The following is a 56,240-nucleotide window of genomic DNA, read 5'->3' on the forward strand; positions in this document are numbered from 1 at the left end:
TATACATTGTATTAATAACAACCGTGCTGATCTCGCTCTTGAACTGGCTTATCAATGGAAAACGAATCATAAATACGAATCGAATCCAAATGAAGCTATTATTTTAGCAATAGCAAATCTTAATAATGAGCACGTTTATTATTTAATTGACCAACAACACGAGTTCTCTGCCTTACAAGTAAGTAGTGAATTGAATTCTAATGAAATAATTCGATTACAAAGCGAAATAGAAGGTGCATGGATGGTTATTCTTGAAGACCCAGATACCTTTTATTACGACACTGATTTAATGGGAAGAAATAATGTCAATGTTTCAAACGATTATGAAAACAAATTGATAGATTTTTATGGCCTCAACGCTCTAAAAAAAATATTAGTCGATCTACCCAAGAATGTTGAAATACGTTTTTTTGAACTTTCATGGAGTAACACACCAATCATTCCAATGTTAGTAGGGGAAATAGGCAGATCAATCAGTGCTTTAACAAGTAATAAGCCATATGTACAAAGAAGCATTAAAAAAGTTCTGATTTGGTGTGATCCTGAAGATAATCTTTATTTTGGACAGAATGAAAAAGATTATATTGTGTCAATATTAAATAGTTTTCAAATTGAACCATTGATATTTAATGGTAGCAAAGAATGTATAAAAAGTAAGTTTATTCAACACTACTCGAGTAATGATTACGATTTAATATGGATTATGTGTCACGGAAGTTTTGATTCCGATGATCCAACTAAGTCACTACTTTTTGTTGAAAAAGATAATCCAATTACAGCAAAAGAGTTATCTGACATATCACCTAAAGATAGGATGGATAGAAGACTTTTGGTCCTTAATGCCTGTCAAAGCAGTGTATCATCAGTTCGATATAATTCTATGGGATTTACCGGTTTAGGAACAATGATAACATCAGAAGGCCAATCCGTGATAGGGCATCTGTGGTCTGTAGATTCTAGAGCAAGTGCGGTATTTGGAACTTTACTTCTGAAGAATTTAATGTGTACTGCTGTATGGACTGAGGCTATGGTTGAAACTATTATAACTTTGCGACAAGAAAATGAGAGGATAATAGATAGTTTGAAGGAAATAGTAAAGGATTTTAGTTTAATCACACCTTATACTACCCTTCAACTAAGAGATTTATATTTTTCTTGTTCTTCAATCATTTATATTTAAATTAAAAATAAGATATATTAAATGGATTGTTTTTTTAAAAATGATTTTCCAAGCTGTACTGGGCTGAGTAAATGAACCTACCATTTATCATTTCTTGAATTACTTCTTCTTGACAATATATAGAGAACCCCCTGCCTACCATCGTTCGACACCTGTAATATAGTCTCTATGAACTAAAGAAGTAGAAATTGATTCAATTTTTGAAACAGGTGATAATTTCAAGTTTGTTAATATTGAGGAGGAATCGCTTTGACCAATGCATTTGATTGGAAGATATTATTAACCAGTGTGACCATAAGTGCCTTAGTTACTTCTGTTCTTGGGTCGTGGCTTAAAAGTCGATTTGATAAAGCACTTGAAAAACATAAATACGAATTAGAATTAACAAAGGTCAAGGTTAACTCAGAACATCAAAAAGATATTGAGATTTTGAAATCAAATATTGCTCAAATAAACGATTTAAAGAAAAAGAATTTAGAGTATTATCAAGCTATTTTTCAAGTATCACAAAGTAAAAGATTAATAGCGATAGAAAAAGTGTGGGAAAATTATCTAGATATCCGCGGATATATTTCACCAATAATTAGCTTTTACAGTTGTTTGCTGCCAAAAGAATATCTTGAAGTATATAAAGAAAAGAGTTCGAAAAATCCCTTTGATCTACAATCATTGGATACACGTACATGGATACCTAGTTTTGATTCTATTAAAGAAACTGTTGAGATAGAAAAGTTGCGCCCATTTCTTGGTGAAACGCTTTACTTGAAAGTAAGATCAGCATACTACGTTGCCATAAGATTAGTTTATAAATTCAAAATAGAGTATGATAATGGAGTTGAATATCAATGGATTAACGATGAATTGTTAATGGGACATATTGAAGTTTGTCTTGGTACAGATTCTTCTGAGTTTCAGTATATTAAGAGTTCTAACAACCCAATGTATATACAACATGTTTTTGGTTTTATCAGTAATGAATTAAGCAAAGTGATGAACGAAGTTATTTCAGGTGATCTTGGGTCGAAATTAAGTTTAGAAAAAACGCAATTACTTCTAAATAATAATCAGTTTAATAATAATATTTTCAAATAAAATACTAGTTTTATTGGAGTAGCATCTTTGAAAAGATGCTGCTTTTTTATTGGTTTAGTTGAAATTATAAGTTCAATTAAACAAGCTATATAACATAAATAATTGGTTTGTAAACGAAAGTGTCCAGTAATGGTCAATAAATGCAATAAAAAATGCAAAGAAACCAGATAGACAATCCTAGTGGATAGTGTATTGGTACCAAAAGCTGATCGGAGTGCAAGGTATATCGTCAAATACATATAAATAAAGATAAAGTTCAACAAAATTCAACATTAATTTAAATTAGGTCTTGATAAGTTGATTGCGAGAGCTTCTATGCCAGTGTTGAGAAGGCGGATCATCCGGGCTTCAAGGATAAACCCGTTGCGGTCGCTGGGGATCCTGCGCTGAGGTCGGGCATCATTCTGGCTGCCTGCCCTGTTGCCAAAAAGTATGGTGTATCTACAGCAGAGCGACTGGGTGAGGCGCTTAAGAAGTGCCCAGAGCTGGTCGTGATGCGCCCGCGCATGCAGCATTATATTGATATTTCTCTTATGATTACCAAGATCTACGAAGAATTTACCGATCAGGTTGAGGTTTTTAGTATTGACGAGCAGTTTCTTGACGTCACGGCCAGCTTGCCGCTCTTCGGAGATCCGTTAACTATTGCGGAAGCCATCCAGCGCAAAGTGCTCCGGCAAACGGGCGTGAGGGTCCGAATCGGGATTAGCTCGAATAAAATTCTGGCGAAGATTGCGACCGATATTTGGGCGAAAAAGAATTCGAGCGGCGTCTACACGCTGCACCCGTCAAAGCTTGCAGAAACCTTATGGACACAGCCGGTCAGCAAGATGTTTGGCGTCGGCTCGCGGATGACTGCGCATTTTGCCAAGCTGGGGATGTACACCGTTGGCGATGTGGCCCAAACGTCGCTGCCGCAGCTCAAGAACAAATTCCGTGCCCGCTTCGGCAAGCAGTCGGATATTCACGCCGAAGTCATGTGGCGAACGGCCAATGGTCTCGATGACAGTCCGGTCACGCCGACGACGTTCGATACGGCTCCGAAGTCGATCGGTCATATGATGACGCTGCCGCGGGATTATGAGGAGTCTTCGGAAGTGAACACGATCCTGCTGGAGCTTACCGAGGAGGTTTGCCGGGATTGCCGCCGCAAGGGATATATGGCTTCGATTGTGACCGTTAGCTGCATGTGCAGTCCTTTCGATGCGCCGACCGGCTTTTCACGTCAAATGAAGATGCCCGATCCGACGAATCATACCCGTACCGTTTTTGAAGCGGTGAAGCAGCTTTTCTATAAATTCTGGGATACGATGCCCGTGCGCCGCGCAGGTGTTATGCTGAGCCAATTCGTCGAGGATCATACGTATCAGCTGACGCTTTTTGAGGACCAGATCAAGGCGCGAGCACTGGAAAAAGTGACGGACAGCATCAAGGATCGATATGGCAACGCGGCGATTGTGCGTGCTTCCTCCATGACGACCGCAGGTCAAGCACAGACTAGGGCGCTCAAAATCGGAGGGCATTATAAATGAGTAAAAAGTTGGAAAAGAACGGCCTCTGGGAATCCAGCCGCATGATGCTGCCGCAGCATCGGGAAGCTTTGCAAAACCAACGCAACCATAAGCCTGCTCCGGCAAATCGGCCCACGGCAGAAGATATCGGGGTGATACGCGACTATGTGCTGCTGCCGCTGATGCACGGGATGATTAAGCGCAAAGCGGGCGAAATCGAAAAATCCTCCGAAACGCTGCGAACGCTTTATGCCCGCGTGGCCCATGCGCTTGCTGCGCAAATTCTGGCTGATCTCAGCGAAACCAAAACGAAGATGATGCAGCGAGGCATCCAGTTATTCGAGGAGAATAAGGATGACCGTGCGATTCACTACCGCTATCTGTGCCGGGGGTATGAGGATACGCTGATGATCGCCAAAGATTACATGCGCGCCGAGATCAGCGTGCGAACAGCCCGGTACATTGAGCAATTGCTTGCCGTCGTGAACAACGCTCGGAAGGCTGATGAACAGAAGGTTTGATGATAGAGTTCCGCGCAGCCCGATAGAGAATCCTCTGTCGGGCTGCGCGAATTGACGGGAGTCTTTCTTTTTCACATAATGGAGAGAGAGTTTGGAGGCAAAGGGTGGGTATACCGAATGTGTGGACGCTACACGATCACTGTGACGCTAGAGGAACTAATGCTTCGTTATGATACTTATTACCAGTATCCGGCTAGATACAGCCCCAAGTACAATGTAGCCCCAGGGCAGCAAGTGATGGCCATTGTCCATGACGGAGAGAAGAACAAGCTCGGCGAGCTGCGCTGGGGACTTATTCCCGAGTGGGCGAAGGATGAGAAGATCGGCTATCAAATGCTCAATGCCAGGAGCGAAACGCTCGCCGAGAAGCCAGCCTTCCGCAAGCCGTTTGAGCGCAAGCGCTGCCTGATTCCGGCGGATTCCTTTTATGACTGGAAAGGAACAGGGAGGCATAAGCAGCCTATGCGGATCATGCTGCGGAGCCGAGAGATTTTTAGCATGGCAGGGTTGTATGACACTTGGACCGCTTCGGATGGGACACGCATATCCACTTGTACCGTCATTACGACAGAGTCGAACGAGATGATGGCTGAAATTCATGAGCGGATGCCCGTTATTTTGCCGCGAGAGCTGGAGGCTGCTTGGTTGGATCGCCAGGTCACGAGCCCCGATAAGCTGCGTCCGCTGCTGAGGCCGTATCCGTCTGACCAAATGATGGCGTACGCCGTATCCACTCGCGTAGGCAACGTTCGCAATGATGATGAATTATGTATAGAGCCATTAAGCCTGCTGCTGTAAGCAGGATGGAAGAACAGAATGGGAGAGTTAGTGAGATGAAAATGCGCACGATCATCAGCATTTTAATGGTACTGGCAATTATTTTTGGTTTGAACGGTTATATCGGTTGGCATGTGAAGGTGTTTTTGGCTGACCAGTTGGGCTCTTGGTTTCATTCCGGGGTGTATTGGATTGTTTTCTGGCTTGTCGCCTTGTCCTACCTGCTGGCATGGGTGGGCTCGCGTGTGCTGCCTGCAAGCGTGTCCAGAGTATTCAAAATAGTCGGATCGTATTGGTTTGCTATGATGCAATTCGGCTTTCTGCTGCTGCCTTTGACTGATCTGGCTATCGGCGTGCTTCATCTGGCCTCGGTTTCACCGGATACGTACAAGCCGATTCTCGGATGGATTGATGTAGCCATCGTTCTATTCTTGATGCTTCGCGGTTCCTACAATGCACGTACCCCTGTGATCCGGAAATATGATGTCACCATTGCTAAAAAAGCCGGAGACTGGGATCAGCTGCGCATCGCCGTAGCGTCTGATATTCATCTGGGCTCCATCGTTGGAAACCGTCATTTGCGCAAGCTGGTTGCGCAGGTCAATGGGATGAAGCCGGATTTAATTCTTTTGCCTGGGGATGTCATTGACGATGATATTAAGCCTTTTATCCGATATGAGATGGGAAAAACGATGGGAGAGTTGAAGGCTCCCCTCGGGATTTATGCCGTGCTCGGGAATCACGAGTACATTGGAGGACATATTCCAGCCTTCGTGGAACAAATGAAGAAGATTGGCGTTCAGGTTCTCATGGACGAAACCGTTCATATTATGGACCGCTTGTACATCGTAGGCCGTAAAGACAAGGCGGCTGAACGAACTGCCGAAGGACGTAAAGCGCTGGCGACCCTGCTGGAAGAAACAGATGGGGGGCAGCCGATTATTGTAATGGACCACCAGCCTTATCACTTGGATAAAGCGGCAGACGCTGGTGCTGATGTGATGCTGTCCGGTCATACGCACAGAGGGCAAATGGCGCCAAATCATTTGATCACAAGAAGACTCTTCGAGCTCGATTGGGGCTATTTGCGCAAAGGGAATTTGCACGCGATCGTTTCCTCAGGTTTCGGCACGTGGGGACCGCCTATCCGGCTGGGCAGCCGGTCGGAAATCATTCAGTTAACGATTCATTTCAAAAAGTAGCGAGAGTAGAGGGATAGCCCGTATGCAAGAGACAGACAAAAAACAAATTACCCCAGTAGAACTAGCTGCAGCCATGATGCAGTTTACGATGAAAAGCATAGATAACAGCTGGGATACGATTAAACCAGTCGCTGCGGCTTATTTAAAAGAGCCAGTATTATCGGAAGCGAAAGAAGAAGAGCTGCTGCGGGAAATTTACGTAGCGGCCTTGGCGCTGGAAATTTACTGTATTCCTCACGCCTTTGATGCAGAGACAGCCCGTCTTGTAAGCTTGGGAATGGGGGAAGTTATGGCTTCAGAGCATTTGGCCGAGCATCAATTGTCGGAATCGATTCGAGGGCGCTATCTGCCGCGATTGGAAGCCGTTAACTTAAAGGCTCCTGATGACTTGGCGCTTGCCCTTGTCGAGGAGGCTGCTTTTATCCTCTATGACCGCTTGGAGCTTCCGCTTAAGCCCGCAGATCTGAGCCATAGCCTGTTGTGGGCCAAGCTGCTTCCTTTTCTTATTCAGCTTGTGGGGAAGTGGCCAATCCTTTCGGCGAAATTCGACGTTCAGGTCAGAACTTCTTGACTTAAAGGTAATAATTACGAATAATAGATGGAAGTAAACGATTATGAACCACATAGGATTAGAGGCAGCAGCTCTATCTTATGCTGAGTGGAGGTACGAACGAGATGTCACCAAAGTCACCAAAAAGAGTTACCGTCTACCTATTATCCGGATTCCTTGGCAGCGGCAAAACGACGCTATTAACGAAGGCGATTGATCATTTTACCGAAGCGGGCCGCAAACCCGCCGTCATTATGAATGAAATCGGAGAAGTGAACCTGGATGGACAATTGGTTGCCAGCGAAGTGCCGATGTCCGAGCTGCTTGGCGGCTGTATCTGCTGCTCGAATCGCGGAGATCTGGGGTTGGCGCTGAAAGAGCTAGTCACCGATGAGCAGCCTGATCTGATCTTCATTGAATCAACAGGGATTGCGAATCCGATGGAAATTATTGATGAAGTCACCGATGCTTCGCTTCTTCTTCCAGTAGAGCTCAAAGCTGTCATTACCGTCGTAGACGCACCGCAGCTGCTGGAGCTAAGCCGAACAAGCCGGGGCAAGACCTATAGGCTGATGCAGGAACAAATTCGCTGTGCGAATTTGCTTTTGCTGAATAAGACGGACCTGCTTCAGACAGAGGCTCTTCAGGAAGTGGATGCGCTTGTGCGAGATTGGAACGCCTTTGCCTCTGTTCATTACACGGTTTTCAGCCAAATTGACATGAGGCTAATTGAAAGGCTAGAAGAAGAGGACACGCTTCAGCCGTCCGCAGGTGGTAAGCATGAGGATGCGCATCAGGAACGGGACCATGTGCACGATCATGAGCATCATCATGACCATGACCATAACCATAACCATGACCATAACCATGACCATGCGTCCCATGCGGAGCACCATCATTCTCACAGCCATGTCATGGCATATACGCACTTTTTCGAGCGTGCCGTGGACAGCCAAGCTTTCGAAGAATTTGTAAGCAAGCTGCCGCAAGAGGTCTACCGGGCGAAAGGAATTCTCAGCTTCTCTGACACATCAAGCCGCTTTCTTTTCCAATATGCCTACAGGGAAATGGACTTTGTCAAAATTACACCCCAAGGGGTCGTGCCAGATGTGGCTGTTTTCATCGGAGAAAATTTCTCCAAGGATGCGGTCCGCACGGAGCTTCTTAAGCTGGAAGCCGCCGCTGACAGCGTTGTAAAATGAAACATATTAGAATCCAAGCAGAATGCTTGGGTTCTTTTTTTTGTGAAATGTGAAAATGAGCTTACTGGTGGGGAATGGCATGATGAAGGAGGAGGGGGGAGTGAGTTAAGGCTGTTTTTCGGCCTTAAAGTTGCCCGAATAGGCTGCCCAGCCGCTGTAAGGCTGAAAAACAGCCTTACAGCTGGGGATTGGCCTAATGAAGGGTGGAGTTTAGTGAGTTAAGGCTGTTTTTCGGTCTTAAAGTTGCCCGAATAGGCTGCCCAGCTGCTGTAAGGCTGAAAAACAGCCTTACAGGTGGGGAATGGCCTGATGAAGAGGGAAGTTTAGTGAGTTAAGGCTGTTTTTGCATTGAAAAAATCTATTAGACACCGGCATGGAGCAGGTGGTAAATTTAGGCATATATTTATTAAGTCGATAGAAATAGTATGATTTGTTGTGTGGGGGCGAAATGTGGAGCGATAGAAACAACTGTAAGTAGAAGATGTAAGTAGAAGATGTAAGTAGAAGATGTAAGTAGAAGATGTAAGTAGAAGATGTAAGTAGAAGATGTAAGCAGAAACTGTAAATAGCAAATAGAAGTAGAAAATAGAAAATAGAAAATAGAAAATAGAAAATAGAAAGAAGGCGCGGCCGCATGGAGCTCTACTGGAAACGCAATCTTTACATGCTGTGGCTGGGGCTATTTTTTAATCATATGGCGTACACGCTTTCTGTACCGTTTTTCCCTATTTTTCTGCAGCATGATTTGGGAATACAGAGTGGGCTAGAGGTGTGGTCGGGCGTGTCGATTTCTATCAGTTTTCTCATTAGCGGCTTGTGCGCGCCTTTCTGGGGTTCGCTTGCCGACACATATGGCCGAAAGCCGATGCTTATTCGTTCTGGCGTTGGGTTAGCGCTGGCGCATTTTGCCAACTTTTTTGTGTATGATCTTTTCTCTTTTATTGTTGTTCGGATTTTTCAAGGGATTATGGCAGGCTTTAGCCCTGCTTCGATCGCGCTGGTTGGTACCAATACGCCAGAGAAGCATGTCGGTTATGCGCTGGGCGTTATTTCGACATCAACGGCGGCCGGAGGCATTCTGGGTCCCTTGGCAGGCGGTGTGCTGAGTCATTGGATGGGGCTGAGGGAATGTTTCGTGGCATCCGGTATCATTACGCTAATTTCAGCTTTTATCGTCCTTGTAGGGGTGAAAGAGGTTCACGAGCGAAAGACGGGCGTCCGTTCCAGTGTTATTCAGGATCTGAAACAAGCGGCAGGCCATCCGCAGCTGATGCGGCTGTTCGGATTAACTTTAATCGTCTCGACGTCGGTGATGATTTTGGAGCCGCTGCTGACGATTTATGTGGTGCAGATCGGAGGAAGCCTGAATAGTGCTTCCCTCAGCTCGGGCATTGTTTTCTCTGCGGTAGGGGTAGCTACGGTTATTATGGGTCCGCGCTGGGGGATCATCGGTGGGCGAATCGGATATGAGAAGATACTATTTATCGGGCTGCTAGGCGGGGCGGTTGGTAATTTGCTTCAGCTTTTTATACATAACCTTGTCGGTTTCGGTATTCTGCGATTTAGCTATGGGCTCTTTTTTGCAGCGGTATATCCGGCCTTGAACGCTCTTATTGTCAAACAGGTAGAGCCTGGATTTCGCGGACGGGCAGTTAGTCTGAACCAATCGTCAAGCCAGTTCGGCATCGTGGCAGGTCCTTTGCTGGGTGGTATTCTGGGGGGATGGATTGGCATTCAGTACGTATTCCTGATTACAGGTATTGTCCTACTGGGAACAGCCGTGGCACTGAAAGGACGAAGCTCTAAAGCGGTGGAGCGAAAGTTGGCGGGGTGAGGGAATCTATTTACTGTTATGCCATTGCGTGGCGGAGGAAAAGTCTGCTTTATCAAAAACAAACAACCGTTCAGGGGTATTCATTCCTTGACGGTTGTTTGTTTTGCTTTGCTTTGCTTTATACTAGAGTCCTCAGTTCAACTCCTTGAGCGGCTCGAAATTAGGGTAAACGTAAGGCGACGCCGGTTTTTCGGTTTTCTCGATCTGCGAGGCTTTAATAATAAAGATGTCGTTTCCGTTGTAGCTGCCGTTTTGGATGGTGCCTGTAACTTTAACCCACATATCCTTCTCGTAAGTCTGGGCGGTGGGGAAGTCAATCAAGACGCCATATGGTGTAGCATCGGCTGAGCAGCAGCTGACAGCAAAGCGGCCAACGACGAATTGGTTGTTGGTCATGTTGTCTTCGCGATAGACGAAACCTGTCAGTTCGATTTTTTTGCCGATAAAATTGTTTTTGAAGAGGTCGATGGACGATAGAATCTCCATATAGATGTCCGGTTTCACAACGATAGTGTCCTTTTTGTATAAAATCATCCCGATCTTGGAGAAGTCTTCATCCCATTCGTTATCGGCCTTGAACATTTGCTGCAGCTGTGCATCGGTCGTCGCTTGGATGGGCGATGCGGCGGCAGTCGCGTTGCTTGAAGCGTTGTTGGAACTCGGCGGAGGAACTGAAGGTAAAGGCTCCGAAGTTGCAGCGGCTTTCTCGTTAGATGTGTCAGAGCTTGTTGGAGCGCTGCTATCGGCAAGCAGGGTTGTTTTGGATTTAGCTATGCTGGATTTGGCGGCGGAAAGATTCATGCCTTTGGCAGCGGCCATAGTACTGCTTAGCGCGGTATCCGGCAGCAAAAAGCCGATGAGCAGCGGCAAAACGAGCAAGCCGTAAGCAACCGTGTTGCGTAAAGCCGAGCGGGAAACGGGCTGCTCACACTCGCAGGCTACCGGGTTGCCCCAATAAGCCCGCAGAGCCATATAGCCTTGATAGCAGGCGATCACATAAAGAAGGACGGAAGCGATTTTGACATATATCATCATGCGCGGGGCTATGTAATATTGCAGGGAATCCGTTTTGGTCAGAACAACAATATAGCTGGAAAATCCCAATAGAATAAGCGTGCGAAAAAAATAATGAAAGCTCATAACGCGGGCAGCGCTCATAATCATTCCTCCTTGTTTGTAGAGCTTGAACTTTTTCAAGTTTTAGGTAAACCGCTCCAAAAGCAATGAACAGGCAAGCACGGAAACAGCGATTAAAACCGAGAGAAGCAGGACGAACTTGGATTTGAAGACGGAAAGCAGCATAAGCGTGCTTTTGAAATCAAGCATTGGACCGAATACCAGAAACGTAAGAAGCGAACCGGAAGTAAACGATGTTTGGAAAGAGGAAGCCACGAAAGCGTCGGATGTCGAGCAAAGGGAAAGAATGTAAGCAAAGCCCATCATGAACAAATGGGAGCTCAGGGGACCTTGACCGATGGCGAGCAAGCTGTCGCGCTGCATGAAAATTTGAATCAATGCGGTAAGCAGGGAGCCGAACACCAGATATTTTCCCATTTCAAAAAATTCATCCGAAGCATGGACAAAAAAAGTGTTTAATTTGCCGGAAAAGCCGCCGCCGCTTGGATGCTGGTGTCCGTCAACGGCTTTCGGAGCGGAGAAATGGGCGCGGCTGATGCGCAGTGGACTGCTTTTGATAAAACGAAATAGCACGAGTCCAATGATGACAGCAACGGCAAAAGCAAGACCCATGCGGGAATACGCGATGGATGGATGATTGCGGAAGGCCATGAAGGTAGCGGCGAATACAATCGGGTTAATAATCGGCCCGGTCACGATAAAAACGACGGCAATATAAACCGGCATCCCTTTGAGAATCAGCCTCCGAACGACAGGAATCATACCGCATTCACACATGGGGAATAAAATGCCCAGCACACAAGCGAATAAGATGCCGAGAATAGGGTTCTGCGGAATGAAACGGCGAATGGTTTGCTCGGATACAAACGTTTGCAGCAAAGAAGAGAGGATGACGCCTAATAAAATGAAAGGAATAGCCTCAAGCAAAATGCTGATGAAGATAGTTTTAAAAGCTTGCGTGTGTTCCAAAGTGAACATCGAGAGCGTTGGCATATCTTTGTTCAAAAAAATAAGCATAAGTAACAGAAAGCAGATGGCTGCAATCACATGCATGCTGGCTCGAAACAAGGTAGTGGGCATTGGCGCAAAACTCCTTAATGATAATTATTACTATTTTAACCTATGTGACTCCAAAGGGGAATAGGACAACTTTTAGAGTCGCAGCTGCTCCGCTACTTGACGTAATAGGTCGATTTGCGGCACTATGTTAATAGAACATTTTATGACAGAGGGGTAATGCAAATGGGTACTCATAAGCATACGATTGACGAGATGCTAAGAGCCATGGCACAAAAAGGCTGGCGCATTACGGAACAGCGCAGGAGTTTGGCAACGTTATTTGCGGAATCGGGAAGCTATTTATCGCCGAAAGACGTTTATGAATACATGAAAGTCAAATACCCGGGTGTAAGTTTCGATACGGTGTACCGCAATCTTCGACTGCTCAGCGAAATGGGCGTTTTGGAGCAGTTTCATTTGACGGACGGCTTGAAATTCAAGGCCAGTTGTCTCTCCCACCATCATCATCATATGATATGTGTGAGCTGCGAGAAGACGGTCACCTTCGAGTTCTGTCCGATGAAGCTAGTGCAGGATTTGCCGGAAAACTTTGAAATTCAAAGCCATCGGTTTGAGATTTTCGGTTATTGTTCGGATTGTAAATCGAGTGCGTCGCCAGAGCGCGTGGAGCATTAAGGTTAGCACGAATCAATCATAAATACAGCTGAGAGCTGCTGCGCAATGGCGGGGGCTCTCTTTTTTGTGCCTGTCCAACAGGGAAAAGGAAATATATAGGAAAATATTTTGTCAAATTTTGATGTAATTTGTTATTGTAAATCGTAAAGTATCGTTTACAATGAAATAAGAAATGTAAATACGAGTCACATCATAGGAGATTTGCTGATGAAGAGCTTCATAGGGAAAAAGGTTAAACAAGATATAGTTAACTCTGTCGGCCTTGTCCTCATTCCCGCCAAAGCGACGATCGGAACGGAAGAGCTGGAACTCATTCAGATGCATCGCGTGGATATGTCTTCGATTGTGTGGGAGATGCCGGCGAAGTCCGTCACAGAGTCCAGCGAAGTTCTTATGCAGCAAACGGTCAAACAAGCGAAACAGTTATTTCAAGGGATTCAAGCAGGTCGCAAAATACCCGTGCATCAATTTCGCGAAGAAATTATTCCAGCTGTCCAACAATTGACCGAAAATCCGAACATCTTCGAGCTATTCGAAGCGGTGCGGGCCAAGGATGATTATACACATCAGCATAATATTGGCGTGGGCGCGCTGTCGACATTAATAGGCAAATGGATGAATCTCAGTAGTGCCGAGCTGGCAACGCTAAGCCTAGCAGCTACGCTGCATGATGTCGGCAAAGTGAAGATCCCGCTCGAAATCCTGAATAAGCCAGGCAAGCTGACCAAAGAGGAATATACCGTAATTAAGCAGCACACGGTGTTTGGTTACGAAATGCTGAGAGACACCGTTGGCGTAGGGCATCGTGTAGCGTCTGTTGCGATTCAGCATCATGAGCGGGAAGACGGCAGAGGGTATCCCTTCGGGCTCAAAAGAGATCAGATTGATGTGTATAGTAAAATTGTCGCGATAGCGGATATTTTTCATGCGATGTCCTCCAAACGTCCTTATCATGAGCCTATGCCCTTCTATGAAATCATCAAGCAAATGCGGGAAGGCACCTTCGGAGAATTCGAGCCGGAAATTATTTCTGTATTTCTCAGCAACATTACCGGTCATTTAATTGGCAACGATGTCTTGTTATCAGACGGCCGCCGCGGAGAGGTTATTTATATTAATCCTCATGATATTGGCAGTCCGCTGGTGAAGGTAGGCAATGCGTTTGTGGACTTGAGCAAGCAAAGAAATATTCAAATTCAATCGATTCTGGCTTAAAATAGATGAGCAGTCTGCCCGAGGTAAACTCAGCGGACTGCTTTTTTTGCGCAGCATGATTTAATCACGGGACGCCGTCAGTCGTTGGTGCCAGTCCGCCTCGAGAGCTTCGATATCAAGATCCAAACCGATGAGAACCAGATAGGGCGCGCTCTCAAAAGAGGCGGGCTGCCAATTGACGCGTTTGCCGGCATATTGCATAAGAACGGATTCTCGCTGTGGACCGAGATGCAAATAGCCTTTGGCGCGCAGCAGAGTGGCTCCCCATTTAGCTAAATAACGATCCACGATGCGCTGTGTCAAGAGGACATGCTCATCGATAGGCAGCGTGAGCGTACGTATTCGTGAGAAAGACGCCGGATGACTGGATGGTTCATGGGGCGGCTGAGCCGGTTTACGGGCTTGGAATTGCATTCTTTTATTAAAGACAGGTGCTGGGGAAGCCACGGGTTCTTGTGAAACAAGCGGGCCAAAAACAAGCTCTAAATCAAACCGACTATGCGTCGTTGGCAGCAGCAGAGAACGCTCATTGGATTTGCGGATTGCTTTTTGTATCGATGTTAATTGTTTGTCAGAGACCAGGTCGGTTTTGTTCAAAAGCAGCAGATCGGCAACCTCAATTTGTCTGCGCAGAGTATGGACGAGTTCGCGGTCGGAGGCGAAAATGCTGTTATAGTCAAGCACATTCTCAGCATCAAGGACGGTAATGACCTTGTGCAGCTTCACCCGCGGAAGCAGCAGGGGCTCGGTCAAGGCATCGACAATTTCTTCTGGATTGGCTACACCGGTTAATTCAATAAGAATGATGTCCGGCTTGCGCGCAAGCAGTTGTTTCACTGAATCGCTGATTTCGCTTTTCTTGCTGCAGCAAATGCAGCCATCGAGCAGTTTGGCTAGGTTCACATTAGGTGAGGCTTGCTGGAGAAGATGACCATCCACATCTTGTTTGCCCAGCTCGTTCATAAGAACGGCGGGTGTAAGGTTAAAGGCGGATGCATCTTGAAGCATGCGGAGGAGCAGTGTTGTTTTGCCGCTGCCTAGAAATCCACTCAGTACAATAACAGGAACTTTGCTCAAAAGGAGATCTCCTTTATGATCGAATTTAAAAGTAATTATTACGAATTAAATTGTAGTACAAAACCGTGGAGGCTGCAAGGCTCATTTTGAATGAAACGTTGTCAGGCAACTAAACCGCGCGGGTAAACATGGTTATAATTGTTTTTCCCCTTGCATGCGAGGTGTAGTATGTTATAGTACGAATATCTTGAAGAATTCGGAGGTACCTTTAGACCAATGAAGTATGTAGCCTAACTTATTTCTGCTAAAACGAAATATTCGTTGTAAGGCAGACTCTACGTTTGTGCAGGTAGAGCGAGTAGGATACGTATGTCTAAAGGGGCTGACTCCTTCGAGGGCTTTTCTTTGCATACCCGATTCATCACTTGTTCTTCCCTGACCGTAGAGCTCCTGCTTACGGTTATTTGCATTCGAACGAAAAGGGAGGAACAGGTCTATGACTTTATTGATAAAAGCAGTGCAGCTGCGGAAGGAATTTGCAGGAAAACCTATTTTTGAACAGGTGGAGATCGATGTTCATGAGGGGGAGCGAATTGCCATTTATGGCCGCAATGGCCTCGGTAAAACCACGTTGCTCCGTCTGTTGGAGCGAACCTTGGAGCCCGATGAGGGGCGAATTGAACGAAGGCTGCCGCTGGCGGAGTGGGGCTGGATGGGGCAGCTGACGGAGGAAGATCAGGCGGTGCCTATACATGCCTATGTCGAGGCTGGCTGCCCAGAGCACTGGGCTGCGAAGATCAGCTTGCAAGGGTTGGAGCTTCAGATGCAGGATGAAGCTTGCAGCGAGCGTCTGCTCGCGGAGTATCAGGTTGCGGCAGATCGCTACCTGGCACTGGACGGTTACCACTGGGAGACCCAGGTGGAACGCATGCTGCTTCAGCTCGGGCTTGGCCGCGAGCTGTGGGAGCTGCCGCTCGGCCAGCTGAGCGGCGGGCAGAAGACGCGCGCCCAACTGGCGCGTCTGATGGTGCGGGGGCCGCGGCTGCTGCTGCTCGACGAGCCGACGAACCACCTCGACGAGGCGTCGCTGGAAGGGCTCGAAGCGTGGCTTCGCGCCTATTCCGGCACCGTCGTCTTCGTCTCCCACGATCGCCATTTCATGGATCGTGTGGCGACCTGCTTGGTCGAGCTGACGCCGACCGGCAGCCGGAAATACCGCGGCGGGTATACCGCCTATACCCGCCAGAAAGAGCTGGAGCTGCGGACGCAGGAGCAGCTCTACCACAAGCAGCAGCTTCTGCGTGAGCAGCTGGAGGAGAGCATTCGCACGTATCGGCAGTGGTTCCACCAGGGCGAGAAGAACGCCCGGAAGGCTGAAGTGCCGATACAGCGTGTGTACTTTCAAGCGCGAGCCGGCACTCACGTCTCGCGGATGAATGCGAAGATGAAAGAGCTGCAGCGCCTAGAGGCGGGCCGGGTGGAGAAGCCGCGCGAGGCGACGCAGCTGAACGTCAAGCTTGGAGCAGGCGAATTCGCAGCCCGCTCGCTGGTGAGCTTGGAGCGGGCTGCATTCGGGTACGGCGACCGCGAGCTGTTCACTGACCTGAGCCTGCGTGTTGACCGCGGCGACCGTCTGGCTGTGCTCGGGCCCAACGGCACAGGCAAAACGACGCTGCTGAAGCTGCTCGTCGGAGAGCTGGAGCCCGCTACCGGCACAGCGCGGCAGCACCCCCAAGCGTCGATCGGCTACTTTTCGCAGGAGCTAGAGCATCTCGACGACGGCATGACTTTGCTGGACAGTTTGCTGACACTGCCTGCCATGACCCAGACCCAAGCGCGCACGATTCTGGGCTGCTTCCTCTTCTCCGGCGATGCGGTGCGCAAGCGCATCAGCGATTTAAGCATGGGCGAGCGCTGCAGGATCGCCTTCCTCAAGCTTTACTTCAGCGGCGCGAATTTGCTGGTGCTGGATGAGCCGACGAATTATTTGGATATTGATTCGCGGGAGCGCATGGAGGAGGCGCTGCTGCGCTATCCCGGCGCCATGGTCATCGTCTCGCACGATCGCTTCTTCATCCGCAAGCTGGCGACTAGGCTGTTGTGGCTCAGCGCGGAGCGCAGCCCTATCGCCTTCGCTGGCACGTATGAGGAATATGCGGAAGCGAGACAACAAAGCGAAAGCTCGCCGGAGCAGCTGGCGAGGGCCAACGAGCGGCGCCAGCTGGAGCTGACGTTGGCGCAGCTCATGAGCGAGGGGACTTGGAGCCCCGAGACTGCTCCAGAGCAGCTGCGAATTATTCGAGATCTCAAGACGAGGCTTACTGAGCTGCAGGGCTAAAAAGAAAAAGCCGGGCGCGCCCCTTCGTGGCGGCGCTTCCGGCTTATTTGCTTTTGGCAACATGCAGCAGCTCAGGGACGGTTACAAAGGTGTAGCCAGCTGCTTTGAGCTTACTAATCAGCGGTCCGAGGGCTTGGACTGTGCCGGACAAGTCTTGGCTGTCAGCGCCACCGGAATGCTGCAGAATGATAGAGCCTGGCTTCGTTTGCTGCATAATATTGTTCAGCACCTGATCTGAAGATAGTGATTTCCAGTCAAGGGAATCGACATTCCAGTTCACAATCAAATAATGGTGGTCAGCGACCCATCTGACCTGCTCCTCATTAATCGCCCCGTAAGGCGGGCGGATGAGCTTAGGCGCATAGCCAATCAAGCCTTGCAGCACACTTTCCGTATTAATAATCTGGCTTTGGAATTTATCGACCGTCAGCTTCGGCAGATTGGCATGGCTGTAGGAGTGATTGCCGATAACATGGCCTTCGTTCACGATCCGTCTAATCACATCGGGGTACGAGCTGGCCTTAGAGCCAAGTACGAAAAAAGTAGCTTTCACCTGATTAGCTTTAAGGACATCCAGTACCTTTGGGGTGAAGCGGGTGTCTGGTCCGTCATCGAAGGTGAGCGCAATTTTCTTTTCCTGTGCAGATCCACGCAGCTTGAAGGTGTCTGGATACTTTACGGCCAGTTGCGAGAGGGTTAGCTTTTTCTGAGATAGCTTAACCCGTCCTTGGTTTTTCTGAACAGGGACCGAGGGCTTCTTGGAAGCTTCGGGCTGTACGGTTTTCTTCGTGTTAGTTTTGGGCGCTGGGCTGGGCGCCACAACGGTTGGCGTTGTTTCAGGTTGAGCGGTCGCCGTTGGTGTTGCAGAAGGCATGGATGTTGAAGCAGGCGTTAGCGTGCTCGTAATTGGCCTTGTTGCAGGCTCCTTATCGAGCTTGCTGCTGTCAATAGGAGATTTTTCTGTGAATTCCTCTTCATGTACATGGGCATTTTGTGCAGAGCGCTGATCGTAATATGGTTTTTTGTTGGTTACACCGCAGCCTGCTGTTAATAGGCAAACAATGACGATGGACCAAACCAGCTTTGTCATGGCAATCCCCTCCGAGCATTTTGAATATGCTCTAGCTTTTGTTAACGAGGGAGATCCTATCCAGTGAAAATATAGCAATCCAGCTGGACATGAACTATTTAGCGGCATAGACCGTCATTACATATATCTAAGACTGGTGAAGAGCCACAAAAAAAGGAGAGGAGTGCGGTTATGTTAGCCTTGATGAGCAACAAGAAATTAGTCTTTGTTACGATTTTTCTACTGTGTGCAGGTTGTATTCATGAAGGAACTTCTCCGCCGTCTCCTAGCCCGAGGCCTTCCTTGCAAACCAAGTCAGATATCGGTTCTACCTTGATTTCCGGGCAGCAGGTCCGTGTAAATACACAAGTGAATCCCGTAAGGCTTATTCCCACGAAAGCACTTTCATTTGTCGATGAGCTGCATGGGTATGGTCTTGCCGCCAGCAATGATGAACTGACGTTTCTCCAAACAAGTGATGGGGGAGTGTCCTGGCAGGCCAAGAGTAAGGTGACTAATCAAATCGGACCTACTTTGCTTTCCTTTCTGGATACGCAAATTGGCTGGATGTTCACAGGGGAGACTGGCACACGCAAGTCGGAGCTTCGATTAACCTCAGATGAAGGTCAGACATGGGAAGTGATTGCCCAGGATTTGCCGGGACTTGAAGGATCGCGAGGGACACCTTATTTTCGTTTTTTTGATCGGCAAAAAGGATTGCTGGCAGTGAGGACGGATAAAGATTTGCAGCTGATTCGCACGCAGGATGGTGGCTTGACCTGGGGGTTATCCAACCGAATTCCGTTCCCTTCCAAAGAAGATGGCGTGTTTACGTTCTTATCCTCCACGGAGGGATGGTTTGTTGGACCTAGTAAGAAAGATAAAGAAACCATGTTGCTATACCATATGACGGATGGGGAAACGTGGGAGGAAGCAGGCAAATGGCCAAGCCCTGGTGCGCCGCAAGCGATTTCTTTTTCAGATGCGCAAAACGGTTTCCTTTTAATCAAAAAGAACAACAGCGGGGTGCAGGGGCAATCCTGGCAGTGGCTCCAAACCAGAGATGGCGGGAAGACGTGGAGTCAGAATGAATTTCCTGGCACCTTCCAGCCACTGGAAAGCAAGCTGCAAGTGAGCTTTCCGACTTCAACCAGCGGCTGGCTGTGGGACGCCAGAGATTTGTGGGGCACGGCAGACGGGGGTCTGAATTGGCATTTATTAACCCATTAGCCGATTAACCTATGATTTTTTGATACGTAACGATGTCGAGGAATGTGCCCCATTTGAAACCAACCTCACGGAAATGTGCGCATTGTTTGTAGCCGTTTTTCGTAAAGGTATGAATGCTAGGGTTGTTATCTGAGCAAATGGTAGAAATCAGCGAGTGGAAGCCGCGCTCTTTGGCTATCGCTTCAATATGCTGTATAGCGGCTGAGCCGATCCCTTTTCCCACGCAATCCGGATGCAAATAAATCGTCACTTCGCCCGTCGTGTCGTAGGCTTGCTTCTTTTTATGCGGCATTACTTGTACATATCCTTGTACAATGCCATCCAGCAGGATGACATCTGTTTGATAACGCGGGTTCGGGTGGATCACACTTTCTGTGAACTCGGAAATCGTGACAGGTTCGGTATGAAAAGAAACCGTCGTGTGTACAACGAAATGGTTGTAAATTGCCATTAAAGCAGGGATATCGGACTGTTCTAAGGGTTTAAATAATAGGCTGGACATGAGACATGCTCCTTCATGACTGGAATTCGTAGTAATTTTCATTCACGATAATATTCTACGAAGAAAGCCAAACTCCTTTTTCAAATAGACAACGAACCTTATTCCATGTAAGATAAAGTCACACGTTTCATAGAAAGAAAAGTTGACATCGGAATTGGGGGAGTCACATGTCGGGCAATTTAAGCTACATTCTCGTTATCGCTATAGGCGTCATCGTACTCGCAGGTCTTACCTACATGAATCTCCGTAAAATTAGCAAATCCACCGCGGATCTAACGCAGCTCAAAAAAAGAACGCTGCTCTGGAGCGAAATATCGCTGGCGCTGTTCGTTCTCCAACTCTTTTTCCGGGATCGTCAAGGAGGATTTCTGCTGTTCTTTGGGATTCTCACCTTATTTACGGGCGCACACTATCTAGGTGTGTTGTATTATTCCAAAAAAAAAGGCAATTAAAAGGGAAGAGGCTCACAACAGTAGGAAAACTACGCTGGGAGCCTCTTTCTATGTACCTGGATTCTGCGTGCGAAGCCAGACCTGTTATTCGTTCCAGCTGGTTGGCTGAGTTCTGATTGGAGTTTTCAATTTTTGATACCATTTCTTCTTTTTCTTTTGTTCCATCAACGTTCTTAACTGCAGCATCACAAGCTTAGCTCTGTCTTCATCGGCATATTTGTTACGCATACGCTCAAAAATAGTTGGATCTTGCATCGTATATCTGCTACCTTCTTTTCTGACTGTAAAATGGAATTTTATAAAATAATGCCGCCGCTGTATCTCAATTCATAAACTTTCGTATTCTGCGTATGAATCGTTTCGTGCCCCGAAAAGCTTTCAAAGGTACCGCTCACTTCATTGCGATACAAATAGGAATGCTCTTCGTGAGCCTGCGGGCCGCGGTAAGGATGCTCACTATCTACCATTCGCAGCGCATTTCTCAAAAAAGAAAAGAGGCGCACGGTTGTTTCCCGCGAAGCATCGGGCATCGTAATCCCGCCGGAATAGACCATGGACCAGATGGGGCGGTCTCGATATTCCACCGTTTCTATACCTGTAAAGAAAGAAAAGCCAAAATAGATGTCTCTATAGAAATAGTCGCCGGAGCGAATTTCTAATTGCTTGGAGCCATTGAGAAAAGAGCGAACAGTGGCCTCATCGCCTTGCGAAGCATAAGCTTGCTTTTTGGCTTTTACAAGGAAATGAGTTAAAGATTCAAATTCAATTGACATGCAGTACCCCTTAAATGATAGATTGCGAACGTATGATCCGATATTCATTTTAACGGATGCAAAGCGTATTGGCAATTGAAAAGTCAGATGGATTTATAAGATTTTTCATTATGAAAAGAACATGTTGACCATGGCATGTCCCTTATGGTATTATGAACGAACTGAACTTGTGCAGGTTCGTAGCTCAATGGCAGAGCAACCGGCTCTTAACCGGTAGGTTGTGGGTTCGACCCCCACCGAGCCTATTCATGAAATAATCCCCACTTGCTTATTAGCAAGTGGGGATTATTTTTTTACTGCAATTATCGAGCTTTTTCTTTGTTTCCGAATGTACGCTGCGACTTTGGCCGGTAATCCTCGGTATTCTTATCGCTGCCGATCAGATCCGTTAAGGATTTGACTAACAGTGTTACAATGAACAAAAGAACAAAGGATCCAGTGTAGCTCCAGTTATCTAATTTATAAATACCAAGGGCAACGAAAATAGGTTCTGCGATATACGCATTCAACAGGCAAACAAGCAAGCTTGCCACTAAGAAGATTCGCCATGGCGTAAACATTTGATAGGTGAGAGCGAAGATGCTCGGCACAGCCAGAAAATCAACAGCATTGTAGTTCTCAGTAAAACCAATGAATTCATGCTCATAACTCCATAGCCCGAAAAATTGGCCTGTTTGATCAAAAGTTCCTAAGATGATAAAGCTCAGCAAGAAGGCTACCGTCATTCTAAGAGCTCTTCCTCGGTCCACAAGAAAAAGGAATGCCAAGAAAAATAGCAGATTGACCACGACAATAAACCACCATTGAAAAGTGAATAGATCATGATGAATCCACCAATCCATCTCTAATTGATGGAGCTTCTTCGATAACTCTTCTATTTCAGTAAGCATCACAGGAACACTCCTTATATTTACTTCGTTGTTGGAAGTATCGACCATACTTTTTTCGTCAGTAGTATTCCATAGATGTGCGAAGTTATTCAAGAACCATTTAATTAATCAAAGTGGACAACGTCTGAGAAGAAATAAGAAACAGCATAAATAGAAAAAAGAAGAGGCTGTTATCCTCTTCTTGCTAATAAAATGTTTAAATTAAAGGATTTCACTTGAAACAATAGCTGTTACAATGTCGCAGGATAAATCCGTTTTTAGATCGTGAATATACTGCAGCGCTGTTTGCTCATCAATCCCCCTAATAGCGGTGAAATAAAAGAGCATATGTTCATATAATGTAGCGTACTTCTCAAGCTCCTTTGGATTGTCTTTCACATATTGTCGATGTTGAGAAACGAGTTTCTCTGTCATGTTGTTCAAGGTAGCTCCTCCAAGTAGGTTATAAAACCAATTTAACATATTTAGAAGGAGGAATGTGGATTTTTTGTGTCTTTTAACAAAGAAAATATAAAGTTGCCTAGGAGGAGAAAAAAAGAAGCCGTTTTACCGGCTTTTTCTCTTGCTTCGATGAAAAACTAGCCATGCAATTCCGATACTGCCGAGAACTAGTGGAATACCAAGAGCAAGTATGTAACCCAGATGAAAAAGACTCAACCTAATTTCCCTCCCGTATTTCTCGTTAGTATATGTTTTAATTAAGACCGTTTAATTATGTATTCGGGTGAAAAAAGCTATCTGTAAAGAGGGAATTAAAAAATTACGTGAAAAAAGGGAATAATTTGGGAAATTGTGCTAATATAGTGAAAGGAGGGGATTTTTTAATGTCCAAATGGGAAAAGATAGTAGCCATTAGTGCAGCTGCAATGGTGTTTTGTACGACAGCTTATGCAGAGTCTGTTTCGAACTGGGATTTACCAAGCAAAATAGCTGTGGAATCCGTAAAAATCGAAAATAAAATACTTCTGACGACGAGTAAGCTTCAATGGAGTGCTGATCAATTAAAGCTGTTTCAAGATCATGATGTTAATCGTCAATTTTTTCCTGCACTGCTTTACAAAGTAAATCAATCCGATGAATTAAGATCAAAGCTTATGTTCACCAATGCTCCTGGTGCTAAATTCACTAGAAAATTAGCTACCGATACAGATGGCGAAGAAATCAAATTATCAATTCTGAACATTAATGAATTAAGCAAAGATAAGACCTATGAATTCTATACGGCTTGGCTCCACACCGTGGAAGGGGATTCTCAAGTATCTTTTCGCTCTTTGCAAAGATATGCTCAACCCAATGGAACGCTTAATGATATGGTCAAAACGGATCATGAGATTGCAACGATTAAGCTCAAAGATGCAGAGGAAATAGATAAGAAATATAGGGATTATTATCTTCCCCATTCGTTCGATGATCCCTTCCAGCAATATACGTGGCAAGATGAAGCCGATACGGCAAAAGAGAAGAGCTACGCCTTAATCAATTCCAAGGATAAACTTGAATCCTATAAGCTTGGGGCCGCTCGAAGCTTAAAATTTGCAGCCGGCGGGAATAAAGTCAAATTTGCTATCACATTCAAAAATAACGCAATGATAAGACCTGATGAACTGGTTAAAATGTATAACTTGACCCTTTCGCAAATTTATGCAGCTGGGATTAAAGAGAATGAGGAAGAATATACGGTCAGTTGGTATGATACCGGCCTGGAAGTGATGACTTTGATGAGGCCGAAGCAATCCGAATTTGTTAAATTCTATTTTACAGAATTAGAGGGCACGGCCTACGTAGAGGATTTACAGAAAATGAGCCAGCAGCCCTACGTGGATGTTATTGAGATCGAAAGCAATGGGAAGCAGGTTCCAACAGGCGTACATTGGTTGAATAAGCTTTACGGCAATTAAGCCGTAAACGTAGAGAGCTGACTGCTTAGCAGTCAGCTTTAATTTGGGGGTTTGGGGGAGCGAGCTTACCCCTTAGTGACTAAGTAGCGGGTAGATTGCAGGGAAGGAGCTGTCCCATGATGCAGTCTCGCTCAAATTCCAGCTGCTTTTTATAAACCTGCAATTGTGCATCTTTTTTGCTCTTGGAGTAGCCTCAATCATGAAATTCCTGCGTTTGTGCAGGCTTTTGAGGCTTTTTCTGGATGAGGGGCTGGACAAGATGAAAATACCTGCACAATTGCAGGAATTTCCACTTTTTAACCGAAATCACCCGAAAATTCCTGCACTTATGCAGGTTTTCATCGTCAGGTGAGCCGAACTGCTGGATTCCCAAGACAAATTGAGGATATGGGGCTCTATTGGATGACGATCGTGGATATGCCAGTTGTTGCTGCATCCGTTACGACAGCACCCGTATCTTCGACTCAACTGGATTGACAGTACAAATTGAATTGAGCATGAAGGATTGATCCTTTAATTGTTCAGCTCTGTCATACAAAATAGGCTTACAACTTTAAACCGTTGTAGGCCTATTTTTTATTTACTCTAAAAGGGAATGGCGGCCTTCTTAATTAATGCCACATTTTATCCGGTGCATTTTCATACAATTCTGCTGCTTCCTGAATCTGTTCTGCCAGTTCTTTATCAGTGATAAATTCTAAACCAATAAGTGAACTAGGCAGCCTGTAAGCAATAATCGTTAATCCAGTAAGCTCTCCGTTATGAAATATATTAAAATGCATTTCTTGTTCATCGCGTTTTCTGAGTTCCTTAACCTTTGAAGCGACAGCGATAATCTCTGTAGCCTCGAAACCATTTTCAATCAATGCACCTATGTTATTTAGGAATAATTCCACTTCAGCGATCCCTAAGCGAATAGTTGCAGTCCAATTTTCATTAAAAGTATTGAGATCCCCAGGGAGTGTCTTGATATTCTGTTTAAACGATGAAAGCTTAAAATATATATTGCTAAAGAGTCTGATAAACAAGATTGCTCTCCTTTATTCGTTTTGGGTTGATATGAAGGTATCTTCACGAGTTAAATCAATTCGGATCTCAGCGTTCTCTTTCATCAAGACATTCAACGAAAGTGATAATTCCAATGAAATTACCGATGGATGAAAAATACCCTTCATGAGTGCTAATAAAGTGGTTGATATCAGTAGAGCTTACTTTTAAATCAATTCCTTCTTTAAGTTTGAGCACCATAATAATGGCATAAAGAAAGGTGAGCAGGTTTCTAATTGAGGCAGTTCCAGTATGAAGAAATCTCCCGTTTTTGTCCACAATCCTAGCTTTACTAAGTAGTTTTCCGGGCGTTCCACCAAACTTGACGGTCATGAACACGTAATAAGCACAAAACAATAGCCAATAAATAATGAAAGGGAAGACGGAATCGATTTTAATGGATGTGCTTAGTGAGAATCTGTACAACAGAACGGCAGGAATGCTAATGATTAAAAGGTCCAAGAGATTCATCTGGACTCGCTTCCAAAAAGCTATGTATTGAATGTCGTTCTGTACTTGATTTTTGTATGCCATCAATTCTTCTTCATTTGTTTTCGGTGCAAAATTCGACAAAGCTTCTCCCCCTAAAATAATATTTTTCATTGTATCATTAGAACTAAAATGTAACAATATGGAAATTCTTTGTGGGAGGAAGAGTACCTCTTCCTATCTCAAGATGTAAAGCCAAATATTAAACTTGCAGGAAAATGCCAAATATTGTCGAATTAGATACTAAACAACCCAAAATTAAGGAGAAACTAGAAATGAATAAAAAACTAGTAGCTTTATGTATGGCAGTGGTTCTGATCTTTGGAGTAGGAATTGGCGCGTATGCCGCAACGGATATTCGATTATTTGTTCATGGAAAGCAAGTTAACGCTGATATCCAAATTATTAATGGTTCGAGTTATGTGCCATTACGCACCGTTTCAGAAGCGTTAGGAGCAGATGTTAGATGGGATGAATCTAAACGTACAATTAATATCAAAAATACGAAAACGTATGAAGTTGAAACAACGATATGGTCTGGGAGTTTATTGATGAAAATCTCCAAAATCACCTTAGATACGGCATATGAAAATAGCAAAACAAAAAATCCTATTAATGCCATAATATTTGATGTGAGTATTGAAAATACAACATACTCCACATTGGAGTGGTCTCCAACAAAGGGAAGTATTCGTTTGAATTATGATAACTTTATCGAAATAAGCAATCCCGTCAATTACTCGGACGACTTAAATGGCAGCTTTTCTCTACAGACAGTGAAAAAAGGAAAAATCATAGTTCCAGTGAATATGAACTTGGACGATATCAAGACCATCGATTTTGTATTAGAAGGTTCTACGGATGGAAGTAAATATAACCCTGTTCAGGCAATGCCTATTAAATTGAAATAGTTAAAAAGTTATGTATATGGTTAATTCCTAATGAGTGTAATTTGATATCGTTGCAATAATACATATACGTTTGTGAGTTATGAATGCCTGTGCGAATAATTTGCATGGGCTTTTGTTTTTATCACTTGGTTTGTTTCGGTATTTTTCAACTGGATATTCAATTATTTGTAAGAATATGTTACGATGCTTAGGTATTACAATTTTCAACTATTCATATAGTGGCTTTTCAGGGGGAACATTTGAGTAAAAAAGTAGTGTCATTAGTTATTTTAGTTGGTTTTATTATTATTGTATCTTACACATTGATTAATCATTTTTCAGTTAAACCTGTTGATTATATAATGTCGGACAGGTACGACGGAAACATGATTGATTTTAGTCTAAAGGATATAGACGGTCGATCACACGCTATAACTGGAAACAGTGGCAAACCTAAATTAATTAATTTTTGGACTTCATGGTGTAAATACTGTAAAAAAGAAGCGGAAGAGTTAAATAAGCTATATTCAAAATATGGTAGCGAAATTGATTTTGTATCAGTAAATGTAACAACTAGTGATAATGTAGAAGATGCACAAAAATTCATTAGAGAATATCATGTAGGGTTTCCTGTTTTGTATGATGACAAGGGTACGGTTTCGTCCCAATATCGAGTTATGGGGATACCTACGAATTATTTTGTTCGAAAAGATGGCACGATCTTAGCAGTGACAGAGGATGTTAATTTTAAGAATGCGGATGAGTTAATTAAGAAGTTAATCGGAGCTGAGTAGCAAATTATTGCAAATAATTAGATTAAAAAGAGCTGCCGAAATGCAGCTTTTTTTCGTACACAGGGTACCTTATAATGGAAGATGTTCTAGCATGTTAAAATGAAAAAAAGTTTCGGGGGGAGATACATGGCATTAGATGGTCATATGTTTGATAGCAATAATGTTATGATAGACTTTTTTCCTATTAATGATGATTTGCATAAGGCTATATTTTATCAAAAAGAAAATATATATAGAAGTTTTCTTTATTTAAGCAGACTTTGTGATTATTATGAAGATGAATCATTTGATGGGGATGAGTTAAGAAAATTAGCGGATGACCTTTTAAATTATAAAGCAAATGTAGCTGTGGTTTATCATAGATTAATCAATGAGTTGTATGATAAGCTGTCTAACACTTCAATAGTTAAAGTTATTTTCTATGCTGATTAATTGTGAATAATGGGGATATTTGTAATGAATAATTGGAAGGACTGATTTGATGAATTTGATGGTTATTATTGTCATTCTATTTGTTGTTTTTTGTCTAATTGGTTTGTTCAACAAAGAAAGGAAGAGGGAAAGCAATTCTACCCATGATCACAATCATGGCTCTGATTTCTTTGTTAATAATTCTTCGGATCATGATATGAATCGCCATCACCACAATCATCATAATAACCATAGTCATATTCATCATGACCACCAACATAACAATCACCATCACCATCACAATGATTCCTCTAGCGGAGGCGGAAGTGACAGTGGAGGTGGGAGTGACAGCGGAGGCAGCAGCAGTAGCAGCGATTAATTGTGAGAGCCAAATTGGCTCTCTTTTTTATTTGATTACGGAGGTGGGTAATGCTGCTGCTCCTTAGATAATAAGTATTGGCCGATTGCGTGTAAAGCAATGACGCATCGTTCTCAGTGTTCTTTTGACGGCTTCTTGATCGATTTTATCGCCCTGCTCACACCAACGATTATAAGATCAACTAGTACTTATTGCTAATTAGTAGTGGAAATTCCGTTTTTAATCGGAATTTCTTTATCAAAAAATACAATAGATGCGATTTCCTTATCATTTATAACATGTTCAAAAGTTTTGATCGTATGCATTTGGTCATTTAGATAATCTAGCACATGCAATCCAGTAAAAATACTAGTTGTTTCTGAGGTACCATCTTTATAGTTTATCGTGATAGGGTAGTTATCCGAATATTCATTTTGACCAATTTCCTTTAATCTACCGGCGGCTTCGTTAATCTCATTCAATGATCCACTTTCAATCTTTAAAGAAATCGAAATTGGCGAGACGGAGATCGTTTTTAATAATGCCCCATAACCAAACATGGTAATGTTTTGATCTATCTGATAAAGGTAAGAGTACTCCTTGAAATCCAGCTTAAAAGCTGTTTCCCAAGAACCAGGAATGACCGTTTTAAAAATTCCCGGAAGTGGATCTGCTGCTTGTAAATCTTTGAATTTGAAATGAACTGTTTGGCCCGCTATTGAATTTTTGGTCATAATATTCATGACCAAGCTAATTTTATTGTCAACAGGATTTCCATCGTCGAGCACCTTGAATCCTATACTCTGATAGTCCTGATCAGTCGTAATCATGTTATCCTCAAAACGGTATCGCGCTGCATTTAAAACAGTGCCTTCTGGCGCAGTAAAGTTCATTAAGATATAGGTCAGATTGCTATCACCGATAACTTGCTTAATGGTAAGCGATCCATTCTCGTTTGCCACTTGTTTGTCAACCATATAAGCGCCATTTGACAAATATTCTGCCTGCTCATTATTTACTGGATTAAGAAATTTTAAGAATGTTTTATCTAATCCCGTATATGCCGCAGCAAAAGCTGTTGTCGTTAAGCAAACCATCAGCACGGCTGCCAATACTACAGATCTTGCGCGTTTCATAGGTGTAAATCCTCTGCGCCTTGTATTTTCGTTCTGGCCTTGCGCAAGAATGTTCTGAAACATTTTCTCGTTTTGTTCGGTTGTGGGTGTAAGGGCTTCGAACAGCCGATTAATATTTTTGTTACTCAAGATAACTCCCTCCCAAATCAATTTTAAGGCGTTTGCGGCCTCTGGATAGTTGTGTTTGGATCGTGCTTTCTTTGTGTCCTAACATCTCTGATAATTCTTTTACCGAGTACTCCTCGAAATAGTAAAGATATAAAACTGTTTTGTATTTTTCCGGAAGTGAAAGCAGTCTTGCAAGCACCTTTCCCGATGGCTCATGACCATTCCAAGAAGAAACTTCCGGTAAAGCATTTAGAGCCACACGACGGGTTGTCCACCAATTTTTAAGAACGTCTTTACAGTAATTTCTGGTGGTTACCATCAACCACGCTTTTTCATGTTCGTGGTCATTGAAGACCGTGTGAGATTTGATCAGTTTTACAAATACAGATTGAACAGCATCTTCTGCATCAACGGGATTTTTCAAATAGATATAGCACAGCCTGTAAACTTGATCGACATGCCGTTGATAGAGTTCAGCCAATTCTTTATCCGTACGCAATAAAGAATTGTTTTCCATTTATTCGCCTCCTAAATACAACACGATTGATGACTCGAAAATATCCCATTACCCTGATATATTTTTTGGCATTTATAAAGATAGGATATGAACAGTATTCCAATTCTTTGTTCACGGATAGAGAAGGAGAAGAGAAAACGTGACAACTGACTTACTAAACAGACAAATTAGAGAGAGCGCAGCGCGGGGATGGGCAGAAGACAAGGACTATGCTGACAAACTTATCAATCGGCTGGATGGAAAAAAATTACAGGGATATGTGTTGGAGGAGGTTCCTGAAGTGGACAAAGGTGTAGCAAATACAATTTACGCGTTAACATTTTGTAAGTACCTCCCAAAAATCCCCCACTGGCCTAATTGGCTGGCGGGGGATTTTTGGGTTTCGTTTTATTTCGTTTTAAACCAAACTCCACCAGTTCCGTCATTTTCCCTTGCGTAAGTTATCAAAGGAGAAGTATCTTTTTTATCTACTTGTAGGGCAAACCATCCACTATTGTCAGCGCCTACGTATAAACTTGTGTTGATTGCAGGCTCAGGGGTTACAACCGAGATAGCATCGTAATCCTTACCTTGGGTCGATACTAAGGTGAAATGAGCTGAAGAGATATCAACTTTTGTATCCTTTTTCTGGTTTCCGGTGATTTTAACTGTGGCATTAACCAACATGTATTCTTTGCCTTCAGCTGGCGGTGAGTTGAATTTATTGGTATTTTTAATCAATGCCCAGGCATCATTGCCACGAATAACATCTTTAATACTCACTTCACCTTCATAATTTTCTAGGATGGACTCCTTTTTAAAGGTTAGTTTTGTGTTGAAAGGAGCTGGATTGCTTCTCGAGTATCCAACTGAAGAAGTGTCCGCCTCTTTCCCAATGTGTATTTCGCGTTTAGCTTCATCCCATCGAACTTCCTGACCCAGAGCCTCGGCAACAACTTTCAAAGGAACATAGCTTGATCCATCAATGATTTCAACGCTTGCTTCTGTTTTCTTGCCATTCACGAAAAGTTTTATATCCGAAGCTGCATAGGCACCGACCGCAACAGATGCCGCTATTATTCCACTAAGTCCAAGAGCAATTAATAATTTCTTCTTCAAGTAAATTCCTCCTCAATTTGTATCCTCACATATTCTGTAATATCCACGCCAAATCCTACCAGATAGTTTGATTAATTTTACTTTTATCCCACGTTCGGTAATATGTTCGTTCCCATAAAATATGTGTTGCATAAAATTATATGATGATCAAAAGAGAGAATCTACAAGCTTTTCAGATGCAATGATGGCAGTCGGAATGGATTTTCCTTCAACTACCAATAGCGAGGAGGTACTCTAAAGTGTAATATTATTATGGGGGCAGAGCCCAAATGGGAATCGGGTGCTATGCGGCTGCCAGTTTTTGAGGAATTTATTATTTTGGGGGATGACTTCATGGAATATCACGTAAAACATAAGGAAACTGGCGAAGAGAAGACGCTTAGCCATCTTGAAGTCAATGATATGGAGTTTGGCGATGGCAGTCAAATCATCGTATTTGATAAGGCTTTGGAAGCATATATATTATTTGATGATAGTGAGTAATTGGCACAAAGTGGATGCTTACATTATTCCTTAGATGAGTACAATATTTATGTTTCAAATTACTCAGATAGGTGGGATGATGTCATGACAACACACGACAAACAACAAGAAAATCACGCTAAAGACCAAAAGGATAACAAACCAAATCATGGTAAGAGCAGAAAAAAGAAGTAGCAGAAATAATGGCATTGATGAATATAATTTAGGTGGTAGTATAAGCATAAAAAAGCCCGTGGATGCTTTCCATTGGGCTTTTTGTTTGTCCGATACTTCTGGTAAAAGAAAAGAATAGTATCTATTTCCAGACTTGTATATTGTTGTTTTATAGAACTCTCGTTATGTATAGCGCTTTTGTATTCATTAATATAGAAGGAAAATAAAAACGGTGCCCAATCGGTGCCCAAATACCCCACCTGAAATAACAGGGGGTGAACATGTGTTGAATTTCAAATAAACCAATAATATCAAGGGTTTATAGGTGTTATACCATATTGACCAGTCGGAGTACCTTTCTAAGATGGCCGTTGCCAGCGTGCCATTTCCCAACCTAAAAGAAGCCGAGTTACAAAAATCCTATGGTGTTCTAAGGGCTGAAGAGGCAAAAAACTAATAGAGGGAGGCGGTATGAAAACGGAGAAAGATGCGATCCAGATTCAACAGCCGTCCTTCTGTACTATGCTCATTCCAAGCTTCGGAAGCTACCACATGAAATCATGAGGCTTCCAATAAGCGAAAGGGCTTTTATATTCGCTTCTATCCAATTATATTCGAAAAAAGAAGCAGATGAAGCTAAGAAGAATCGTTAATAGATGGATCTACTTTAAAAGTAATGGTAAATAAACCCATGGTTTGGTAAAATGGAGCTATTGAAGTATCATTTTTAATCTATGCACGACAGGAGAATTGTATCATGGCTAAAGCTATCGTTACCCTTATCGACGGATTACCTTTAAAAAACTCTAAATCGCAACTTGAAATCACTTTCGATAATGATTATTTAATCATTAGTGAAACTATTGCTAAAGGCTTTAAAATGGTAGTGGATAATACTTTTAAAATACCACTTGCTAATTTCCTAGAATCAACAGTTACAACAGAGAAAGAAATAGTATCCCAAAGTAAAAGCGTTATAGGGAGAGGTATCGTCGGTGGGGTACTGTTTGGTCCTGCAGGATTACTGCTGGGTGGCATGTCAGGTATAGGTGATAAGAAAAAAACGAAGGTGAGCGATGTTTATATCGTTTCATATCTATCGTCAGCAGAAGAAGTTAGGAACATAACTTTTACTATGCCTCCGTTGATGGTGAGCGTAACCAAGAAATTTGATAAGGATTTAAAAGAAAGAATGAAAATGGTGCAACTAAGCGAAGGCGCACAAAGAATCCTTGGCAGTGTTTCACGCACTGAAACAATATTATGATTCGAGTTTCAAAGGCGTCCCAAATGGGGCGTTTTTTTCTTTTTGAAAGGGAGGGTAAGGGATGGCAACCGTTGGCGCTAGTCTTAAGTTGTTTGATCAGTTTCAAATACGCTTAATCAAGCACAGCAAGCAATGAATTCAACTTTGATTGTGGCTAATCGACTAAAGCAGACGCTGCAAGGGAGTCTCATCTTGCAGTGGTCGTGAAGCAAATAGTGTATTAAATGAAATAGTAGTCCTGTTATACGTAAATAAACCCTTATACAATAAGGGTTTAAGGTAGTTGTACCATTAAATTATTACGACGGCCCTTTTACAGGCCGTCTCATGGGAGAGGAGAAACCGGACGAAGAGCTTATGGGGAAACGTAAGTCTTCTCCGCGGTTGTCTACGACATTCTCTGATGTCGATAGTTCAAGGATGACCGTTTTACAGGAAATTTATACATGGAGCGCATAATTTTTTTGTGTCCGAATAGAGCTTGTGGTACGATAGCAAAAGAATAGCCAGCTAGAAGGGAAATACGCAAGATGAGAGTGATTTCAGGCACTGCGAAAGGTCGGTCGTTAAAAGCTGTACCAGGTACCAGCACACGACCAACAACGGATAAAGTGAAAGAAGCGATCTTCAGTATGATAGGTCCTTATTTTGAAGGGGGACAAGTGCTCGACCTGTTTGCCGGAACCGGCGGACTTGGGATTGAGGCGCTTAGCCGCGGGATGGACAAGGCTGTGTTCATTGATATTGAGAAGAAAAGCATCGACACCGTCCAGCACAATTTACAGACAGCCGGTCTGAAGGATCAGGCTGAGATTTATCGAACAGATGCCACTCGGGCACTGAAAGCGTTAGCCAAGCGGGAACAGCAATTTGAGCTGGTTTTCTTGGATCCTCCGTATAAAATGAAGTTGATCGCGGAGCTGATAAGCACTATGGAAGAGCAGGCGATTGTTGTACCGAATGCCACCATAGTGGTAGAACACGAGGCGAAGGATATTTTGCCTGAAGTGATCGGCAGTTTTAACCAACAACGAAGAGCGGATTACGGCGATACAGCTGTAACGATTTATTTGCGATCCGTAGAAGGATAAGTTCTGAGAGGAGATGACAGCATGATGAAGCAAGAACACGGAAGAACGGTAGCCGTTTATCCAGGGAGTTTCGATCCGGTAACACATGGCCATCTTGATATTATACATAGAGCGGCAAAGGTGTTTGATAAGTTAATTGTAGCCGTACTTAATAATACGTCCAAAAACCCGCTGTTTACATTAGAAGAAAGAATGGAGCTCATTCGCCAAGTAACGAAGGATCTACCGAATGTTGAGGTGGACGGGTTTCGGGATTTGATGGTGAATTACATGAAATCTCGCAATGTTCGCTTAATTGTGCGCGGGCTTCGGGCTGTATCGGATTTTGAATATGAATTGCAGATGGCTTCGACCAATCATAAGCTCAATTCAGATGTTGAGACTTTTTTCATGACGTCCAAGCCGAGTTTCTCCTATTTAAGTTCTAGCATTGTGAAGGAAATAGCTAGGTTTCACGGCCCCGTAGAAGATTTGGTTCCTGTCGAGGTTGAGGAAGCGCTCAAGCTTAAATTTCCAAGAGACAATTAAATGTAACAGTTTCAAACTAAAGAGCTTTCTTGCGGAAAGCTCTTATGAATGTTGAGGCCATCAGCATGATGAGCAGCACAAGTAGGAACTGGGTTAGCATTGGCCCCCATAAGCTCCATGCAGAATCACCGTTTAGCGGGAATGATGCCGCCGGGGATTCGTTTGTTGTTTTATTCAGCCATAGAAAGCTGGGCTCTGTTTCTGCCAGAAGCAGCTGCAATGGTTTCCAAAGCAGGATTGTGAAGATGAAAGCAAGTACGGCGTGCAGGACTCGGGATCGGAAGAAAATGCGATAGCGTGCTTCAGTTTGATGTTGAAAGCCGACCACTTGCGCATGCGCAGACAAGCCGCCCCAACCTAAGAATGCGCTAATAAGCGCCATTTGGGCAAGCAAAGAGAGTCCTTCAGCTTGACTCCAGGCATAAGCACCCAGGTGAATCTCCAGCATACCTGTCACCCACTCAGCTGAAGTGTCGGTATGGATGTTCATGGATTGGAGCAAGGCATGAGTTGCGGGCTTCAGTATATGGGTGAGATGTGAAATGTGGACAACATTGATGAGGACAGAAAAGATCATCATGTAGCCACCCACTAGCATTAAGGTTTGGACAGAAGAAGTTACCGCATCTCCGAGGAGCTTGCCGAAAGCCCGACCATCACGCAAATAAGCTTGACGCATCGTAATGAATGCTTGACGCCAGACAGAGGCGGAACGAGGCTCAGGGCTCAAAGGAGCGGGACTGTGTTCAGATGCAGGAGCTGCAGGTTGCTGTGTTTTTTTGGAGAATTTCATCTGTAGAATGCCAGCTGCAATAGCTGAGATATAATGAACTACGGCAAGCACGACACCAAGCTTGGCACTATGCAGAAATCCGACACCCACAACGATAATAAGGAACAAAGGGCTGCATAAATGTGATAATGCGGTTAATCGCTCTGTTTCTGTTCGGGAGATGAGTTTTTTTTCCCGCAGGCTAGCAGTAATTTTGGCTCCGGTAGGAAATCCTACAATAAGTCCCGAAGCTAAAGCCCATCCACTGACACCGGGAAGGCGAAAGATTGCCCTCATCAGAGGCTCAAGAAGAACGCCGGTTCCTTGGATGACGCCGAATCCGATCAAGAGCTCGGTCATAATGAGAAAAGGCATCATCGCAGGAAATACAAGCTTCCACCAAACCGTAAGGCCTTCAAGTGAAGATTGAAAAGCTTTGTCCGGAAATAGAATGACAGACACAACGACAAGGGCTGCCAAAGCCCCTAGTGCCAGCGTCGTTAATTTGGAGTTGGATTTTGCTTTTATAGACGGCATGCCATTCACCTCATCCTTTAAACATGCTTCATTTGTACGCAAAAAAGTGCGGGTTTAGACCAAGCATTGCTTGGACACGAAGGTAAGCCATGAAGGTAAGTGGACAAGTGGCAAATGTAACCAGACACCAGGAGGAGGGGGACCTGCATGGAAAATGAAGAAGATAGTGTTCGTACCTGGTCGAATGACTCCTACCGCTACCCGCGGAGATCAGCGACTAGAAGGTATTTAATATCGGCTGTTGTGGGGATAGTGATTGTTTATTTATTGCTTTTTGTAAAGCTTCCATTTTTTATTTTTATGCCGGGAACTGCGGAAGAAATTAAACCCATGGTCACCATAGCGAAAGGTTCGGATATAGAGAAAGGGACTTTGATGCTGACTACGGTACGAGTGGCAGATGCCAATATAGTTAATTATTTAATTGGTCTCGTTCATCCTTACGAAGAGATACAACCGAAGACGAGTGTGCTGAAAAAAGGGGAGTCTGAGCAGGAGTATTCACAACGTCAAGAATATGTGATGTTGACTTCTCAAGCGAGTGCGATACAAGCCGCCTATACACACGCCAAAATTCCCTTTCACATCAGCCATGAAGGCGTAATGGTGCTCCAGACGCTGCCAGGCTTATCTGGGGAGAAGGTTCTCAAACCCGGAGATATCCTGTTGAAAGTCGGAGATAAAGAAGTGAAGGTCGCTCAAGATTTGCTGGATACGCTGAAGGGGAAGAAAGCCGGAGAATCCATCCCTATCACGTTTATGAGGAATAAGGTCGAACAGCAAGCCACGCTAGCGTTGGGAGCACTGCCCCTTCAAGAGGGGGAAAAGGAAGCAAGGGCTGGTATTGGCGTTGTGCCGGCAGACATGCAGTCTGTTAAAGCGGATCAAGCTGATCAGCAGGTTACGATTAAAGCAGGCGAGATCGGCGGACCGTCCGCAGGATTAATGTTTTCTTTGGAAATTTATAATCAACTTGTACCCGAGGATATTACCAAAGGCTACAGAATCGCTGGAACAGGAACGATTGAAACGGATGGTACGGTAGGTCCGATTGGCGGTATTGAGCATAAAATCATTGCCGCGGATCGCGAGAAAGCGGAGTATTTCTTCGCTCCGAAGGATATGACGTATAAAGACGGCACGCAAATTTCGAACTATTCAGACGCCGTTCACAGAGCTGAGCAAATTAAAACGAAGATGAAAATTATTGAAATTGGATCCATGGACGACGCGCTCAAATTTCTAGCAGCACTGCCGCCAAAAGAAGTAGAGAAGAGTAAGAAATAATATAAATTAAATTGACAAAAGGCAAGTAAACTGGATATAATAATCTTTGTTTGTTTGGGGTGAAAAAACATGCAAATTCGTTTTAGAGAGCTAGCCCTTAAAGGGCAGCCGGTTCATATGACGGAAGAATTGAATTTGACGGAACCTTTTGAAGGTCGTCAAGACATTCTTGGTCATGGTCCAGTACGTGTCGATCTTCATGCTATGCATGAAGATGGAGTAGCAAAAGTTAACGGTACGTTAACGCTAGACTTGGAGTTAAGCTGTTCACGATGCTTAACGCACACGAATCAAACAATCGAGCTTCCTTTTGAGGAAGTCTTCATGCAGAAGCCTGAGGAAGAAGATCCGGATCTTGATGAGGACATTCATTTGGTCGTTGGAGATAAAGTCGATTTGGAGCCTTACGTTGTAGAGAATGTAGTGGTCGGTTTACCGTACATACCACTTTGTGACGAAGCATGCAAAGGTCTCTGTCCTGTGTGCGGAGAGAATCGTAATCTACATGATTGCGGCTGTAAGCAGGAGAAGATTGATCCTAGACTTGCAGGTCTCGCGGACTATTTTAACAAAGAATAAGGCAACGCCGGAAATTCGTATAAGGAGGTGTTTTGAATATGGCAGTACCTCAAAGAAGAACGTCCAAAACTCGTCGCGACAAGCGCCGTACTCACTTTAAATTGGAAGTTCCAGGCATGGTGAAATGTGAACAATGTGGAGAACTGAAGCTGGCACACCGCGTGTGCAAGTCTTGCGGAACTTACAAAGGTAGAGAGATCGTAAAAGCATAAGAATGGACATAGTACTTCATCCAAAAAGTGAAGTGCTATTTTTTTTGCTTTCTTTTTGGTTGTAAATTTAATATACTACAGTTTAGTATCTGGTAATAAGATGAGATCTCACGAGATAAGGTGGTGCTCACCATCGAACGCCTTCCTAAACGACAAAGGCAGCAGCAATTGCTTCAAGCGATTGAAGTCAATCCTTTTATGACAGACGAAGAACTGATGCGTACGTTTGGCGTTAGTATCCAAACCGTCCGATTAGATCGATTGGAGTTAGGTATTCCTGAGCTGCGGGAACGAATGAAGCATATGGCGGTCAAGACGCATGACCAAGTTCGATCATTATCCATTGATGAAGTTATTGGAGAAGTTATCGATATACAGCTGGATCAAAGCGGTATTTCGATTTTTGAAATTAAAGAAGATCATGTTTTCTCAAGAACCAAAATTGCAAGAGGACATCATATATTCTCACAAGCGAACTCTTTGGCGGTTGCTGTCATCGACGATCCGATAGCTCTGACGGCTTCCGCAGACATTCGTTTTATACGATCTGTGAAGCTCGGAGAGAAATGCATTGCTAAAGCTTATGTGCGCTCTGTATCCAAGGGGAAAGCAAGAGTTGAAGTGTCTTCTTATGTTGGGGATGAGGCTGTTTTTCGAGGCAATTTTGTGATCTTTCATTCGAAGAAAGAGCATCTAGATAGGGAGGACAAGCTGCATGCGGATCGCGATTGATGCAATGGGCGGCGATAATGCTCCTAAGATCGTAGTGGAAGGTGCACTCGCAGCGGCCAAGGAATGGAAGGACGTACATATCATCCTGGTCGGCAACAGCGCCGCGATTGAAGCTCATCTGACAGAGCGGCCGGCGAATCTAACGATCCGTCACACTGAAGAAGTCATTGAAGCGGAAGACGAGCCTGTGAAAGCTGTTCGCCGCAAAAAGGATTCTTCCATGGTTGTGGCCGGAAAGTTAGTTCGTGAGAAGGAAGCGGAGGCTATGATTTCCGCAGGTAATACAGGAGCATTGATGACGACGGGATTGCTGGTCGTTGGTCGGATTCCTGGGATTGAACGTCCGGCGTTAGCACCGATGATTCCTACTATGGACGGACATGGTGTGCTTGCGCTGGACTTAGGTGCAAATATGGATGCTACACCAGAGCAACTTGTGCAATATGCCATTATGGGAAGTATTTACCGTTCCAAAGTGCATGGCGTTGCGAAGCCTCGGGTAGGTCTGTTGAATGTAGGAACAGAAGCAGCCAAAGGGAATGAATTAACCAAAACAGCATATCCTTTAATGGAACAAGCACCTATTCATTTCGTGGGCAATGTGGAATCCTCACAAGTGCTCCGTGCCAAATGCGATGTTATCGTATGTGACGGTTTTGCGGGGAATATCATGCTGAAAACCTTGGAAGGCGCGGCTTCCGCTATTTTCTCGGCACTCAAGCAGGAATTTACAAAAACTATATTTACAAAGCTGGCTGCGGCTGTCCTGAAACCGGGACTTACCCAATTCCGCAAAAAGTTAGACTATAACGAACATGGGGCAGCCCCGTTTCTGGGGATTGATGGCCTTGTTCTGAAAAGCCATGGCTCCTCAGATGCCAATGCCATTAAGAATGCCGTTCGCCAAGCGCGAATAGCCCTGCAAAATGATTTGGTTGGCACCATATCCGCCGAAATAAGCCATGGGAAGAGTGATATAACAACATGAATCTAATACCAGTTGGGGTCCTCGGAACGGGGAAATACGTACCAGAGCGTATATTAACGAATCAAGAACTTGAAACCATGGTCGAAACGAATGATGAATGGATCGTCAGTCGAACAGGGATTCGCGAAAGAAGAATCGCAGCAGAAGGACAAGCTACCTCAGATCTATGCTATGAAGCTTCCCTCCTTGCGATGGCTAGTGCAGGCATTACCGCGGATCAACTTGATTTGATCATCGTCGCGACCATTACACCGGACATGTCTTTCCCGTCGACTGCTTGCGTACTGCAAGAGAAGCTGGGCGCTAAGAAAGCAGCTGCTTTTGATCTTTCTGCCGCTTGCTCCGGTTTCGTCTATGGCTTGGCGAATGCTTCGAACTTCATTGCAACAGGAACTTATAAATATGCGCTCGTTATTGGGGCGGATTGTTTGTCCCGCATTACGGATTATACAGATCGCAACACATGCATTCTTTTTGGTGACGGAGCTGGAGCAGTAGTAATTGGCGAAGTCCCTGAACATAGAGGTTTCAAATCATTCGAGCTGGGTGCTGACGGTACAGGAGGTCCTCTTCTGAAAATTGAAGGCGGCGGTTCGCGAAATCCGGCCTCGCAAAATTCGATCGATCAACGTTTGCATTACATTTACATGGCAGGGGCGGAAGTGTTCAAATTCGCGGTGCGGATTATGGGGAATGCTGCAGATGAGGCTTTGCGCAAAGCAGGCTGGGAAAAAGCAGATATTGACCTGCTGGTTCCTCACCAAGCGAACATGAGAATTATTCAAGCATCTTTAAACCGTTTAGAATTAACGGATGATAAATGTATGATCAACCTGGACAAATACGGCAACATGTCGGCGGCTTCAATTCCAGTCGCACTGGCAGAAGCTGCGGAGCAAGGCCGATTAAATGAAGGCGACCGCATTGTGTTGGTTGGCTTCGGCGGCGGCTTGACTTGGGGCGCGTCTGCCTTGGTTTGGTAAACACATTTCTCACAAGTCATCATCATTTCATCTTAAAATTTATCGCCAAAGGGGATTTTTTTCTCGTATGGGTAAAATAGCATTTGTCTTTCCTGGTCAAGGTTCGCAGTCCGTAGGGATGGGGCATGATTTGTTCACGAATCATCCTGGGGCTAAAGCCTATTTTGAGCGCGCGAATGAAGCGCTGGGCTTCTCTTTATCAGATTTGATCTTCGAGGGTCCAGAGTACCAGCTGAAGATCACGTATCACACGCAGCCTGCACTGCTGACAACAAGCATTGCTTGTCTGGAAGCGTTCAAGGCTGCGGGCATTGCACCGGACTATGTCGCAGGACATAGTCTGGGCGAGTACAGCGCGCTCGTCGCAGCCGGCGTGCTCGGCTTCGAAGACGCGGTCCGCACCGTGCGGGCCCGCGGCGAGTTCATGGAGCAGGCCGTCCCAGGCGGCCTGGGTGCCATGGCAGCCGTGCTGGGAGCCGAGCGCGCAGCGCTGGCGGAGCTATGCTCGGCTATTACAAGCGGCGGCTCCGTCGTGGAGCTCGCCAATGTGAACTGCCCGGGACAGATCGTCGTCTCGGGCAGCCGCGAGGGCGTTGCAGCAGTTGTCGAACGCTGCAAAGAAGCAGGCGCGAAGCGTGCCATACCGCTCGAGGTGAGCGGGCCTTTCCATTCATCGCTCATGAAGCCGGCTTCGGAGCGCCTCGCCGAGGTGCTCGCGTCCGTCGAGATGAGTGAGGCAGCCGTGCCCGTTGTGGCCAACGTAACGGCTCGTCCTGTCTCGCAGCCCAGCGACATTCGCGGGCTGCTGGTAGAGCAAGTGTATTCTCCTGTTCTATGGGAAGATACGATTGCGTACTTGATCGGCCAAGGCGTCGACACGTTCATTGAGCTTGGCTCAGGAACCGTTCTCGCCGGATTGATCAAGAAGGTCGACAAAACAGTGAAAACGGTGTCCATTGGAAGCCTAGAAGCTCTGGAGAAGTACACGCAGGAGGTACACAATCATGCTAACGGGTAAAGTTGCACTCGTCACAGGTGCATCTAGAGGTATTGGCCGGGCGATTGCTTTGCATTTGGCTGAGCATGGCGCTGATGTTGCTGTGAACTATGCAGGAAGTGAAGCGGCAGCCGGCGAAGTAGTTGCAGCCATTGAAGCAATGGGACGCAAAGCTGTCAAACTGCGTGCAGATGTCAGCAGTTTTCAAGAAGCTGATGATTTAGTTAAGCAAACGTTAGAGATTTTTGGTAAAATTGATATTCTTGTGAATAATGCAGGCATAACAAGAGACAATTTAATCATGCGAATGAAGGAAGAAGAGTTCGATCAAGTCATCGCTACGAATCTGAAGGGCGTATTTAATTGCGTGAAAGCCGTTACTCGTCCTATGATGAAGCAGCGATTCGGTCGAATTATTAATATATCTTCTGTAGTTGGCGTGCTCGGTAACCCGGGTCAAGCCAACTATGTAGCAGCCAAAGCAGGCGTTATTGGTCTAACCAAAGCGACGGCTAGGGAACTTTCTTCTCGAGGCATTACCGTGAATGCGGTGGCTCCAGGTTTTATTGAAACCGATATGACCGACAAATTGTCGGCCGAGATGCGAGAACATATGTTGAAGCAGATTCCACTGGAACGTCTTGGCCAGCCTGAGGAAATTGCAAAGGTCGTGCGCTTCTTGGCGTCTGACGATGCTTCCTACATGACAGGCCAAACACTTCATGTAGATGGCGGCATGTACATGTAAGATTTGCCAGAAAGAGAATCTAGAAATTGCCTACTGGCAATCTGTCAAAGATTCTCGTATAATACCAAAGAGGAGGTGAACCGGATGTCCGACGTATTGGATCGTGTTAAACGAATTGTAGTCGATCGTCTAGGGGTTGATGAAGCTGAAGTCACCCTCGAAGCATCTTTCAAAGAAGATCTTGGTGCTGATTCTCTCGATGTAGTTGAATTAGTAATGGAATTAGAAGATGAATTCGATTTAGAAATTTCAGATGAAGATGCTGAGAAGATTACGACTGTAGGAGAAGTTACGAATTACATAAAATCTCATACGTAATAGTCTACCGAGTCCCGTTTCTAATCAAGACGGGACTCTCTCTCCATTTTCAACCAACAACAAAATAAAGTCTTCCTACATAAGAAGGTGGTACATATGAACAGAGTTGTAGTTACAGGTATGGGCGTAGTTACTGCCCTTGGTCAAGATTTGGAAACGTTCTGGGGGAATTTAACCTCTGGTAAATCCGGTGTCAGCTTAATTGAGAATTTCGATGTAAGCGAATACCCTACTCGCATTGCAGCTGAAGTGAAAGATTTCAACATTGAGAATTATGTGGATCGCAAAGAATCTCGCCGTATGGACCGTTTCGTTCAATTCGCAGTCGCGGGAGCCATTAATGCACTGAAGGACGCTAACTTGAATGTGAAAGAAGATACGGATCCTGAACGCGTAGGCGTTTCCGTAGGTTCTGGCATTGGCGGTTTGAATACTTGGGAAGAACAACATAGAATTCTTTTGGAAAAAGGGCCGAAACGTGTTTCGCCATTCTTCATTCCAATGATGATCGCGAACATGGCTTCTGGCCATATCTCGATGGTGACAGGCGCCAAAGGACCGAACTCCACAGCTGTAACCGCTTGTGCAACAGGAACGCACTCCATTGGGGATTCCTTCAAAATGATTCAACGCGGCGATGCTGACGTGATGATTTGCGGTGGAGCAGAGGCGACCATCACACCAATTGGTGTAGCTGGTTTCTGTGCGCTGCGGGCAATGTCTACTCGAAATGAAGAGCCGCATTTGGCAAGCCGTCCGTTCGACACGGATCGTGATGGGTTTGTCATGGGAGAAGGCGCAGGCGTCATGATTCTGGAGTCTCTGGAACATGCGCAGCAGCGCGGAGCTCGCATTTATGCGGAAGTGATCGGTTACGGTATGAGCGGCGACGCTTATCACATGACAGATCCGGATCCGGACGGGGCGGCACGTTGTATGGTGAAAGCGATTAAGGATGCAGGAATTGCACCAGAGTCCATTTCTTACATCAATGCTCACGGAACTTCTACTCCTGTAGGAGATAAATCGGAGACAATTGCGATTAAGAAAGCTTTAGGCGAGCATGCCTACAAAGTAGCAGTAAGTTCTACGAAATCCATGACAGGCCATTTGCTTGGTGCTGCGGGCGGGGTGGAAGCTGTTATCTGTGGACTGACGATTTCGAACAGTTTGATTGCGCCGACGATTAATCTGGTGAACCAAGATCCGGAATGTGATCTGGATTATGTGCCTAACACAGCTCGTGAAGCTAAGGTGGATATTGCGATGTCCAATTCCTTCGGCTTTGGCGGACACAATGCAACAATTATCTTGAAAAGGTTTGAAGCATAATTTGCCTTCCTACGAAGAAAGATAACGGAATATCATTCTCTCGGGGTGGTGAGTTAAGCGGATGAACCGTGATATTAAAGAACTGCAGCGACAAATCGGTATTACGTTCCGTAAGACCGAGCTGCTGAAGCAAGCTTTTACCCATTCTTCCTATGTCAATGAACACCGCATTGCTGGACATAAAGATAACGAGCGGCTGGAATTTCTAGGCGATGCTGTCCTTGAGCTAACGGTTTCGGAATTTTTATATGACTCATATCCAGGGCGTTCGGAAGGCGAATTGACGAAGCTCAGAGCATCTATTGTGTGTGAGCCGTCACTAGTTACCTTTGCGGAAGATTTGGATTTCGGTGCTTTTGTTTTACTCGGCAAAGGGGAGGAATTGACGGGCGGGCGCTCCCGACCGGCACTCCTTGCAGACGTTTTTGAATCCTTCGTAGGTGCTTTATACCTCGATCAAGGGATTGATGTCGTCAAAGGGTTTCTCAAAAAGCATGTATTCACGAAAATTTCCAGCGAAGGCAAGCTGCTCGTTATTGATTACAAAACGCAATTGCAAGAGCATACTCAACATCACAATATGGGTTCTCTGGAATACCGGATTGTGAACGAACGTGGACCTGCACATGAGCGTGAATTTGTTGCAGAGGTTTACATGGATGTTGAACTTTTGGGGACTGGCGCTGGACGTTCCAAAAAAGAAGCAGAACAGCAAGCAGCAGCTCAAGCTTTGTTGAAATTGAATGTAACTATTCAGCGATAACGAATATAGCTAAGGGAGGCAGCTGCGGCTGCCTTTTTTGGTTTTTATCTCTTATTTTCAGAAGGGATATGTTACAATAATTTTTGAGGTGAGACCATGTTTTTGAAACGGATTGAATTATCCGGGTTTAAGTCTTTCGCAGATCGGACGGAGCTGGAATTTGTGCGCGGTATCACCGCGGTTGTAGGTCCCAACGGAAGCGGAAAAAGCAATATTTCAGACGGTATCCGCTGGGTATTGGGGGAGCAAAGCGCAAAGTCTTTGCGTGGCGGTAAAATGGAGGATGTTATTTTTGCGGGCAGCGATTCACGCCGAGCTGTTAATTATGGGGAAGTCTCCCTGACACTCGACAATACATCGCAGTCATTGCCGCTTGACTTTAATGAAGTAACGGTAACTCGCAGAGTGCATCGGAGCGGGGAGAGCGAGTATTTAATTAACAAGCAGCCCTGCCGTCTGAAAGATATAACCGAATTGTTCATGGATACGGGAATTGGGAAAGAAGCATATTCCATTATTGGACAAGGACGTATCGAAGAGATTTTGAGTACCAAATCCGAAGATCGCCGGGGCATCTTTGAGGAAGCTTCGGGGATTGTTAAATATAAATCACGCAAGCGTGAAGCGGAAAAAAAACTAAGTGATACCGAGCAAAATTTGCTGCGGATTCACGATTTGGTGTCTGAGCTCGAAGATCAAATTGAGCCTCTTCGCGAACAATCGGAGAAGGCTATTCGTTATAAGGAGCTTCGGGATACGCTCAAAAGCAGTGAAATTGCGATGTATGTGCATCAAATCGATCAAATTTATCTCGCTTGGAATGAAGCATCGCAGAAGCTGGAGAATCTCACGAAAGAGCAAACAGAGCTTTCTACTGTAGTGAACCAGCACGATGCTCATCTGGAGAAGCATCGCTGGGAAACGCGCCGTTTGGAAGAGGAACTCGAGAAGCTGCAAGAAAGCCTGCTTCAGCTGAGTGAAGATTTCGAGAAATGTGAGGGACACGGCGAAGTTCTTAAGGAACGCAAGAAGAACTACGTGGCGAATCAACAACAGCTTAGCAGCACCCTCGCTATGCAGGAGCAGCGCAAAATTGATAAAGAAGCTGAACTTAGCGAACATCGGGAGAAAATTATCCAGATCGGTGCGCAGCTGTTTGAGTTTCAAGCCAAGCTGACGGCTGAGGAGCAGCGGCTGCAAGGCGTTAGCGGCGGCATCAGTTCTTCGCCGGAAGATCAATTAAAAGGCGAGCTGCTGGAGACGTTGAACCGGATGGCGCAGGCGCGAAACGAAATTCGTTATGCCGAGCAGCAAACCGAGAGCATTGGCCGTCGTCTGGAAAGATTGGACGAGGAACGCCACAAGTGGGCGGAACAACGCGAGAAGATTACACAGCGCAAGCAAGAGTTGACGGCTAAGCTGGAAGAAACCGTGAATGAAATTGAAGAAGTAAGGCAGCAATATGTGCAATTAACGCAAAGCTTGAAAAACAAGCAAGCTTTATTGGACGAAGCGCAAGGCATGGTTCGCAAATGGGAACAGAAGCTCGATGCGCTAACTTCTCGTCGAGATACGATGAAAGAAATGGCTAACGATTACGATGGGTTCATGCAAGGTGTTAAGGAAGTGCTCAAAGCGAAAAGCCGCAAGGATTTGCGCGGAATTCGCGGCGCCATTGCCGAGCTAGTGAAGGTTCCGGCTGATGTGGAGATTGCGATCGAGACGGCGCTGGGCGGTGCCTTGCAAAATATCGTAGTCGAAACGGAAGCGGATGGCCGTGAAGCTATTGCTTTCCTGAAACGCCGCCAAATGGGTCGAGCCACGTTCCTTCCAATGAATGTTATACGAGGGCGTTCCATTTCGGATAACGAGCTCAGCTCATTGAAGGCTGCCAAAGGCTTTATTGGATTAGCTGTTGACCTTGTTTCTTTCGATGCTACATATCAAAATATTTTTTCGAGCTTGTTAGGCAATGTTGTTGTTGCACAAAGCTTGGAAGATGCGAATCATATTGCGGCAAAAGCGCAGTATCGCTATCGGGTCGTGACGCTTGAGGGGGATGTAGTAAACCCTGGGGGTTCGATGACGGGCGGAAGCCTGCAGAAGAAATCAACGAACTTGTTGGGACGGCAGCGTCAGATTGAGGAATTGGATCAAGAGATCAAAAGTTCCGAGCAGCAGCTTAGCGGCTTGCGCAATCAATCCAGCGTCATGAAGCGCGAGATTACGGACGACATGATGACGATCGAGCAGCTTCGCCAGCTAGGAGAGCAAAAGCGTATCACGGAACAGCAAGTTCGCGCGGAACTAAATCCCTTGGAATCCGAGAGCCGCACGGTTGAAGAGCAGCTATCGCTGGATACGCAAGACAGAAGCTCACTGCTGCAGGAGAAAGCAGATTTCGGACGCAAGAAGACAGAATCAGAAGCAAATCTGGCCGAGCTGCAGCAGGAAGAAGCTTCCCTTCAGCATGCCATTCGCGAGGCTGAAAGCTCACGCAAAGCGAATGAATCCGAGAAGGAAGAACTGCAAAGCCAACTGACGGATTTGAAGGTCAAGGTGGCGTCTATTTCGCAAGAAAAGCAATCCCTCCAAGATCAACAGCGGCGGTTGCAGCAGGACCTTAGTGAAGCTGATCGAGAAATGGATACGAACCGTGGGCTCCTTGCCCAGCTGGAACAGGATATGGCGCTCCTTGAGCAGGAAACCGTGCTGCAAATTGAGTTGTTGAACGATCTCAAGCTGAAAAAGCAGCAATGTACGGAAAGTATCGAATTTAAAAGAGCTGAACGTACGGACTGGTTGTTTAAGCTTGAACAGGGAGAGAATGAAACTCGCGCCCAGCGGCAGCAGCTGAAACAGGTTGAAGAGAGCTTGCATCAAACGGAAGTTCGTGTGACCCGGTTGGATGTGGAACTCGAAAATCTGCTGAAAAAGCTGGCCGAAGAATATGAGCTTAGCTATGAGCTGGCCAAAGAACGCTATCCCATTCCTGAGGATATCCAAGGTACGCAAAACAAGGTGCGCGAGCTGAAACGCGAGATTACTTCCCTGGGAGTTGTGAATCTTGGGGCGATTGAGGAGTATGCGCGTATTTCGGAGCGTTTTGAATTCTTGAGCTCGCAGAAGGATGATCTGATCGAAGCCAAAACGACGTTGTATCAGGTTATTCGAGAAATGGACCTAGAGATGTCCAAACGGTTTAAAACGACTTTTGATGCGATTCGCTCGCATTTCGGTGTTGTATTCGCCAAACTGTTCGGCGGCGGGCGTGCCGATTTGATTTTATCTGAACCAGAGAATATGCTGGATACAGGCATTGAGATCGTGGCACAGCCTCCTGGGAAAAAGCTGCAAAACCTTCAGCTTCTTTCTGGCGGAGAGCGTGCGCTAACCGCAATCGCCTTGTTATTCTCCATCATCTGTGTGAAACCAGTGCCATTCTGCGTACTGGACGAAGTAGAGGCTGCTTTGGATGAAGCGAACGTATCCCGTTTTGCAGAATACTTGCGTGAATTCTCGGAAATGACACAATTTATCGTCGTTACTCACCGCAAAGGGACGATGGAGGAAGCGGATGTGCTTTACGGCGTGACCATGCAAGAAGGCGGCGTTTCCAAGCTTGTTTCCGTTCGCTTGGAGGATGAGGAAGCCGTTGTCTCCGCATCATAATCAATTCATTTACACGTTAATATCTTAGGAGGAACCATGAGCTTTTTCAAACGATTGAAAGATAGCATTTCCAGCAAGGCTGAAGCGGTAACGAATAAATTTAAAGAAGGACTAACCAAAACAAGAGACGCTTTCGTGGATCGCGTGGATGATTTGTTTAGCCGTCGCAAGAAAATTGATGAGGATTTCTACGAAGAGCTGGAAGAAATTCTGATCGGTGCGGATGTCGGCGTGAATACCGTCCTGAAGCTCATTGACGAGCTGCGTGCTGAAGTCAAGAAACGTAAGATTGAAAACCCGTCAGAGCTGCAACCGATTCTTTCCGAGAAGCTGATTGAACTCCTCAAGGGCGATGCAGATGCAGGCTTGAAGCTGAATCCTAATGGGTTGTCCGTCATTTTATTCGTGGGAGTCAATGGTGTAGGGAAAACGACAACGATTGGCAAGATGGCCCACATGTTCAAATCACAAGGAAAAAAAGTGTTGATGGCTGCAGGCGATACGTTCCGTGCAGGGGCTATTGAACAGCTGGAAACTTGGGGTGAGCGTGTAGGTGTTGATGTTATTAAACAACAATCCGGCGCCGATCCTGCCGCGGTGATGTTTGATGCGGTGCAGGCTGCCAAGACGCGCGGCGTAGATATTCTGCTATGCGATACAGCCGGACGTTTGCAAAACAAAGTGAATTTGATGGAAGAGTTGAACAAAATCTATCGTGTTATTCAACGCGAAGTGCCGGATGCTCCTCATGAAGTGATTCTCGTTTTGGATGCCACAACGGGCCAAAATGCGCTGAGTCAAGCGAAGCTATTTGGCGATAAAACCGGCTTGACAGGGTTAGTTTTATCCAAGCTGGATGGCACGGCCAAAGGCGGTATAGTTGTAGCGATCCGTCAGGAGCTGGCACTACCCGTGAAGTTTGTTGGTTTAGGCGAGAAAATGGACGATCTTCAGCCATTTGATTCTGAGCAATTCGTGCATGCCTTGTTCGGAAAATGGATTGGGGAGCAAAAAGAAGAAACGGATAATTAACTCAACCGTTCATATAACAAGGAAAATTCGCCTCTGCCGCCAAAGCGGTTGGAGGGGGATTTTTTGTTTTTATAACTGACAAGGTCAAATGCTTGACATTCATCTCGGAATTCAGTATGATAAGTTCTGTTGTGCTGGTGTCAAGTGTGCAACCTTTACGGAGGTGGAGTTATGACGCTCGATCAGATCGATCAGATGCTGGAGAAAACGAATCGCATTAACTTGCTGTTTGATTTCTATGAAGCGCTGTTGACCGATAAACAGAGAACATTCCTCCAGTTGTATTTTCATGACGATTACTCGCTAGGAGAAATCGCTGAGAATTTCGAAATTAGCCGCCAAGCGGTCTATGAACATATTAAACGTGCAGAGCTGACTTTGCAGGATTATGAAGGCAAGCTGCAGTTGGTACATAAGCATGAACAACGCATGAAGCTGCGCACAGAGCTGATTCAAGTGCTGGATCATTGCGATCCGGAGCTAAAGAGGAAAACGACGGAGCTTTTTGATACAATAGTAGGGATAGATTAAAGACAAGTCCAGAAGCAGGAGGTGAAGCGCATGGCATTTGAAGGATTGGCAAACCGATTGCAGAACGTTTTCGGTAAGCTGAGAAGCAAAGGTAAGCTGACGGAAGAGGATGTAGGCGAAGCGCTTCGCGAGGTTCGATTGGCTCTGCTCGAAGCGGACGTTAACTTTAAAGTGGTGAAAGACTTTATTGCCAAAGTGAAGGAACAAGCGATTGGGCAAGAGGTGCTTAAGTCCTTTACGCCAGGCATGGTCGTTATCGATATCGTTAACAAAGAGCTGACCGCTCTGATGGGTGGTACCCAAAGCAAATTAGCTCGCTCGAATCGACCGCCAACCGTCATTATGATGGCAGGTTTGCAAGGGGCTGGTAAGACGACAACCTCTGGTAAATTGGCGAAAATGCTGCTTAAACAAAACCATAGACCGCTGCTTGTAGCATGTGATATTTACCGCCCAGCTGCAATTAAACAGCTCCAGGTTCTTGGCGAGCAATTGAATGTACCGGTATTTGCACTTGGCGATCAAGTGAGTCCGGTCGAAATTGCCAAAGCAGGTCTACAACATGCCAAAGACAACGGCAATGATTATGTCATTATAGATACAGCAGGTCGATTGCACATCGATGAAAATCTAATGGACGAGCTGAAAAATGTTCGCACTGCTGTTGAACCTGATGAAATCTTGCTCGTCGTTGATGCCATGACAGGTCAAGATGCTGTCAACGTTGCAGAAAGCTTTCACAAACAGCTTGAGCTCACAGGTGTTGTATTAACAAAGCTGGATGGCGATACCCGCGGTGGCGCGGCGTTGTCTGTCAAAGCTGTTACAGGCTGTCCGATCAAATTCGTGGCCAGCGGCGAGAAAATGGACGCGTTAGAACCATTCTTCCCAGATCGTATGTCCTCAAGAATCCTAGGCATGGGCGACATGCTCACGTTGATTGAGAAGGCGCAAGCCGGTATCGACATGGACAAGGCGAAAGAGATGGAGCGCAAAATGCGCAACGCCGAATTCACCTTCGAGGATTTCTTGGATCAGATGGAGCAAGTTAAGAAAATGGGTCCATTGGATCAAATTCTGGATATGCTGCCTGGCGCCAACAAGATCAAAGGCATGAAGGATATGAAGGTTGATGATAAACAAATGGCTCGTGTTGAAGCTATTGTGAAATCAATGACCACAGAAGAGAAGCGCAAGCCGGAGCTTCTCAATGCAAACCGCCGTAAGCGGATTGCACTGGGCAGCGGGAATTCCGTGCAGGAAGTCAATCGCTTCATTAAACAATTCGATGATATGCGCAAAATGATGAAGCAATTCTCCGGTATGATGGGCCCGAAAGGCGCCAAAGGCATGAAGAAGTTAGGCAAGGGATTTAAATTTCCCTTTTAAATAAGCTTTTTATTCTAAGTAGGAGGTGATTTTTCATGGCAGTACGTATTCGTCTTAAACGTGTAGGCGCTCATAAAGCTCCTTTTTACCGTGTGGTGGTTTCGGATTCCCGTTCCCCGCGTGATGGTCGTTTTATCGAAGAAATCGGTACTTATAACCCAATTGCTGAACCAGCAGCTGTAACTCTTGATGAGGAGAAAGCGCTGAAATGGCTTCAAACTGGCGCTCAACCGTCCGATACAGTTCGCAGCCTGTTCTCAAAAGCAGGTTTGATGACTAAGTTTCACGAGCTGAAATTACAGAAGTAATCTGTTATCTTTCGGAGGGTGAGTTCATGAAGGATCTTATCACCGTAATTGCTAAGGCTCTTGTCGATCATCCGGAAGAAGTACGTGTTACTGTGGTGGAGAAAGATGACAAGATTGAGTTCAGGCTTTCTGTCCATCCCGACGATGTCGGTAAAGTGATTGGCAAGCAAGGCAAGATTGCGAAGTCGCTCCGCACAGTGGTCACGTCAGCAGCTGTGAAAGAAACGAAGCGGGTAGCCGTTGAAATCGTTTCATAAGAAACTAGGTTAGGATTTAGTTCCTAGCCTTTTTCTTATATGGTCTTGAAGGTAATTTAATGTGGAGGTTGGGCAAGCGAATATGAGCGAAAAATTGGTGACAATCGGTAAAGTAGTGAATAGCCACGGGATACGTGGAGAGTTGAAAATAGTTCCAGAAACAGATTTTCCTGAACGTTTTGATAAAGGCAATTCGCTGATTATTGTAGATTCTCAAAATAAGCAAACGCCGGTGACGGTACTATCGTCCCGCTTACATAAGAACGTATTTATTGTGCAATTTGCAGGGTTCACAGATATCAATGAAGTGGAGAAGTTCAAGGGCTCGCTTCTCAAAATCGAAAGCAAGCAGCAGCAGCCTCTTGAAGAGGGTGAGTACTACTACCACGAAATCATTGGCTGCAAGGTGATTACGGAAGAAGGCCAAGAGCTAGGGTTGGTATCTGAAGTGCTAACCCCTGGTGCGAATGATGTATGGGTCGTTGCATTGCCGAATGGGAAACAATTGCTGCTTCCTGTTATTGATGATGTGATTCTGGATGTGAATGTGGCAAGCAAAACGATTCAAATCCACCTCATGGAAGGATTACTGGAATGAGAATCGATGTCTTGACGCTATTTCCTGAGATGTTTGATGGCGTATTTTCGTCCAGCATTTTGGGGAAAGCCCGTGACAAGGGAATCGTTGCTTTGAACACGGTGAATTTCCGGGATTATGCCAACAATAAACATAATACCGTAGATGATTACCCCTATGGGGGCGGCGGTGGTATGGTCTTGAAGCCAGAGCCGATCTTTGCTGCTGTTGAGGATCTGTCTGTCCATCAAGAAGAAGGACAAGAACCGGTGAAGCCGCGTGTGATTTTGATGTGTCCCCAAGGTACACCTTTCACGCAGAAGAAAGCCGAAGAATTGTCAAATGAACAGCATTTGGTGTTTATTTGTGGTCATTATGAAGGCTATGATGAGCGAATTAGGCAGTATTTGGTGACAGACGAGCTCTCTATCGGGGATTATGTCTTAACGGGCGGGGAGCTGCCTGCAATGGTCGTTATAGACAGCGTAGTGAGGCTTCTGCCAGGTGTGCTGGGCAATGAAATGTCAGCTGTCACCGATTCTTTCTCAACAGGCTTATTAGAATATCCTCACTATACAAGGCCCGCTAAGTTTCGCGATTGGGAAGTTCCTGATATGCTGTTGTCCGGACACCACGAAAATGTGAGGAAATGGCGTCGTAAGGAATCTTTATTCCGGACATTGGAACGAAGGCCTGATCTGCTTGAGGGTAGAGATCTGTCCAAAGAAGAAAAGACGTGGGTTGCTGAATGGCATAGCCGGAAGCAAAAGGAATAGCGGCCATAAATTTATCTATTGAATTTCTTCTTTGTCTATGATATTATATATTCTGTTGTGATTTTTTCAACAGTTCGAGTCTGGTGGTCCTCTACGCATAACAACTACGATCTACTTTGCGAATGAGCGGAATGAACACCTGTGTGGAAGGAGGGAGTCAACTATGAATCTTATTCAAGAGATTACGAAAGAGCAACTCCGTACGGATATTCCTAATTTCCGTCCAGGAGACACACTTAAAGTACACGTAAAAGTTATCGAGGGTACACGTGAGCGTATTCAGCTGTTCGAAGGTGTTGTTATTAAACGCCACGGCGGTGGAATCAGCGAAACGTTTACAGTTCGTAAAATTTCTTACGGTGTGGGTGTGGAAAGAACTTTCCCATTCCATTCTCCGAAGATTGACCGGATTGAAGTGGCTCGCCGCGGTAAAGTTCGTCGTGCGAAACTTTATTATCTGCGTGGTCTTCGTGGTAAAGCTGCAAGAATTAAAGAAATTCGATAAGAAAACGGGGGGCTTGTTCAGGCAAGTCTCCTTTTCGTTTTTATGGTGCATACTAGAATAAACCTATATAGGACATAAACCAAAACTGGAAAAGAGGCAATCAGTGATGGAACAAAAAGATCAGCCTTACATAGAACCGGCAACACCGGTGGAGACAGCTCCTGTCAAACCTGCCAAGAATGAAACATGGGAATGGATTAAAGCTTTGGTCATAGCGGGTGTACTCGTTATTGTCATTCGTTGGTTTCTGTTCTCTCCGTTCATTGTTGATGGAGATTCCATGCGTCCCAATTTTCAAACAGGCGAGCGACTGATTGTGAACAAAATTGTCTATGACATACGCTCACCGAAACGTGGAGAGGTCATTGTTTTCCACGCACCAGAAGGTAAGGATTACATCAAGCGTGTCATTGGTCTTCCTGGGGAGACGGTGAAAGTGACGGGTGACAAGGTATTCATCAATGGTCAAGAGATTGATCAGCCTTTCATTCAAGCAGCAATTGAACAAGCCAACAAAGAGGGTCACCCGTATAATACGTTATCGGATTTCCCGGAAACAAAAGTGCCGGATGGTGAAATTTTTGCCATGGGAGATAATCGGCCTAACTCCAAAGACAGTCGTACGAAGAGTGTCGGTTTTGTGCCCTACAACAAAATTGTCGGCCGCGCCGAAGTTATTTTTTGGCCGGTGAGCAAAATTAGTTTTATACATTTTTGAGGTGAAATAGAATGACGATTCAATGGTTTCCCGGTCACATGACCAAGGCTCGAAGACAGATCGAAGAAAAGCTTAAGCTAATTGATGTTGTCATTGAGCTCTTGGATGCCCGCATACCGCTTTCAAGCCGGAATCCCATGGTAGATGAAATTTTGAAAGGCAAGCCACGTTTGGTGCTGCTGAATAAAAACGATTTGGCAGATCCGCAAGTGACGGCGGAATGGGTGAAGTATTTTGCTGATCAAGGTCTTCCTGCTTTGCCGATTGATGCAGCTAACGGAACGCATGTCAAAGAAATTTTGCCGCGTGTCAAGCAGCTTTGGGCTCACAAAATTGAGAGTCAGCTGCGCAAAGGAATTAATCCTCGCGCAGTAAGAGCGCTCATTGTTGGAATACCGAACGTTGGGAAATCGACATTGATTAATCAATTGGCCGGTAAGAAGATTGCCGCGACCGGAGACAAGCCTGGTGTTACGAAGGGACAGCAATGGATTAAAGTTGGAACTGAAATGGACTTGTTGGATACGCCTGGTATTCTGTGGCCTAAGTTTGAAGACCAGATGGTTGGTATGAGATTAGCCGCTACCGGTGCGATCAAAGAAGAGCTGCTGCATTTAGATGAAATCGCGCTTTTTGTTGTGAAATATATGGTTCAGTATTATGGAGCTGGTATTCAAGAGCGTTTTGCGGTTCAGGAGCTCCCGGAAGATATGGAGAACATCCACGAAGTGATTAAGGTTATGGAAGCTATCGGTCGTAAGCGCGGAGCCATTGTAAGCGGCGGCAAGGTAGATTTGGATAAAGCATCCCTGATCATTATTCGTGAGCTAAGGGCAGGCAAGATGGGGCGAATTTCCTTGGAAAAGCCTTAAGGTCCGGCGGATATATAGCAAATAGAAAAGTCATTTTTGGATTTCGCTGTGAAGCGAGTTCGAAAATGGCTTTTTTGTGTGAGACAAAAAGAAGAAAAAAATGGGTATGGCTTGACGAAGTGCCAATCCTATATAATGAGGAGATGGAAAGGGGCGAAAGCCATTGCTAGCGTATGAAAAACAGATGTGGGAGCAGGGGTTTAGCCTTGTAGCCGGCATCGATGAGGTAGGTAGAGGTTGTTTGTTTGGAGATGTTGTTGCAGCAGCCGTTATTCTCCCAAAGGGGTATGTGCTGGAAGGGGTTAATGATTCCAAAAAGCTTTCTGAAAAAAAACGAGATTATTTGTATGAGCAGATTCGGTTGGAAGCTCTGGCGGTTGGTGTAGGGATCGTCGATGTTGCGCATATCGAAGCGATTAATATCAAGCAAGCGGCCAGATTAGCCATGAAGCAAGCCGTTGAGCAGCTGAAGATTACGCCTGATTGTTTATTGGTTGATGCTGAAAAGGTAGATGTTGACCTCGAGCAAACGGCTATCATCCATGGCGATGCGTTGAGTCAATCCATTGCAGCTGCCTCCATTATCGCTAAAGTTACACGAGATCGTATGTGTGTGGAGTGGGATGATCAATATCCCGAATATGGTCTTGCTATACATAAAGGATATGCGACGAAGCACCATAGAGACATGCTTCTGAGATATGGTCCAACCCCGCTTCACAGGAAATTATTTATTCGCAAAGTGATGGCACAGTTGGAAATCAACGAAGCGGAACAACAGAATGAGCAGTTGGAACTGGACCTCATATAATTAGTTCTTGTAAAGAAATGCAGATAAGGCGCCGATAATAAATACATAAAAGCGTAGGAAGACATGAGGTGAATCGGATGAATATTAGC

At 45.1% G+C, this 56,240-nt stretch carries 65 protein-coding genes, 1 tRNA gene and 1 pseudogene (2 of these 67 cut by a window edge); 51 read left to right on the top strand and 16 right to left on the bottom strand.

Going from position 1 to position 56,240, the window contains the following annotated elements; translation table 11 throughout:
• The 9 genes and pseudogenes from HQN90_RS39540 to HQN90_RS05975 all read left to right on the top strand — a co-directional run.
• A protein-coding gene (locus HQN90_RS39540) for a CHAT domain-containing protein (protein WP_173216883.1) crosses the window boundary here: on the top strand, window positions 1–1,180 show its 3' portion. 1,073 nt of this gene lie to the left of the window's left edge; 1,180 of the gene's 2,253 nt are visible here — the last part of the coding sequence; the start codon falls outside the window, past its left edge; it ends in the stop codon at window positions 1,178–1,180.
• A 249-nt stretch (window positions 1,181–1,429) separates the two neighbouring features.
• Entirely contained in the window at window positions 1,430–2,272 is an 843-nt protein-coding gene (locus tag HQN90_RS05940) for a hypothetical protein (protein ID WP_173216884.1), read from the top strand.
• Window positions 2,273–2,571: 299 nt separating this feature from the next.
• A pseudogene (locus tag HQN90_RS05945) lies at window positions 2,572–3,804 on the top strand (DNA polymerase IV); the annotation flags it as partial.
• Entirely contained in the window at window positions 3,801–4,304 is a 504-nt protein-coding gene (locus HQN90_RS05950; RefSeq protein WP_173216885.1) for a YhjD family protein, read from the top strand. The pseudogene HQN90_RS05945 and the gene HQN90_RS05950, both read left to right, overlap by 4 nt.
• Before the next feature lie 117 nt (window positions 4,305–4,421).
• The gene (locus HQN90_RS05955) at window positions 4,422–5,102 is read left to right on the top strand and encodes an SOS response-associated peptidase (protein WP_173216886.1); all 681 of its coding nucleotides are present in this window, start codon (window positions 4,422–4,424) and stop codon (window positions 5,100–5,102) included.
• Window positions 5,103–5,137: 35 nt separating this feature from the next.
• Window positions 5,138–6,283, top strand: a complete 1,146-nt coding sequence (locus HQN90_RS05960) for a metallophosphoesterase (RefSeq protein ID WP_173216887.1) — start codon at window positions 5,138–5,140, stop codon at window positions 6,281–6,283.
• 22 nt (window positions 6,284–6,305) lie between these two features.
• Window positions 6,306–6,854 carry a hypothetical protein gene (locus tag HQN90_RS05965; RefSeq protein ID WP_173216888.1) on the top strand — a complete coding sequence of 183 codons (549 nt, stop codon included), beginning with the start codon at window positions 6,306–6,308 and terminating at the stop codon, window positions 6,852–6,854.
• Between the two features lie 104 nt (window positions 6,855–6,958).
• Window positions 6,959–8,035, top strand: coding sequence for a CobW family GTP-binding protein (locus tag HQN90_RS05970; protein WP_173216889.1), 1,077 nt, complete (start codon window positions 6,959–6,961; stop codon window positions 8,033–8,035).
• Window positions 8,036–8,669: 634 nt separating this feature from the next.
• Window positions 8,670–9,869, top strand: coding sequence for an MFS transporter (locus HQN90_RS05975; protein WP_173216890.1), 1,200 nt, complete (start codon window positions 8,670–8,672; stop codon window positions 9,867–9,869).
• Window positions 9,870–10,001: 132 nt separating this feature from the next.
• Here the strand turns inward: HQN90_RS05975 and HQN90_RS05980 are convergent, their stop codons facing one another.
• Window positions 10,002–11,027 carry a TIGR03943 family putative permease subunit gene (locus HQN90_RS05980; protein ID WP_173216891.1) on the bottom strand — a complete coding sequence of 342 codons (1,026 nt, stop codon included), beginning with the start codon at window positions 11,025–11,027 and terminating at the stop codon, window positions 10,002–10,004.
• A 42-nt stretch (window positions 11,028–11,069) separates the two neighbouring features.
• Window positions 11,070–12,086 (bottom strand): permease, encoded by a 1,017-nt coding sequence (locus tag HQN90_RS05985; protein ID WP_173216892.1) that lies wholly within the window; start codon window positions 12,084–12,086, stop codon window positions 11,070–11,072.
• Window positions 12,087–12,248: 162 nt separating this feature from the next.
• On the opposite strand from HQN90_RS05985, the gene HQN90_RS05990 reads away from it, so the two are divergent.
• Together HQN90_RS05990 and HQN90_RS05995 are read left to right on the top strand one after the other, a co-directional pair.
• Complete coding sequence (locus HQN90_RS05990) at window positions 12,249–12,701, top strand: Fur family transcriptional regulator (RefSeq protein ID WP_173216893.1); 453 nt, start codon at window positions 12,249–12,251, stop codon at window positions 12,699–12,701.
• A gap of 207 nt (window positions 12,702–12,908) precedes the next feature.
• Entirely contained in the window at window positions 12,909–13,916 is a 1,008-nt protein-coding gene (locus HQN90_RS05995) for an HD-GYP domain-containing protein (RefSeq protein WP_173216894.1), read from the top strand.
• Between the two features lie 60 nt (window positions 13,917–13,976).
• Here the strand turns inward: HQN90_RS05995 and HQN90_RS06000 are convergent, their stop codons facing one another.
• Entirely contained in the window at window positions 13,977–14,993 is a 1,017-nt protein-coding gene (locus HQN90_RS06000; protein WP_246362088.1) for a CobW family GTP-binding protein, read from the bottom strand.
• A 436-nt stretch (window positions 14,994–15,429) separates the two neighbouring features.
• On the opposite strand from HQN90_RS06000, the gene abc-f reads away from it, so the two are divergent.
• On the top strand, window positions 15,430–17,271 hold the full coding sequence (abc-f, locus tag HQN90_RS06005; RefSeq protein WP_173216895.1) for a ribosomal protection-like ABC-F family protein: 1,842 nt from the start codon (window positions 15,430–15,432) through the stop codon (window positions 17,269–17,271).
• Between the two features lie 43 nt (window positions 17,272–17,314).
• Here abc-f and HQN90_RS06010 read toward each other — a convergent pair whose 3' ends face one another.
• Window positions 17,315–18,361, bottom strand: coding sequence for a polysaccharide deacetylase family protein (locus HQN90_RS06010; RefSeq protein WP_246362089.1), 1,047 nt, complete (start codon window positions 18,359–18,361; stop codon window positions 17,315–17,317).
• Between the two features lie 171 nt (window positions 18,362–18,532).
• On the opposite strand from HQN90_RS06010, the gene HQN90_RS06015 reads away from it, so the two are divergent.
• A complete protein-coding gene (locus HQN90_RS06015) occupies window positions 18,533–19,570 on the top strand; it encodes a WD40/YVTN/BNR-like repeat-containing protein (RefSeq protein ID WP_173216896.1) in 1,038 nt (345 codons plus the stop codon).
• A 4-nt stretch (window positions 19,571–19,574) separates the two neighbouring features.
• Here the strand turns inward: HQN90_RS06015 and HQN90_RS06020 are convergent, their stop codons facing one another.
• Window positions 19,575–20,072: a GNAT family N-acetyltransferase gene (locus HQN90_RS06020; protein ID WP_173216897.1), complete on the bottom strand. Its 498-nt coding sequence runs from the start codon at window positions 20,070–20,072 to the stop codon at window positions 19,575–19,577.
• Between the two features lie 167 nt (window positions 20,073–20,239).
• Between HQN90_RS06020 and HQN90_RS06025 the strand changes: the two genes are divergently transcribed.
• Entirely contained in the window at window positions 20,240–20,524 is a 285-nt protein-coding gene (locus HQN90_RS06025; RefSeq protein WP_173216898.1) for a hypothetical protein, read from the top strand.
• Window positions 20,525–20,608: 84 nt separating this feature from the next.
• Here the strand turns inward: HQN90_RS06025 and HQN90_RS06030 are convergent, their stop codons facing one another.
• Both HQN90_RS06030 and HQN90_RS06035 read right to left on the bottom strand, forming a co-directional pair.
• Window positions 20,609–20,779: a hypothetical protein gene (locus HQN90_RS06030; RefSeq protein ID WP_173216899.1), complete on the bottom strand. Its 171-nt coding sequence runs from the start codon at window positions 20,777–20,779 to the stop codon at window positions 20,609–20,611.
• Window positions 20,780–20,820: 41 nt separating this feature from the next.
• The gene (locus HQN90_RS06035) at window positions 20,821–21,297 is read right to left on the bottom strand and encodes a DUF5680 domain-containing protein (RefSeq protein ID WP_173216900.1); all 477 of its coding nucleotides are present in this window, start codon (window positions 21,295–21,297) and stop codon (window positions 20,821–20,823) included.
• 173 nt (window positions 21,298–21,470) lie between these two features.
• On the opposite strand from HQN90_RS06035, the gene HQN90_RS06040 reads away from it, so the two are divergent.
• Window positions 21,471–21,542 (top strand) — tRNA-Lys (locus HQN90_RS06040).
• Window positions 21,543–21,599: 57 nt separating this feature from the next.
• Here HQN90_RS06040 and HQN90_RS06045 read toward each other — a convergent pair.
• Complete coding sequence (locus HQN90_RS06045; protein ID WP_173216901.1) at window positions 21,600–22,187, bottom strand: CBO0543 family protein; 588 nt, start codon at window positions 22,185–22,187, stop codon at window positions 21,600–21,602.
• Between the two features lie 201 nt (window positions 22,188–22,388).
• Window positions 22,389–22,610 (bottom strand): hypothetical protein, encoded by a 222-nt coding sequence (locus HQN90_RS06050; protein WP_173216902.1) that lies wholly within the window; start codon window positions 22,608–22,610, stop codon window positions 22,389–22,391.
• 341 nt (window positions 22,611–22,951) lie between these two features.
• Between HQN90_RS06050 and HQN90_RS06055 the strand changes: the two genes are divergently transcribed.
• Window positions 22,952–24,085, top strand: a complete 1,134-nt coding sequence (locus HQN90_RS06055) for a hypothetical protein (protein ID WP_173216903.1) — start codon at window positions 22,952–22,954, stop codon at window positions 24,083–24,085.
• Window positions 24,086–24,433: 348 nt separating this feature from the next.
• Window positions 24,434–24,562: a hypothetical protein gene (locus HQN90_RS39265; protein ID WP_275942526.1), complete on the top strand. Its 129-nt coding sequence runs from the start codon at window positions 24,434–24,436 to the stop codon at window positions 24,560–24,562.
• A 134-nt stretch (window positions 24,563–24,696) separates the two neighbouring features.
• Here HQN90_RS39265 and HQN90_RS06060 read toward each other — a convergent pair whose 3' ends face one another.
• A complete protein-coding gene (locus tag HQN90_RS06060) occupies window positions 24,697–25,113 on the bottom strand; it encodes a hypothetical protein (protein WP_173216904.1) in 417 nt (138 codons plus the stop codon).
• A 67-nt stretch (window positions 25,114–25,180) separates the two neighbouring features.
• Window positions 25,181–25,705 carry an RDD family protein gene (locus tag HQN90_RS06065; protein WP_173216905.1) on the bottom strand — a complete coding sequence of 175 codons (525 nt, stop codon included), beginning with the start codon at window positions 25,703–25,705 and terminating at the stop codon, window positions 25,181–25,183.
• Window positions 25,706–25,896: 191 nt separating this feature from the next.
• On the opposite strand from HQN90_RS06065, the gene HQN90_RS06070 reads away from it, so the two are divergent.
• From HQN90_RS06070 to HQN90_RS06080, 3 genes are all read left to right on the top strand, one after another.
• On the top strand, window positions 25,897–26,532 hold the full coding sequence (locus tag HQN90_RS06070; RefSeq protein WP_173216906.1) for a stalk domain-containing protein: 636 nt from the start codon (window positions 25,897–25,899) through the stop codon (window positions 26,530–26,532).
• Window positions 26,533–26,771: 239 nt separating this feature from the next.
• Complete coding sequence (locus HQN90_RS06075) at window positions 26,772–27,305, top strand: TlpA family protein disulfide reductase (protein ID WP_173216907.1); 534 nt, start codon at window positions 26,772–26,774, stop codon at window positions 27,303–27,305.
• A gap of 126 nt (window positions 27,306–27,431) precedes the next feature.
• Window positions 27,432–27,737, top strand: coding sequence for a hypothetical protein (locus HQN90_RS06080; protein ID WP_173216908.1), 306 nt, complete (start codon window positions 27,432–27,434; stop codon window positions 27,735–27,737).
• A 94-nt stretch (window positions 27,738–27,831) separates the two neighbouring features.
• On the opposite strand, the gene HQN90_RS06085 is transcribed toward HQN90_RS06080, so the two are convergent.
• From HQN90_RS06085 to HQN90_RS06095, 3 genes are all read right to left on the bottom strand, one after another.
• Window positions 27,832–28,017 (bottom strand): hypothetical protein, encoded by a 186-nt coding sequence (locus HQN90_RS06085; RefSeq protein WP_173216909.1) that lies wholly within the window; start codon window positions 28,015–28,017, stop codon window positions 27,832–27,834.
• 272 nt (window positions 28,018–28,289) lie between these two features.
• Window positions 28,290–29,339 carry a hypothetical protein gene (locus HQN90_RS06090; RefSeq protein WP_173216910.1) on the bottom strand — a complete coding sequence of 350 codons (1,050 nt, stop codon included), beginning with the start codon at window positions 29,337–29,339 and terminating at the stop codon, window positions 28,290–28,292.
• Window positions 29,332–29,835, bottom strand: coding sequence for an RNA polymerase sigma factor (locus tag HQN90_RS06095; RefSeq protein WP_173216911.1), 504 nt, complete (start codon window positions 29,833–29,835; stop codon window positions 29,332–29,334). Before HQN90_RS06095 ends, HQN90_RS06090 begins: the two co-directional genes overlap by 8 nt.
• A 139-nt stretch (window positions 29,836–29,974) precedes the next feature.
• Between HQN90_RS06095 and HQN90_RS06100 the strand changes: the two genes are divergently transcribed.
• On the top strand, window positions 29,975–30,274 hold the full coding sequence (locus tag HQN90_RS06100; RefSeq protein ID WP_173216912.1) for a hypothetical protein: 300 nt from the start codon (window positions 29,975–29,977) through the stop codon (window positions 30,272–30,274).
• Here HQN90_RS06100 and HQN90_RS06105 read toward each other — a convergent pair.
• A complete protein-coding gene (locus HQN90_RS06105; protein WP_216855211.1) occupies window positions 30,223–30,933 on the bottom strand; it encodes a stalk domain-containing protein in 711 nt (236 codons plus the stop codon). The two genes, HQN90_RS06100 and HQN90_RS06105, sit on opposite strands and share 52 nt — an antisense overlap.
• 333 nt (window positions 30,934–31,266) lie before the next feature.
• Here HQN90_RS06105 and HQN90_RS06110 point away from each other — a divergent pair, with 333 nt between their 5' ends.
• The 6 genes from HQN90_RS06110 to coaD all read left to right on the top strand — a co-directional run bounded on the left by HQN90_RS06110 (window position 31,267) and on the right by coaD (window position 34,455).
• Complete coding sequence (locus HQN90_RS06110) at window positions 31,267–31,416, top strand: hypothetical protein (protein ID WP_173216913.1); 150 nt, start codon at window positions 31,267–31,269, stop codon at window positions 31,414–31,416.
• Between the two features lie 148 nt (window positions 31,417–31,564).
• On the top strand, window positions 31,565–31,708 hold the full coding sequence (locus HQN90_RS06115; protein ID WP_173216914.1) for a hypothetical protein: 144 nt from the start codon (window positions 31,565–31,567) through the stop codon (window positions 31,706–31,708).
• 186 nt (window positions 31,709–31,894) lie between these two features.
• Window positions 31,895–32,026 carry a phage tail assembly chaperone gene (locus HQN90_RS06120; RefSeq protein WP_338042281.1) on the top strand — a complete coding sequence of 44 codons (132 nt, stop codon included), beginning with the start codon at window positions 31,895–31,897 and terminating at the stop codon, window positions 32,024–32,026.
• A gap of 300 nt (window positions 32,027–32,326) precedes the next feature.
• A complete protein-coding gene (locus HQN90_RS06125; protein ID WP_173216916.1) occupies window positions 32,327–32,836 on the top strand; it encodes a hypothetical protein in 510 nt (169 codons plus the stop codon).
• Between the two features lie 530 nt (window positions 32,837–33,366).
• Window positions 33,367–33,927: a 16S rRNA (guanine(966)-N(2))-methyltransferase RsmD gene (rsmD, locus tag HQN90_RS06130; protein WP_173216917.1), complete on the top strand. Its 561-nt coding sequence runs from the start codon at window positions 33,367–33,369 to the stop codon at window positions 33,925–33,927.
• A gap of 24 nt (window positions 33,928–33,951) precedes the next feature.
• Entirely contained in the window at window positions 33,952–34,455 is a 504-nt protein-coding gene (coaD, locus tag HQN90_RS06135) for a pantetheine-phosphate adenylyltransferase (protein ID WP_411830250.1), read from the top strand.
• 16 nt (window positions 34,456–34,471) lie between these two features.
• Here the strand turns inward: coaD and HQN90_RS06140 are convergent, their stop codons facing one another.
• A complete protein-coding gene (locus HQN90_RS06140; RefSeq protein WP_173216919.1) occupies window positions 34,472–35,764 on the bottom strand; it encodes a nucleoside recognition domain-containing protein in 1,293 nt (430 codons plus the stop codon).
• A gap of 147 nt (window positions 35,765–35,911) precedes the next feature.
• On the opposite strand from HQN90_RS06140, the gene HQN90_RS06145 reads away from it, so the two are divergent.
• The 24 genes from HQN90_RS06145 to HQN90_RS06260 all read left to right on the top strand — a co-directional run.
• Complete coding sequence (locus tag HQN90_RS06145; RefSeq protein ID WP_173216920.1) at window positions 35,912–37,051, top strand: SepM family pheromone-processing serine protease; 1,140 nt, start codon at window positions 35,912–35,914, stop codon at window positions 37,049–37,051.
• A gap of 69 nt (window positions 37,052–37,120) precedes the next feature.
• Window positions 37,121–37,630: a YceD family protein gene (locus tag HQN90_RS06150; RefSeq protein WP_173216921.1), complete on the top strand. Its 510-nt coding sequence runs from the start codon at window positions 37,121–37,123 to the stop codon at window positions 37,628–37,630.
• A 38-nt stretch (window positions 37,631–37,668) separates the two neighbouring features.
• The gene (gene rpmF / locus HQN90_RS06155) at window positions 37,669–37,842 is read left to right on the top strand and encodes a 50S ribosomal protein L32 (protein ID WP_029195321.1); all 174 of its coding nucleotides are present in this window, start codon (window positions 37,669–37,671) and stop codon (window positions 37,840–37,842) included.
• A 120-nt stretch (window positions 37,843–37,962) separates the two neighbouring features.
• A complete protein-coding gene (fapR, locus tag HQN90_RS06160; protein WP_167387999.1) occupies window positions 37,963–38,574 on the top strand; it encodes a transcription factor FapR in 612 nt (203 codons plus the stop codon).
• Window positions 38,558–39,562, top strand: coding sequence for a phosphate acyltransferase PlsX (plsX, locus tag HQN90_RS06165; protein WP_173216922.1), 1,005 nt, complete (start codon window positions 38,558–38,560; stop codon window positions 39,560–39,562). The genes fapR and plsX overlap by 17 nt, the downstream gene beginning before the upstream one ends.
• The gene (locus tag HQN90_RS06170; protein ID WP_216855212.1) at window positions 39,559–40,545 is read left to right on the top strand and encodes a beta-ketoacyl-ACP synthase III; all 987 of its coding nucleotides are present in this window, start codon (window positions 39,559–39,561) and stop codon (window positions 40,543–40,545) included. The genes plsX and HQN90_RS06170 overlap by 4 nt, the downstream gene beginning before the upstream one ends.
• Window positions 40,546–40,612: 67 nt before the next feature.
• The gene (gene fabD, locus HQN90_RS06175; RefSeq protein ID WP_173216923.1) at window positions 40,613–41,563 is read left to right on the top strand and encodes an ACP S-malonyltransferase; all 951 of its coding nucleotides are present in this window, start codon (window positions 40,613–40,615) and stop codon (window positions 41,561–41,563) included.
• Window positions 41,550–42,290 carry a 3-oxoacyl-[acyl-carrier-protein] reductase gene (gene fabG / locus HQN90_RS06180; RefSeq protein ID WP_173216924.1) on the top strand — a complete coding sequence of 247 codons (741 nt, stop codon included), beginning with the start codon at window positions 41,550–41,552 and terminating at the stop codon, window positions 42,288–42,290. Before fabD ends, fabG begins: the two co-directional genes overlap by 14 nt.
• Window positions 42,291–42,374: 84 nt before the next feature.
• Window positions 42,375–42,608, top strand: coding sequence for an acyl carrier protein (gene acpP / locus HQN90_RS06185; RefSeq protein ID WP_028558238.1), 234 nt, complete (start codon window positions 42,375–42,377; stop codon window positions 42,606–42,608).
• A gap of 96 nt (window positions 42,609–42,704) precedes the next feature.
• Window positions 42,705–43,940 carry a beta-ketoacyl-ACP synthase II gene (gene fabF / locus HQN90_RS06190; protein WP_079408672.1) on the top strand — a complete coding sequence of 412 codons (1,236 nt, stop codon included), beginning with the start codon at window positions 42,705–42,707 and terminating at the stop codon, window positions 43,938–43,940.
• A 61-nt stretch (window positions 43,941–44,001) separates the two neighbouring features.
• On the top strand, window positions 44,002–44,703 hold the full coding sequence (gene rnc, locus HQN90_RS06195; protein ID WP_079408673.1) for a ribonuclease III: 702 nt from the start codon (window positions 44,002–44,004) through the stop codon (window positions 44,701–44,703).
• A 96-nt stretch (window positions 44,704–44,799) separates the two neighbouring features.
• Window positions 44,800–48,375 (top strand): chromosome segregation protein SMC, encoded by a 3,576-nt coding sequence (smc, locus tag HQN90_RS06200; protein ID WP_173216925.1) that lies wholly within the window; start codon window positions 44,800–44,802, stop codon window positions 48,373–48,375.
• A gap of 36 nt (window positions 48,376–48,411) precedes the next feature.
• Entirely contained in the window at window positions 48,412–49,407 is a 996-nt protein-coding gene (ftsY, locus tag HQN90_RS06205) for a signal recognition particle-docking protein FtsY (RefSeq protein WP_173216926.1), read from the top strand.
• Between the two features lie 171 nt (window positions 49,408–49,578).
• The gene (locus HQN90_RS06210) at window positions 49,579–49,938 is read left to right on the top strand and encodes a putative DNA-binding protein (protein WP_079408678.1); all 360 of its coding nucleotides are present in this window, start codon (window positions 49,579–49,581) and stop codon (window positions 49,936–49,938) included.
• Between the two features lie 30 nt (window positions 49,939–49,968).
• Complete coding sequence (ffh, locus tag HQN90_RS06215) at window positions 49,969–51,327, top strand: signal recognition particle protein (protein WP_173216927.1); 1,359 nt, start codon at window positions 49,969–49,971, stop codon at window positions 51,325–51,327.
• Window positions 51,328–51,362: 35 nt separating this feature from the next.
• Entirely contained in the window at window positions 51,363–51,635 is a 273-nt protein-coding gene (rpsP, locus tag HQN90_RS06220; RefSeq protein ID WP_029195333.1) for a 30S ribosomal protein S16, read from the top strand.
• Window positions 51,636–51,661: 26 nt separating this feature from the next.
• On the top strand, window positions 51,662–51,892 hold the full coding sequence (locus HQN90_RS06225; RefSeq protein ID WP_079408680.1) for a KH domain-containing protein: 231 nt from the start codon (window positions 51,662–51,664) through the stop codon (window positions 51,890–51,892).
• An 82-nt stretch (window positions 51,893–51,974) separates the two neighbouring features.
• Window positions 51,975–52,490, top strand: coding sequence for a ribosome maturation factor RimM (rimM, locus tag HQN90_RS06230; protein WP_173216928.1), 516 nt, complete (start codon window positions 51,975–51,977; stop codon window positions 52,488–52,490).
• The gene (gene trmD / locus HQN90_RS06235; RefSeq protein WP_173216929.1) at window positions 52,487–53,245 is read left to right on the top strand and encodes a tRNA (guanosine(37)-N1)-methyltransferase TrmD; all 759 of its coding nucleotides are present in this window, start codon (window positions 52,487–52,489) and stop codon (window positions 53,243–53,245) included. Before rimM ends, trmD begins: the two co-directional genes overlap by 4 nt.
• Window positions 53,246–53,408: 163 nt before the next feature.
• Complete coding sequence (gene rplS, locus HQN90_RS06240) at window positions 53,409–53,750, top strand: 50S ribosomal protein L19 (RefSeq protein ID WP_079408683.1); 342 nt, start codon at window positions 53,409–53,411, stop codon at window positions 53,748–53,750.
• Between the two features lie 106 nt (window positions 53,751–53,856).
• Window positions 53,857–54,468 (top strand): signal peptidase I, encoded by a 612-nt coding sequence (gene lepB / locus HQN90_RS06245; RefSeq protein ID WP_079408684.1) that lies wholly within the window; start codon window positions 53,857–53,859, stop codon window positions 54,466–54,468.
• 11 nt (window positions 54,469–54,479) lie between these two features.
• Window positions 54,480–55,340, top strand: coding sequence for a ribosome biogenesis GTPase YlqF (ylqF, locus tag HQN90_RS06250; protein WP_173216930.1), 861 nt, complete (start codon window positions 54,480–54,482; stop codon window positions 55,338–55,340).
• Between the two features lie 163 nt (window positions 55,341–55,503).
• On the top strand, window positions 55,504–56,151 hold the full coding sequence (locus tag HQN90_RS06255) for a ribonuclease HII (RefSeq protein WP_173216931.1): 648 nt from the start codon (window positions 55,504–55,506) through the stop codon (window positions 56,149–56,151).
• Window positions 56,152–56,219: 68 nt separating this feature from the next.
• Window positions 56,220–56,240: the beginning of a hypothetical protein gene (locus tag HQN90_RS06260; RefSeq protein ID WP_173216932.1), read on the top strand. Its footprint extends 1,842 nt past the window's final position; 21 of the gene's 1,863 nt are visible here — the first part of the coding sequence; its start codon is at window positions 56,220–56,222; its stop codon lies off the right edge, out of view.

Source organism: Paenibacillus alba (genome assembly GCF_013204855.1).
GTDB classification, from domain to species: Bacteria; Bacillota; Bacilli; order Paenibacillales; family NBRC-103111; genus Paenibacillus_E; species Paenibacillus_E alba.

Coding starts and splice junctions, on each gene's coding strand:
- HQN90_RS06115 (WP_173216914.1), top strand. CDS start 31,565: ATGGTAAGAGCAGAAAAAAGAAGTAGCAGAAATAATGGCATTGATGAA.
- HQN90_RS05975 (WP_173216890.1), top strand. CDS start 8,670: ATGGAGCTCTACTGGAAACGCAATCTTTACATGCTGTGGCTGGGGCTA.
- lepB (WP_079408684.1), top strand. CDS start 53,857: ATGGAACAAAAAGATCAGCCTTACATAGAACCGGCAACACCGGTGGAG.
- HQN90_RS05965 (WP_173216888.1), top strand. CDS start 6,306: ATGCAAGAGACAGACAAAAAACAAATTACCCCAGTAGAACTAGCTGCA.
- rpmF (WP_029195321.1), top strand. CDS start 37,669: ATGGCAGTACCTCAAAGAAGAACGTCCAAAACTCGTCGCGACAAGCGC.
- HQN90_RS06020 (WP_173216897.1), bottom strand. CDS start 20,072: ATGTCCAGCCTATTATTTAAACCCTTAGAACAGTCCGATATCCCTGCT.
- HQN90_RS06080 (WP_173216908.1), top strand. CDS start 27,432: ATGGCATTAGATGGTCATATGTTTGATAGCAATAATGTTATGATAGAC.
- fabF (WP_079408672.1), top strand. CDS start 42,705: ATGAACAGAGTTGTAGTTACAGGTATGGGCGTAGTTACTGCCCTTGGT.
- rimM (WP_173216928.1), top strand. CDS start 51,975: ATGAGCGAAAAATTGGTGACAATCGGTAAAGTAGTGAATAGCCACGGG.
- HQN90_RS06095 (WP_173216911.1), bottom strand. CDS start 29,835: ATGGAAAACAATTCTTTATTGCGTACGGATAAAGAATTGGCTGAACTC.
- HQN90_RS06010 (WP_246362089.1), bottom strand. CDS start 18,361: ATGACAAAGCTGGTTTGGTCCATCGTCATTGTTTGCCTATTAACAGCA.
- HQN90_RS06170 (WP_216855212.1), top strand. CDS start 39,559: ATGAATCTAATACCAGTTGGGGTCCTCGGAACGGGGAAATACGTACCA.
- HQN90_RS06145 (WP_173216920.1), top strand. CDS start 35,912: ATGGAAAATGAAGAAGATAGTGTTCGTACCTGGTCGAATGACTCCTAC.
- HQN90_RS06030 (WP_173216899.1), bottom strand. CDS start 20,779: ATGCAAGATCCAACTATTTTTGAGCGTATGCGTAACAAATATGCCGAT.
- abc-f (WP_173216895.1), top strand. CDS start 15,430: ATGACTTTATTGATAAAAGCAGTGCAGCTGCGGAAGGAATTTGCAGGA.
- HQN90_RS06140 (WP_173216919.1), bottom strand. CDS start 35,764: ATGCCGTCTATAAAAGCAAAATCCAACTCCAAATTAACGACGCTGGCA.
- coaD (WP_411830250.1), top strand. CDS start 33,952: ATGAAGCAAGAACACGGAAGAACGGTAGCCGTTTATCCAGGGAGTTTC.
- rpsP (WP_029195333.1), top strand. CDS start 51,363: ATGGCAGTACGTATTCGTCTTAAACGTGTAGGCGCTCATAAAGCTCCT.
- rnc (WP_079408673.1), top strand. CDS start 44,002: ATGAACCGTGATATTAAAGAACTGCAGCGACAAATCGGTATTACGTTC.
- trmD (WP_173216929.1), top strand. CDS start 52,487: ATGAGAATCGATGTCTTGACGCTATTTCCTGAGATGTTTGATGGCGTA.
- plsX (WP_173216922.1), top strand. CDS start 38,558: ATGCGGATCGCGATTGATGCAATGGGCGGCGATAATGCTCCTAAGATC.
- acpP (WP_028558238.1), top strand. CDS start 42,375: ATGTCCGACGTATTGGATCGTGTTAAACGAATTGTAGTCGATCGTCTA.
- HQN90_RS05990 (WP_173216893.1), top strand. CDS start 12,249: ATGGGTACTCATAAGCATACGATTGACGAGATGCTAAGAGCCATGGCA.
- HQN90_RS05980 (WP_173216891.1), bottom strand. CDS start 11,027: ATGAGCGCTGCCCGCGTTATGAGCTTTCATTATTTTTTTCGCACGCTT.
- HQN90_RS05995 (WP_173216894.1), top strand. CDS start 12,909: ATGAAGAGCTTCATAGGGAAAAAGGTTAAACAAGATATAGTTAACTCT.
- HQN90_RS06070 (WP_173216906.1), top strand. CDS start 25,897: ATGAATAAAAAACTAGTAGCTTTATGTATGGCAGTGGTTCTGATCTTT.
- HQN90_RS05985 (WP_173216892.1), bottom strand. CDS start 12,086: ATGCCCACTACCTTGTTTCGAGCCAGCATGCATGTGATTGCAGCCATC.
- HQN90_RS06210 (WP_079408678.1), top strand. CDS start 49,579: ATGACGCTCGATCAGATCGATCAGATGCTGGAGAAAACGAATCGCATT.
- ftsY (WP_173216926.1), top strand. CDS start 48,412: ATGAGCTTTTTCAAACGATTGAAAGATAGCATTTCCAGCAAGGCTGAA.
- HQN90_RS06225 (WP_079408680.1), top strand. CDS start 51,662: ATGAAGGATCTTATCACCGTAATTGCTAAGGCTCTTGTCGATCATCCG.
- HQN90_RS05970 (WP_173216889.1), top strand. CDS start 6,959: ATGTCACCAAAGTCACCAAAAAGAGTTACCGTCTACCTATTATCCGGA.
- rplS (WP_079408683.1), top strand. CDS start 53,409: ATGAATCTTATTCAAGAGATTACGAAAGAGCAACTCCGTACGGATATT.
- HQN90_RS06125 (WP_173216916.1), top strand. CDS start 32,327: ATGGCTAAAGCTATCGTTACCCTTATCGACGGATTACCTTTAAAAAAC.
- fabD (WP_173216923.1), top strand. CDS start 40,613: ATGGGTAAAATAGCATTTGTCTTTCCTGGTCAAGGTTCGCAGTCCGTA.
- rsmD (WP_173216917.1), top strand. CDS start 33,367: ATGAGAGTGATTTCAGGCACTGCGAAAGGTCGGTCGTTAAAAGCTGTA.
- HQN90_RS05960 (WP_173216887.1), top strand. CDS start 5,138: ATGAAAATGCGCACGATCATCAGCATTTTAATGGTACTGGCAATTATT.
- ffh (WP_173216927.1), top strand. CDS start 49,969: ATGGCATTTGAAGGATTGGCAAACCGATTGCAGAACGTTTTCGGTAAG.
- HQN90_RS06150 (WP_173216921.1), top strand. CDS start 37,121: ATGCAAATTCGTTTTAGAGAGCTAGCCCTTAAAGGGCAGCCGGTTCAT.
- HQN90_RS06015 (WP_173216896.1), top strand. CDS start 18,533: ATGTTAGCCTTGATGAGCAACAAGAAATTAGTCTTTGTTACGATTTTT.
- fabG (WP_173216924.1), top strand. CDS start 41,550: ATGCTAACGGGTAAAGTTGCACTCGTCACAGGTGCATCTAGAGGTATT.
- HQN90_RS06025 (WP_173216898.1), top strand. CDS start 20,240: ATGTCGGGCAATTTAAGCTACATTCTCGTTATCGCTATAGGCGTCATC.
- HQN90_RS05950 (WP_173216885.1), top strand. CDS start 3,801: ATGAGTAAAAAGTTGGAAAAGAACGGCCTCTGGGAATCCAGCCGCATG.
- smc (WP_173216925.1), top strand. CDS start 44,800: ATGTTTTTGAAACGGATTGAATTATCCGGGTTTAAGTCTTTCGCAGAT.
- ylqF (WP_173216930.1), top strand. CDS start 54,480: ATGACGATTCAATGGTTTCCCGGTCACATGACCAAGGCTCGAAGACAG.
- HQN90_RS05955 (WP_173216886.1), top strand. CDS start 4,422: ATGTGTGGACGCTACACGATCACTGTGACGCTAGAGGAACTAATGCTT.
- HQN90_RS06045 (WP_173216901.1), bottom strand. CDS start 22,187: ATGCTTACTGAAATAGAAGAGTTATCGAAGAAGCTCCATCAATTAGAG.
- HQN90_RS06035 (WP_173216900.1), bottom strand. CDS start 21,297: ATGTCAATTGAATTTGAATCTTTAACTCATTTCCTTGTAAAAGCCAAA.
- HQN90_RS06110 (WP_173216913.1), top strand. CDS start 31,267: ATGGAATATCACGTAAAACATAAGGAAACTGGCGAAGAGAAGACGCTT.